The organism is Bdellovibrio sp. BCCA, from assembly GCF_037996825.1.
GTDB lineage: Bacteria > Bdellovibrionota > Bdellovibrionia > Bdellovibrionales > Bdellovibrionaceae > Bdellovibrio.
Genome location: NZ_JBBNAC010000001.1, coordinates 2,002,974 through 2,058,813, shown reverse-complemented (window position 1 = coordinate 2,058,813; position 55,840 = coordinate 2,002,974). Strand labels below are relative to the sequence as shown.

At 44.3% G+C, this 55,840-nt stretch carries 57 protein-coding genes and 1 tRNA gene (2 of these 58 only partly in view); 31 read left to right on the top strand and 27 right to left on the bottom strand.

Annotated features, from left to right (window positions below; translation table 11 throughout):
* Window positions 1-489: the 5' portion of an ABC transporter ATP-binding protein gene (locus AAAA78_RS10175; protein ID WP_340591921.1), read on the bottom strand. Its footprint begins 477 nt before the window's first position; only the first 489 of its 966 coding nucleotides appear in the window; its start codon is at window positions 487-489; its stop codon lies off the left edge, out of view.
* Window positions 490-501: 12 nt separating this feature from the next.
* Window positions 502-1,521, bottom strand: a complete 1,020-nt coding sequence (gene sohB / locus AAAA78_RS10170; RefSeq protein ID WP_340591920.1) for a protease SohB — start codon at window positions 1,519-1,521, stop codon at window positions 502-504.
* 107 nt (window positions 1,522-1,628) lie between these two features.
* Here sohB and AAAA78_RS10165 point away from each other — a divergent pair, with 107 nt between their 5' ends.
* Window positions 1,629-2,390: a hypothetical protein gene (locus AAAA78_RS10165; RefSeq protein WP_340591919.1), complete on the top strand. Its 762-nt coding sequence runs from the start codon at window positions 1,629-1,631 to the stop codon at window positions 2,388-2,390.
* On the opposite strand, the gene AAAA78_RS10160 is transcribed toward AAAA78_RS10165, so the two are convergent.
* Window positions 2,387-3,100, bottom strand: a complete 714-nt coding sequence (locus AAAA78_RS10160; protein WP_340591918.1) for a VC0807 family protein — start codon at window positions 3,098-3,100, stop codon at window positions 2,387-2,389. The two genes, AAAA78_RS10165 and AAAA78_RS10160, sit on opposite strands and share 4 nt — an antisense overlap.
* Window positions 3,101-3,163: 63 nt before the next feature.
* Between AAAA78_RS10160 and mutM the strand changes: the two genes are divergently transcribed.
* From mutM to AAAA78_RS10140, 4 genes are all read left to right on the top strand, one after another.
* On the top strand, window positions 3,164-3,976 hold the full coding sequence (gene mutM, locus AAAA78_RS10155) for a bifunctional DNA-formamidopyrimidine glycosylase/DNA-(apurinic or apyrimidinic site) lyase (protein WP_340591917.1): 813 nt from the start codon (window positions 3,164-3,166) through the stop codon (window positions 3,974-3,976).
* A 60-nt stretch (window positions 3,977-4,036) separates the two neighbouring features.
* Window positions 4,037-4,312 (top strand): acylneuraminate cytidylyltransferase, encoded by a 276-nt coding sequence (locus tag AAAA78_RS10150; RefSeq protein ID WP_340591916.1) that lies wholly within the window; start codon window positions 4,037-4,039, stop codon window positions 4,310-4,312.
* A gap of 262 nt (window positions 4,313-4,574) precedes the next feature.
* Complete coding sequence (locus AAAA78_RS10145) at window positions 4,575-7,028, top strand: acyl-CoA dehydrogenase (protein ID WP_340591915.1); 2,454 nt, start codon at window positions 4,575-4,577, stop codon at window positions 7,026-7,028.
* 138 nt (window positions 7,029-7,166) lie between these two features.
* Entirely contained in the window at window positions 7,167-7,997 is an 831-nt protein-coding gene (locus tag AAAA78_RS10140) for an alkaline phosphatase family protein (RefSeq protein WP_340591914.1), read from the top strand.
* Between the two features lie 20 nt (window positions 7,998-8,017).
* On the opposite strand, the gene AAAA78_RS10135 is transcribed toward AAAA78_RS10140, so the two are convergent.
* Window positions 8,018-8,491, bottom strand: coding sequence for a GyrI-like domain-containing protein (locus AAAA78_RS10135; protein WP_340591913.1), 474 nt, complete (start codon window positions 8,489-8,491; stop codon window positions 8,018-8,020).
* 24 nt (window positions 8,492-8,515) lie between these two features.
* Window positions 8,516-9,544 carry a hemolysin family protein gene (locus AAAA78_RS10130; protein WP_340591912.1) on the bottom strand — a complete coding sequence of 343 codons (1,029 nt, stop codon included), beginning with the start codon at window positions 9,542-9,544 and terminating at the stop codon, window positions 8,516-8,518.
* A gap of 208 nt (window positions 9,545-9,752) precedes the next feature.
* On the opposite strand from AAAA78_RS10130, the gene AAAA78_RS10125 reads away from it, so the two are divergent.
* Window positions 9,753-10,322, top strand: a complete 570-nt coding sequence (locus AAAA78_RS10125; RefSeq protein WP_340591911.1) for a hypothetical protein — start codon at window positions 9,753-9,755, stop codon at window positions 10,320-10,322.
* A 69-nt stretch (window positions 10,323-10,391) separates the two neighbouring features.
* Here AAAA78_RS10125 and AAAA78_RS10120 read toward each other — a convergent pair whose 3' ends face one another.
* Together AAAA78_RS10120 and AAAA78_RS10115 are read right to left on the bottom strand one after the other, a co-directional pair.
* Window positions 10,392-10,817 (bottom strand): response regulator, encoded by a 426-nt coding sequence (locus AAAA78_RS10120; RefSeq protein ID WP_340591910.1) that lies wholly within the window; start codon window positions 10,815-10,817, stop codon window positions 10,392-10,394.
* A gap of 129 nt (window positions 10,818-10,946) precedes the next feature.
* Window positions 10,947-12,530 (bottom strand): Rnase Y domain-containing protein, encoded by a 1,584-nt coding sequence (locus tag AAAA78_RS10115; protein ID WP_340591909.1) that lies wholly within the window; start codon window positions 12,528-12,530, stop codon window positions 10,947-10,949.
* Window positions 12,531-12,662: 132 nt separating this feature from the next.
* Between AAAA78_RS10115 and AAAA78_RS10110 the strand changes: the two genes are divergently transcribed.
* On the top strand, window positions 12,663-13,127 hold the full coding sequence (locus tag AAAA78_RS10110; RefSeq protein WP_340591908.1) for an OsmC family protein: 465 nt from the start codon (window positions 12,663-12,665) through the stop codon (window positions 13,125-13,127).
* Window positions 13,124-13,528, top strand: coding sequence for an alternative ribosome rescue aminoacyl-tRNA hydrolase ArfB (gene arfB, locus AAAA78_RS10105; RefSeq protein ID WP_340591907.1), 405 nt, complete (start codon window positions 13,124-13,126; stop codon window positions 13,526-13,528). Before AAAA78_RS10110 ends, arfB begins: the two co-directional genes overlap by 4 nt.
* Here the strand turns inward: arfB and AAAA78_RS10100 are convergent.
* Window positions 13,525-14,772, bottom strand: coding sequence for an MFS transporter (locus AAAA78_RS10100; RefSeq protein WP_340591906.1), 1,248 nt, complete (start codon window positions 14,770-14,772; stop codon window positions 13,525-13,527). The genes arfB and AAAA78_RS10100 overlap by 4 nt on opposite strands.
* Before the next feature lie 52 nt (window positions 14,773-14,824).
* Between AAAA78_RS10100 and AAAA78_RS10095 the strand changes: the two genes are divergently transcribed.
* From AAAA78_RS10095 to AAAA78_RS10085, 3 genes are read left to right on the top strand one after another with little or no spacing between them, the layout of a single operon-like run.
* Window positions 14,825-15,214 carry a hypothetical protein gene (locus AAAA78_RS10095; protein ID WP_340591905.1) on the top strand — a complete coding sequence of 130 codons (390 nt, stop codon included), beginning with the start codon at window positions 14,825-14,827 and terminating at the stop codon, window positions 15,212-15,214.
* An 18-nt stretch (window positions 15,215-15,232) separates the two neighbouring features.
* Window positions 15,233-16,048 carry a sulfite exporter TauE/SafE family protein gene (locus AAAA78_RS10090; protein WP_340591904.1) on the top strand — a complete coding sequence of 272 codons (816 nt, stop codon included), beginning with the start codon at window positions 15,233-15,235 and terminating at the stop codon, window positions 16,046-16,048.
* Window positions 16,045-16,431 carry a DUF1634 domain-containing protein gene (locus AAAA78_RS10085; protein WP_340591903.1) on the top strand — a complete coding sequence of 129 codons (387 nt, stop codon included), beginning with the start codon at window positions 16,045-16,047 and terminating at the stop codon, window positions 16,429-16,431. The genes AAAA78_RS10090 and AAAA78_RS10085 overlap by 4 nt, the downstream gene beginning before the upstream one ends.
* Here the strand turns inward: AAAA78_RS10085 and AAAA78_RS10080 are convergent.
* Window positions 16,428-16,640 carry a hypothetical protein gene (locus AAAA78_RS10080; protein ID WP_340591901.1) on the bottom strand — a complete coding sequence of 71 codons (213 nt, stop codon included), beginning with the start codon at window positions 16,638-16,640 and terminating at the stop codon, window positions 16,428-16,430. The genes AAAA78_RS10085 and AAAA78_RS10080 overlap by 4 nt on opposite strands.
* Before the next feature lie 193 nt (window positions 16,641-16,833).
* On the opposite strand from AAAA78_RS10080, the gene AAAA78_RS10075 reads away from it, so the two are divergent.
* Window positions 16,834-17,313, top strand: coding sequence for a DUF4442 domain-containing protein (locus AAAA78_RS10075; protein ID WP_340591900.1), 480 nt, complete (start codon window positions 16,834-16,836; stop codon window positions 17,311-17,313).
* Here AAAA78_RS10075 and AAAA78_RS10070 read toward each other — a convergent pair.
* From AAAA78_RS10070 to AAAA78_RS10060, 3 genes are read right to left on the bottom strand one after another with little or no spacing between them, the layout of a single operon-like run.
* Window positions 17,299-18,297: an NAD(P)H-dependent flavin oxidoreductase gene (locus AAAA78_RS10070; protein WP_340591899.1), complete on the bottom strand. Its 999-nt coding sequence runs from the start codon at window positions 18,295-18,297 to the stop codon at window positions 17,299-17,301. The genes AAAA78_RS10075 and AAAA78_RS10070 overlap by 15 nt on opposite strands.
* Window positions 18,281-19,519 carry a voltage-gated chloride channel family protein gene (locus tag AAAA78_RS10065; protein ID WP_340591898.1) on the bottom strand — a complete coding sequence of 413 codons (1,239 nt, stop codon included), beginning with the start codon at window positions 19,517-19,519 and terminating at the stop codon, window positions 18,281-18,283. Before AAAA78_RS10065 ends, AAAA78_RS10070 begins: the two co-directional genes overlap by 17 nt.
* Window positions 19,520-19,575: 56 nt before the next feature.
* Window positions 19,576-20,202, bottom strand: a complete 627-nt coding sequence (locus AAAA78_RS10060) for a TetR/AcrR family transcriptional regulator (protein ID WP_295905032.1) — start codon at window positions 20,200-20,202, stop codon at window positions 19,576-19,578.
* Between the two features lie 530 nt (window positions 20,203-20,732).
* On the opposite strand from AAAA78_RS10060, the gene AAAA78_RS10055 reads away from it, so the two are divergent.
* Window positions 20,733-21,248: a helix-turn-helix domain-containing protein gene (locus AAAA78_RS10055; RefSeq protein WP_340591897.1), complete on the top strand. Its 516-nt coding sequence runs from the start codon at window positions 20,733-20,735 to the stop codon at window positions 21,246-21,248.
* Here AAAA78_RS10055 and AAAA78_RS10050 read toward each other — a convergent pair.
* From AAAA78_RS10050 to AAAA78_RS10040, 3 genes are all read right to left on the bottom strand, one after another.
* Complete coding sequence (locus AAAA78_RS10050) at window positions 21,220-22,206, bottom strand: universal stress protein (protein WP_340591896.1); 987 nt, start codon at window positions 22,204-22,206, stop codon at window positions 21,220-21,222. The two genes, AAAA78_RS10055 and AAAA78_RS10050, sit on opposite strands and share 29 nt — an antisense overlap.
* A gap of 99 nt (window positions 22,207-22,305) precedes the next feature.
* The gene (locus tag AAAA78_RS10045; RefSeq protein ID WP_340591895.1) at window positions 22,306-24,165 is read right to left on the bottom strand and encodes an LTA synthase family protein; all 1,860 of its coding nucleotides are present in this window, start codon (window positions 24,163-24,165) and stop codon (window positions 22,306-22,308) included.
* A gap of 77 nt (window positions 24,166-24,242) precedes the next feature.
* Complete coding sequence (locus AAAA78_RS10040) at window positions 24,243-25,799, bottom strand: MFS transporter (protein ID WP_340591894.1); 1,557 nt, start codon at window positions 25,797-25,799, stop codon at window positions 24,243-24,245.
* A 475-nt stretch (window positions 25,800-26,274) separates the two neighbouring features.
* Here AAAA78_RS10040 and AAAA78_RS10035 point away from each other — a divergent pair, with 475 nt between their 5' ends.
* Complete coding sequence (locus tag AAAA78_RS10035) at window positions 26,275-27,891, top strand: fumarate hydratase (protein ID WP_340591893.1); 1,617 nt, start codon at window positions 26,275-26,277, stop codon at window positions 27,889-27,891.
* Between the two features lie 27 nt (window positions 27,892-27,918).
* Here the strand turns inward: AAAA78_RS10035 and AAAA78_RS10030 are convergent, their stop codons facing one another.
* The 4 genes from AAAA78_RS10030 to AAAA78_RS10015 form a co-directional block, all read right to left on the bottom strand.
* Window positions 27,919-28,956 carry an AI-2E family transporter gene (locus tag AAAA78_RS10030; RefSeq protein WP_340591892.1) on the bottom strand — a complete coding sequence of 346 codons (1,038 nt, stop codon included), beginning with the start codon at window positions 28,954-28,956 and terminating at the stop codon, window positions 27,919-27,921.
* Window positions 28,957-28,961: 5 nt separating this feature from the next.
* On the bottom strand, window positions 28,962-29,729 hold the full coding sequence (locus tag AAAA78_RS10025; RefSeq protein ID WP_340591891.1) for a nitroreductase family protein: 768 nt from the start codon (window positions 29,727-29,729) through the stop codon (window positions 28,962-28,964).
* A 3-nt stretch (window positions 29,730-29,732) separates the two neighbouring features.
* Window positions 29,733-30,065, bottom strand: a complete 333-nt coding sequence (locus AAAA78_RS10020; protein WP_340591890.1) for a hypothetical protein — start codon at window positions 30,063-30,065, stop codon at window positions 29,733-29,735.
* 79 nt (window positions 30,066-30,144) lie between these two features.
* On the bottom strand, window positions 30,145-30,804 hold the full coding sequence (locus tag AAAA78_RS10015) for a PilZ domain-containing protein (protein ID WP_340591889.1): 660 nt from the start codon (window positions 30,802-30,804) through the stop codon (window positions 30,145-30,147).
* 380 nt (window positions 30,805-31,184) lie between these two features.
* Between AAAA78_RS10015 and AAAA78_RS10010 the strand changes: the two genes are divergently transcribed.
* The 4 genes from AAAA78_RS10010 (at window position 31,185) to AAAA78_RS09995 (ending at window position 36,214) form a co-directional block, all read left to right on the top strand.
* A complete protein-coding gene (locus AAAA78_RS10010) occupies window positions 31,185-33,974 on the top strand; it encodes a CHASE domain-containing protein (protein WP_340591888.1) in 2,790 nt (929 codons plus the stop codon).
* 4 nt (window positions 33,975-33,978) lie between these two features.
* Window positions 33,979-34,260 (top strand): Hpt domain-containing protein, encoded by a 282-nt coding sequence (locus tag AAAA78_RS10005; protein WP_340591887.1) that lies wholly within the window; start codon window positions 33,979-33,981, stop codon window positions 34,258-34,260.
* A gap of 278 nt (window positions 34,261-34,538) precedes the next feature.
* Entirely contained in the window at window positions 34,539-35,948 is a 1,410-nt protein-coding gene (locus tag AAAA78_RS10000) for a sigma-54-dependent transcriptional regulator (RefSeq protein WP_340591886.1), read from the top strand.
* A gap of 101 nt (window positions 35,949-36,049) precedes the next feature.
* Complete coding sequence (locus AAAA78_RS09995; RefSeq protein ID WP_340591885.1) at window positions 36,050-36,214, top strand: hypothetical protein; 165 nt, start codon at window positions 36,050-36,052, stop codon at window positions 36,212-36,214.
* A gap of 21 nt (window positions 36,215-36,235) precedes the next feature.
* On the opposite strand, the gene lon is transcribed toward AAAA78_RS09995, so the two are convergent.
* The 4 genes from lon to AAAA78_RS09975 all read right to left on the bottom strand — a co-directional run bounded on the left by lon (window position 36,236) and on the right by AAAA78_RS09975 (window position 41,387).
* Window positions 36,236-38,611: an endopeptidase La gene (gene lon, locus AAAA78_RS09990; protein WP_340591884.1), complete on the bottom strand. Its 2,376-nt coding sequence runs from the start codon at window positions 38,609-38,611 to the stop codon at window positions 36,236-36,238.
* A gap of 66 nt (window positions 38,612-38,677) precedes the next feature.
* Window positions 38,678-39,085: a response regulator gene (locus AAAA78_RS09985; RefSeq protein WP_340591883.1), complete on the bottom strand. Its 408-nt coding sequence runs from the start codon at window positions 39,083-39,085 to the stop codon at window positions 38,678-38,680.
* A complete protein-coding gene (locus tag AAAA78_RS09980) occupies window positions 39,082-40,419 on the bottom strand; it encodes a GAF domain-containing sensor histidine kinase (RefSeq protein WP_340591882.1) in 1,338 nt (445 codons plus the stop codon). Before AAAA78_RS09980 ends, AAAA78_RS09985 begins: the two co-directional genes overlap by 4 nt.
* Before the next feature lie 80 nt (window positions 40,420-40,499).
* Window positions 40,500-41,387, bottom strand: coding sequence for a 3'-5' exonuclease (locus tag AAAA78_RS09975; RefSeq protein WP_340591880.1), 888 nt, complete (start codon window positions 41,385-41,387; stop codon window positions 40,500-40,502).
* Between the two features lie 183 nt (window positions 41,388-41,570).
* Between AAAA78_RS09975 and AAAA78_RS09970 the strand changes: the two genes are divergently transcribed.
* The 4 genes from AAAA78_RS09970 (at window position 41,571) to AAAA78_RS09955 (ending at window position 44,266) form a co-directional block, all read left to right on the top strand.
* A complete protein-coding gene (locus AAAA78_RS09970) occupies window positions 41,571-42,164 on the top strand; it encodes a flavodoxin domain-containing protein (protein WP_340591878.1) in 594 nt (197 codons plus the stop codon).
* A gap of 44 nt (window positions 42,165-42,208) precedes the next feature.
* Window positions 42,209-43,141 carry a hypothetical protein gene (locus AAAA78_RS09965; RefSeq protein ID WP_340591876.1) on the top strand — a complete coding sequence of 311 codons (933 nt, stop codon included), beginning with the start codon at window positions 42,209-42,211 and terminating at the stop codon, window positions 43,139-43,141.
* Window positions 43,142-43,151: 10 nt separating this feature from the next.
* Window positions 43,152-43,460 (top strand): hypothetical protein, encoded by a 309-nt coding sequence (locus AAAA78_RS09960; RefSeq protein WP_340591874.1) that lies wholly within the window; start codon window positions 43,152-43,154, stop codon window positions 43,458-43,460.
* 146 nt (window positions 43,461-43,606) lie between these two features.
* Complete coding sequence (locus AAAA78_RS09955) at window positions 43,607-44,266, top strand: hypothetical protein (RefSeq protein WP_340591871.1); 660 nt, start codon at window positions 43,607-43,609, stop codon at window positions 44,264-44,266.
* Window positions 44,267-44,274: 8 nt separating this feature from the next.
* Here AAAA78_RS09955 and AAAA78_RS09950 read toward each other — a convergent pair whose 3' ends face one another.
* Window positions 44,275-46,221 (bottom strand): methionine--tRNA ligase, encoded by a 1,947-nt coding sequence (locus AAAA78_RS09950; protein WP_340591870.1) that lies wholly within the window; start codon window positions 46,219-46,221, stop codon window positions 44,275-44,277.
* Between the two features lie 109 nt (window positions 46,222-46,330).
* Window positions 46,331-46,407 (bottom strand) — tRNA-Met (locus AAAA78_RS09945).
* 206 nt (window positions 46,408-46,613) lie between these two features.
* Between AAAA78_RS09945 and AAAA78_RS09940 the strand changes: the two genes are divergently transcribed.
* Together AAAA78_RS09940 and AAAA78_RS09935 are read left to right on the top strand one after the other, a co-directional pair.
* Window positions 46,614-47,114, top strand: a complete 501-nt coding sequence (locus AAAA78_RS09940) for a BON domain-containing protein (RefSeq protein WP_340591868.1) — start codon at window positions 46,614-46,616, stop codon at window positions 47,112-47,114.
* Between the two features lie 67 nt (window positions 47,115-47,181).
* Window positions 47,182-48,153: a hypothetical protein gene (locus AAAA78_RS09935; protein WP_340591866.1), complete on the top strand. Its 972-nt coding sequence runs from the start codon at window positions 47,182-47,184 to the stop codon at window positions 48,151-48,153.
* Here the strand turns inward: AAAA78_RS09935 and trhO are convergent.
* Window positions 48,150-49,187 (bottom strand): oxygen-dependent tRNA uridine(34) hydroxylase TrhO, encoded by a 1,038-nt coding sequence (trhO, locus tag AAAA78_RS09930; RefSeq protein WP_340591864.1) that lies wholly within the window; start codon window positions 49,185-49,187, stop codon window positions 48,150-48,152. The two genes, AAAA78_RS09935 and trhO, sit on opposite strands and share 4 nt — an antisense overlap.
* Before the next feature lie 167 nt (window positions 49,188-49,354).
* Between trhO and AAAA78_RS09925 the strand changes: the two genes are divergently transcribed.
* The 4 genes from AAAA78_RS09925 to AAAA78_RS09910 are packed head-to-tail and all read left to right on the top strand — an operon-like array spanning window position 49,355 to window position 53,561.
* Entirely contained in the window at window positions 49,355-50,962 is a 1,608-nt protein-coding gene (locus AAAA78_RS09925; protein ID WP_340591862.1) for a peptide chain release factor 3, read from the top strand.
* Window positions 50,963-50,964: 2 nt separating this feature from the next.
* On the top strand, window positions 50,965-51,885 hold the full coding sequence (locus tag AAAA78_RS09920; RefSeq protein ID WP_340591860.1) for an ABC transporter ATP-binding protein: 921 nt from the start codon (window positions 50,965-50,967) through the stop codon (window positions 51,883-51,885).
* Complete coding sequence (locus AAAA78_RS09915) at window positions 51,882-52,655, top strand: ABC transporter permease (RefSeq protein WP_340591859.1); 774 nt, start codon at window positions 51,882-51,884, stop codon at window positions 52,653-52,655. The genes AAAA78_RS09920 and AAAA78_RS09915 overlap by 4 nt, the downstream gene beginning before the upstream one ends.
* Window positions 52,656-52,697: 42 nt before the next feature.
* Entirely contained in the window at window positions 52,698-53,561 is an 864-nt protein-coding gene (locus AAAA78_RS09910) for an MBL fold metallo-hydrolase (protein WP_340591857.1), read from the top strand.
* 88 nt (window positions 53,562-53,649) lie between these two features.
* Here the strand turns inward: AAAA78_RS09910 and AAAA78_RS09905 are convergent, their stop codons facing one another.
* Window positions 53,650-53,931, bottom strand: coding sequence for a hypothetical protein (locus tag AAAA78_RS09905; RefSeq protein WP_340591855.1), 282 nt, complete (start codon window positions 53,929-53,931; stop codon window positions 53,650-53,652).
* Between the two features lie 166 nt (window positions 53,932-54,097).
* Here AAAA78_RS09905 and ffh point away from each other — a divergent pair, with 166 nt between their 5' ends.
* From ffh to AAAA78_RS09890, 3 genes are all read left to right on the top strand, one after another.
* Window positions 54,098-55,429, top strand: a complete 1,332-nt coding sequence (gene ffh, locus AAAA78_RS09900; protein WP_295904790.1) for a signal recognition particle protein — start codon at window positions 54,098-54,100, stop codon at window positions 55,427-55,429.
* A 69-nt stretch (window positions 55,430-55,498) separates the two neighbouring features.
* The gene (gene rpsP, locus AAAA78_RS09895) at window positions 55,499-55,747 is read left to right on the top strand and encodes a 30S ribosomal protein S16 (RefSeq protein WP_041875524.1); all 249 of its coding nucleotides are present in this window, start codon (window positions 55,499-55,501) and stop codon (window positions 55,745-55,747) included.
* A gap of 70 nt (window positions 55,748-55,817) precedes the next feature.
* Window positions 55,818-55,840, top strand: the 5' portion of a protein-coding gene (locus AAAA78_RS09890) for a KH domain-containing protein (RefSeq protein ID WP_041875527.1). The gene runs 217 nt beyond the window's last position; only the first 23 of its 240 coding nucleotides appear in the window; the start codon lies at window positions 55,818-55,820; its stop codon lies beyond the right edge, outside the window.

Sequence of the window (55,840 nt, the reverse complement as noted above, 5' to 3'; positions counted from 1 at the left end):
TCTTTGTCTCATACCGCCGGAAAGTTGGTGAGGGTAGGACTCGTAGCGTTCTTCAGGAGAAGGGATGCCCACCAGGCGAAGCATTTCAATAGCGCGTTCGCGAGATTCTTTCGGAGAGCATTTTTTATGCTTCATGATCTGTTCATCCATCTGATAGCCGATGGTCAAAACAGGATTAAGAGCTGTCATAGGCTCTTGGAAGATCATCGCCATTTCACCGCCGCGAACTTCTTCCATGTCATTTTCAGAAATCTTTAAAAGATCGCGACCGTTTAAAAGAACCTGACCGTTGGAGATCTTCCCCGGTTTTTCGATGAGGCGCATCAAGGAATACGACGTCACTGACTTGCCGCATCCAGATTCGCCCACGATTCCTAAAGTCTGACCGCGATCAATTTTATAACTGACATTGTTCACAGCGCGCACAGGGCCCGCATTGGTTTGAAATGTCGTCTCAAGATTTTTTACTTCAAGTACTGGTGTTTGCACTCTACGTCCTTATTAAAGAAAACGTCGCGTTTCAAGTTCTTCTATAATGGAAAGGCTTCCTTTTTTAAAAGCCTTTCCGATAATTCCTGTGAGTTTATCACTTAAACTTTCATGATGTTCGTATTTTACTTTAACTATTTGGTGCTTTTCTGAAAGTCCTAAAAGGTAATCATCGCTCGTGCGGATTTCATCAACCAAACCTTTGCCGAGAGCTTGTTCTCCGTACCAGTATTCGCCCGTCGCCACTTCCGCCAGATTCATATTGGGACGGAATTTATGAACGAAATTCTTAAAGAGAACGTGAGTATCCTCAAGTTGTTCTTTAAATTTTTCTTCGCCTTTAGGTGTGATCTCGCCAAGCAAGCTCACTGTGCGTTTGTATTCGCCAGCTGTGTACTCTTTGTAATCGACGTCGAATTTTTTCAGCGCACGGTGCACGTTCGGAACTTGCGCCACGACACCGATAGATCCCACGATCGCAAAAGGAGCACTGAGAATTTTGTTCGCAGTCACAGACATCAAGTAACCACCGCTGGCAGCGACCTTATCTACGCACACAGTGAGAGGAATGCCTTTTTCACGAACACGCAAAAGTTGTGAGGCTGCAAGGCCATAACCATGAACCATGCCGCCCGGGCTTTCTACACGGACGACAACTTCATCGTGCGGTGTCGCCGTTGTCAGAATAGCCGTGATCTCTTCACGCAGGTTTTCAACAGCAGACGCTTTGATATCGCCCTCGAAATCCACCAGGAAGATTTTCTTTTCGTGATCACGCGACTCTTTGTCTTGAGCTTTGCGTTCTTCTTTTAGTTTTTTCTTAAGATCTTTGCGCTCATTCTTTGTCAAAGTTTGTGATTTAAGAAGATTGCGGAAGCGTTTGTATTTTTTGTGCAAAAGTTCGATTTGAAGTTCACTCTTGTCGCCAGCTCTGGAGGCCAACATTGCAATAGTGATAATCACCGCCAAAATGGCGAAGAGAATTAGAAACGTTTGTGCTGCGAATATCCCGATGCTTTGCAAGGCGTCCATAGTGCTCCTTAAAACAGGGGTTTAAGTTATTCAGGAATTAGCCAAAGGTCGAGCATCTTTTTTGTTTGCTCAAAAAAAAGCGAAAGCATTGGTAGACTGGGGCCAGAATGATTCTTTCACGGTATTTGCAAGCCACTTACGCCGCTCTTTTTTTCACTCTTCTGAGTTCGCCAGCGCATGCGCAGAACTCGGAAATGAACCGTCTTTCTGGTTTTGCTCAGCATCAAAAAAATCAAAATCAGTTTGAAGAAGCCCGCGCCAAAGGGGAGAGAGCCTATCTCGAAGAAGAAGAGCAGTGGGAGAATCAAAAAAATCGCGACTTGGAAGGTTATAAAAAAGATAAGAAGAGAGAATCCATGAGCGAAGAAGGCCCTGAAGCAAAAGCTGACGCGGCCGACAAAAAGAAGTACGAAGAGGCTCAAGAGGCTGAACGCAAAGCGTACGCCGAGAGAAAAAACAAAGACGAAAAGATCAATCGTCTTGCTGAGCACCTGCCAACAGAAGAACAAGAGCTCGGACTTGAAGAGCTAAGACCTCGTTACGAATACCGCAAACGCGCTCTTTTTGGGGCGCAACCCAAATACGGAAAATTGCCGGGAAGCACTGGGTCTTCATCAGGAGGAAGTTCTTTTGGTGGAGGTTCCGGTTCTTCATTCCCGCCGCCACCTACATTTGATGATTTCGGAGACGGTGGCTACGTGCCTGCCCCGAATATGTCCGACGATTTCGGTGATGTTCCACCACCGCCGCCGCCTCCACCACCACCGCCATTTGGAGGCGATGACTTTGGAGGATTCGGGGGAGGAAGTGATTTCCCACCTCCACCACCGCCGCCGCCACCATTCGGAGACGACGGAGGAGACTTCTAAGATTCCTTTAGAAGTTCTTCCGTTGAAAGACCGGCGTATTGTTTGATTCCTCGCATGAGGTACCAGAAGATTCCCAATAAAAACAAAATAGAAGGAACCATGATGATCGCCATTGACCAAGTCGTCATCGTGGCGATTTGGTCGTTAAGCACTAAGGACTGAGCTTCCGGCGAAAGAGTCGTATCAATATTAATAAAGATTCTTCTCGCCAAAACAAAATTGCAAACCGCACTAAACACGAATGAAAGAGACAACCACAATGTAGCTTTTCTCATGTGCTCGTGAAATTCCGCCTGTTTTCCATGTTCCGCCAAGCGTTGCTCTAAAAGATCTACTTTCATTACGGACGGATTTAAAAAGAGCGTCTCAATAAAAGGACGCTTCGTGAAGGCAGAACCAAAAACAAAAAGACCTACAAGAGTCGGGAAAGCCGCTTCTTTGACTGCAAACCAAAAACCGTGCAAGCCGAGAAGAGCCAAGCCTCCAGTTAAAAGCACATTCAGTAGACCCAACGCTGAAAACGCATTGGCTTTTTTTCTTTTCACTAAATCGTAAGCCCCATATCCCAAAGGAAATGCGAGCGCGAGTAGCAACGCCGCCAAAGGGCCGATAAATTTACTTAATTTATTTAAAATTAAAACGGGTAAAACGATATTAAAAATCAGATTTAAGAGACCGTTTTCTTGTTGAGGGGCGTTCTTTTCAGTCATCCTAGCATCCTGGTGAAACTCCTGATAAAATGCAAGCCTGCGCTGTGCGTAGAGAGGTGAAATATGCCCGAGTTGCCAGAGGTAGAGGTCGTCCGTCGCGGCCTTGAAGATATTTTGAAAGATCAGCCGACTCTTAAAAAAGTAGAGTTGAAGCGACCTGATTTGCGCGAACCGATTCCTGCCAAAAAAATCAGCACGCTTGTCGGAGAGAAACTTCTTTCCGTTGAAAGACGGGCAAAGTACCTGCTCTTGTGGACAAAAAAAGGAGCGATGCTCTCTCATCTGGGGATGACAGGGACATGGCGGGTCGCACCTCCCGGTGATGAGCGATTGCATGATCATATCTATCTGCATTTCTCTGGCGGACTTCGTTTGGCGTACCGAGATCCTCGTCGTTTTGGTTATTTTGACTTCGTTCAAAATCCTCTGGAACATCCGAAATTAAAGGCGTTGGGGCCAGAACCCTTAAGTTCTCAATTCACCGGCAAAGAGCTTTGGGAAAGTCTGCGTGGTAAAGAAGTTGCTATAAAAATAGCCATCATGGATCAAAAGATTGTGGTGGGTGTTGGAAATATCTATGCGAGTGAGGCGCTTTTTGCTGCCGGGATAAAGCCGACATTACCTTCATATAAGTTGACGCGGGAACGAGCGGACATCTTGGCAAAAGAGATTAAAAAAATTTTAACTCGATCCATTGAGCATGGGGGTTCGTCGATCAGTGACTTCGCTCAAGCGTCCGGGGAGAGTGGATATTTTCAGACGACTTTTCGGGTTTATGATCGTGCCGGAGAAGAATGTGTGACCTGTGGGCAACAGGTGAAATCGAAAGTTTTAGGCGGACGAAATACCTTCTGGTGTTCGCGTTGCCAAAAATAATTTTAAAAATTCGTTTGTCAAGAGGCCGCAATTTTGTGTAACTTGGTCCTTAGTCGAGTTTTGAAAACAAAAAATGCGTTAAGCATTAATTTATTAAATGAAGGGACAACAACAATGAAAGCTATCGTTATCGCGGCTTTGCTAGCACTTTCTTTCACAACTGGTTTCACTTGCTCTAAAAACCAACCTGCTGAGCAAGCACCTGCTACAACTGAAACTGCACCTGCAACTACTACTGAAGCAGCTCCAGCTGAAGGTACTCCTGCAGCTACTACTGAAGCAGCTCCTGCAACTACAGAAGCAGCTCCTGCAGCACCTGCTGGCGAAACTAAGTAATTAGATCCTGAAAAGGACTAACGAACTTAAGTTCAGTAACGAAAGCCCTCGAAAGAGGGCTTTTGCTTTTTGTGATCAGCTCAGCGAACGTCCTAACGTTCGGCCTCCTACATAAATCTCCACTCGAGCATTAACATAATTTGCCGAATGAAAAGGACTCTTTCTCACGTTTTTTCTTATATATAGACGTGGATCCGAAATTCTTGCACATGCTCACATTAAAGAGTCTAATTATGGGTGTATTTGATAAAGGAGATACATCGTGGATTCTTTCAACTCTTTATATGGATATTTTTTAGAGAGCTGCACATGGGCCTGGGTACTTGGTTCCATCGTCCTCTTGTTGTTTGTCGGTTTCTTCAGCAGTCCGCTGATCGTGTGGACAATTGCTGTAGCAGCGATTCTGTTTGGATTCGCGGCACCGATGTGGTTGTGGATCGTCTTTGCAGTTCTTGCTGTGATCTTCAACATTGCGCCTCTTCGCGCGGCTCTTGTGACTTCGGGTGTATTTGCGATCTTTAAGAAGTTTGAATTCTTGCCGAAAATCTCCGACACAGAAAAAGCGGCATTGGATGCCGGCGTTGTGTGGATTGAAAAAGATCTTTTCTCCGGAAAACCAAACTTTACAAACTTGATGAACGAAGTTTATCCAAATCTGACTCCAGAAGAAAAAGCGTTCATGGATGGCCCGGTGGAAACCCTGTGCTCTATGATCGACCACTGGGATATCTACAAGACAAAAGAAATTCCTGAAGACATCTGGAACTACATCAGAAAAGAAAAATTCTTGGGAATGATTGTTCCTAAGGAATACGGTGGTCTTGGCTTCTCCGCTCTTTGCCACTCTGAAGTGATTATGAAAATCTCTTCTCGCTCTTTGGCGGTGGCGATTCAAGTAATGGTGCCAAACTCTTTGGGTCCTGCCGAGCTTCTGGCTCACTACGGAACTGACGCTCAGAAAAAACATTGGTTGCCACGTCTTGCAGACGGAACTGAAATCCCATGCTTTGGTTTGACAGAGCCAACTGCGGGGTCTGATGCGGGTTCAATCACTTCTTCTGGTGTTCTTTTCAAAGACACAGATGGAAAAATCAAAATCAAATTGAATTGGAACAAACGTTGGATCACATTGGCGGCGATTTCGTCTGTGATCGGTTTGGCCTTCCGTCTTCGCGATCCAGAAAATCTTTTGGGTAAAGGTGAGGATCTTGGAATTACTTGTGCGTTGATCCCTTCAAAAACGCCAGGCGTTGTTTTGGGCCGCCGTCATGATCCACTCAACACTCCTTTCTACAACTGTCCGACACAAGGTAAAGACGTTATCGTCGACGCTGAAGAAGCGATCGTCGGTGGTATCGCTGGTGCTGGTCGCGGTTGGATGATGTTGATGGAGTGTTTGGCAGCAGGTCGCGGTATCTCTTTGCCAGCTCAAGCCACAGGGGGCGCGAAACTCATCACTCGCGTGACTTCAGCTCATGCGGTTGTTCGCCGTCAGTTCGGTGTTTCTATCGGTAAGTTTGAAGGTGTTGAAGAGCCATTGGCTCGCATCGGTGCTTCAACGTACACATTAGAAGCTATGAGAAAATACTGCTTGGGTGCTCTTGATAAGGGGATCAAACCCGGCGTTATCACAGCGATGCAAAAATACTACGCGACAGAGATGGGCCGTAAAGGTATCAATGATGCTATGGACATCATGGGTGGTGCAGGTATCTCTATGGGACCTCGCAACTTGTTGGCCGAAATCTACATTGCAACTCCAATCGGTATTACTGTTGAAGGTGCGAATATCATGACTCGTACTTTGATCATCTTCGGTCAAGGCGCGCTTCGTTCGCATCCGTTTGCATACTCTGAAGTGAAAGCTTATGAAGCCAATGACACGAAAGCCTTCGACAAGGCGTTCTTCGGTCACATTGGTCACATCGTTCGCAATACATGCCGTGCGATCTTACTTTCATGCTCTCGCGGTTACTTGGCAGCCACTCCGGATTGCCATCCGCAAATGAAAATCTACTTCCGTCGTTTGTCTTGGACTTCAGCGACTTTCGCACTTCTTTCTGACGTGGCGATGGGCGTGTTGGGTGGTTCATTGAAAATGAGAGAAAAAATCACAGGTCGTTTTGCTGATATCTTGGCAAATATGTACATTGCGACTTCCATCCTTCGTCGTTTCGAAGCGGAAGGCCGTAAGGAAGAAGATCTTCCATTTGTTCACTACAGCTTGAAAAACTCGATGGCTGAAATCCAAAAAGGTTTCGATGGTATTTTCGACAACTTGAAAATCCCAGGTCTTCGTTGGTTCTTTAAAGGTTGGATCGGTGCTTGGTCTCGTATCAACTCTGTAGGCTCACAAGCGTCTGACGGTTGGTCTCATGCGATTGCTTCAGCAATGATGCAAGAAGGTGGCATCCGTGAACGTTTGAGCGAAGGCATCTACGTTCCTAAAGACCGCAATCAACAATTGGGCCGTCTTGAGCACGCGTTTTCTGTGTCACTCAGAGCAGAAGCGGCTGAAAAGAAAATCAAAAAAGCGATCCGCGACGGCGTTCTTCCTAAAAAGAAAACAAATCTTTTGTTGGATGAGGCTCGCAGCAAAAACATCATCACAGAAGACGAGTTGAAACTCGTTCAAGAAGCCGATGCTGTCCGCTACGACGCGATCCTGGTAGACGACTTCTCCGAAGAGCAATACCACGCCAACAAAGTTCTTTAGAAGGTACGCCGTACCTTTTTGAATTGCACTGCGCAAAGACAGGGCTGGAGAAATCCGGCCCTTTTTTATTGTCATCGCTTTTTGCCCTTTCTTTTAACGTCAAAGGGGAGTAGCTAGTGAGACATAAAAGGGGCCTTTATGAAAAAGCTCGTCCTTTGTTTCCTGTTGCTAGCGTTCTCGTTTCAAGCCGAAGCTTCTTCCGGCGGTCGTTTTAAAAAAGTTCTTATCATTGTCCTGGAAAATACGGATTACGCCGAGGCCTTGAAGCAGCCTTTCTTGCAGAAGTTGACTCGTCAGGGAGCTTTGCTCACACGGATGAACGGAGTCACTCATCCTTCGCAGGGAAACTATATTGCTCTTCTTGGCGGCGATACCATGCAAGTGGCAAACGACGATCCCGTGAATATTAAAGGAACAAACCTTGTCGATCTTCTTGAAGCTCGCGGATATTCTTGGAAGGGTTATATCGAAGATTATCCCGGGAATTGTTTTACGGGGCCAACAAAAGGTCGTTATGCTCGTAAGCACAATCCTTTTATTAGTTTCACTGATATTGCACAGAATCCTTCACGGTGCGCCAATATCGTCGATACGAAGGCCTTCGAAAAAGATGCAGTGGCAGGGACGTTGCCATCATTCGCTCTTTACGCTCCGAACTTAGACGATGATGGCCATGACACGGGAATTGGATTTGCTTCCAACTGGTTGCAGAAAAATTTTGAAAGCAAGTTTTCAGATCCTCAATTTATGAAAGATCTTTTGGTCGTCATTACTTTTGATGAATCCAAAACTCGCAGTGGAAATCTGATCTATACAGCACTCTTAGGTGATTCTGTCATTCCAGGTTCTTCAACAAATCAAACACTCACACACATCGATTTAATGCGCATGATTGAAGACGAATTCCAGTTGGGAACTCTGGGCCGTAAAGACGGTGCAGCTCAAGGTCCCGAAGGAATTTGGAAGTAACATAATCGTTTGAAGGGGAGTTAGCCTTTAACTCCCACGTAAACATCGACAATAGCATTATTCGGATCTTGTGCTTTTTCTCCATAGACTTCAAAGTCCGTTTTGAAAAGACGCTGGCCTTTGAGTTCGGTCCAAATTTGAGCCCAGGTTTCTGGTACGACCACGTAAGGAAGTCCTTTTTTTGTGACGTATTTTTTGTAAGAACCCGCCAGAATTTTTTTCGCAACAAGGCCCGCTGGAATTGAATTGAAATTTGGGACTTTGTAGCCAAGAAAATAATCGTACTTACCTGTTTCATCGCTTTCGTAATTAGAATAAACGGCGAAAATATCATGGCTTTCGGCATGAGGGATTTTTCCCTTAAGATCTTCCTTGAAGATTCTTTCCCACATTTTCGCAATCTGTCCCTGTCCTGTGGCACTTGTCATTTCAGTTTTATTGTCAGTCCTAGTTTCAAAGCCAACAAGATAGAATTCTTTTTCCGTGACGAGCATATAAATTCCTTTAAAAAATAATTCTTAAATCGGGCGACGACGCGATTTTGAAGCCAGGATTTTTTTAATCAATCCGTCATCGTCCTCATCAAACACGTCACCGATAATTTCTTCAAAGATATCTTCCATTGTAATCAGTCCCACGTATTTCGTCTGTTCATAGATCACAGCCATATGGGATTTTTGTTCCTGCATTTTTAGAAGAATTTTAAAAAGCGGTTCAAAAGATTTGAATTTTAAAATCGGGCGAATCAGGCTTTGCCAATCCGTTGTTTCTCTTAAAGCCAAGAATTCTTTGGTGTTGATAATTCCAATGACTTCTTGATCTTCCAAAACGGGCAGGCGAGTGTGGCGGGAATTTAAAACAATCGTTTCGACGTCATCGTGGGTGTCATCTTTACGAATATAAATAACATCTTTCCACGGAAGCATGATTTCGCGGGCCACTTTTTTATCGGCACTCACGAGATTCACGACATACTGTTTTGTCTGTTGCGGCAGGTCCTCAATTGCGATGTCCTGGTGATCGTGTGTGAAGTTTTTCTGTGAACCAAAAGTCACAAGCTTCACCAGGATGTTTGTCGACTTCTCAAGAATCGTCACTGCCGGGGAAAGCATTTTTTCTCCCAGATAAAGACCTTGCGAAGTCCACAGCGCGATCACCAGCGGATTTCTTAATGCCATCGTTTTCGGTAAAAGCTCACCAACAACAACACTTAAATAGGAAATCGGCAAAACAACCGCGGCAATAGAAATGGCTTCTGCTGTTTGTTCCGAAACTTTAAAGAACTCCATAAAGAAAGGACTTAAAGCTTCTTCAGCTCCCGCACCACCGACAGCAGCAGCAATAGCGCCAACCAGAGTGATGCCGATTTGAATCACGGAAAGAGTTCTTTCAGGATTTTCTTTAAGCTTTAAAAGAACGCGCGCATTTCTATTGGTCGGAGCAAGACGTTTGAGTTGCTGTCTGCTGACGGTCACAAAGGCCATCTCAGAACCAGAAAGAAGCATGTTTATAAAAAGGCAAATAAGGACGACGAGAATTTCGGTCATGGTGTCTCCTTAGGCAGGAGACTGCATAAGCGTTTCGGGTAAGGGTCAGGATCCATAGTCCGACTAAGATAACAAAACGAAGTTTAAAAACAAAGGATCACTGCATCTTACTAAGACGCGCAGTGCGTTATTGAAATCTAGGACAACCTCATTGCTTTTTATGGCACCGCTCGGCAAAAGAGGGTTCTCAATAATCCTGCGAGGCTCTATGAAAATCTTCGTTCTGCTTTTGGCTCTGCTTTCTTCCACGACTGTTTTTGCTTCTTGGGAGGAAGATTTTGAACTTATTAAAAACGTTCCTCGCAGTTACGAAGATTCAGGATCGATCTGTGAAGAGGTCGCACGCGTTCAAGTTCAACGTGAATTCCCAGCTCCGCAGTACAATGTCATTGTCGGTATCGCTTACGGAGATGCCTCTCACGTGATTGGTGAACTTGATGTTGTGATCTTTGATGCGAACATTCAAAAAGTCGTGAAAATCGGCGAAGTGAAATGCTGGAAAGACGTAGCAGGCGGTCTTGAAAAAGCGCACGAGCAAAGAGCCAGATTTCTAAAAACAGTCCGCTCTAACAAAGCGACACGTTTCTTTAATACCTCAACAAAAGAAATTTATTCTCCAGAACAATTTCAATTCGTGAATGAGTTTTTCTCTATCGCGCAAAAAGGTTCTGTCGCTCAGGGATTTGATAAAGAGTTGGAGTACACTCTTCTAGAAATGAAAAATCACCGTTATGAAATGATTCGCTGTCAGCATGACGGCAAGTGTGCTCGCCCGTAAGACCCGAAATGGAATCGGGGGCCTCCGGCATCCTATCCGGAAGCCCCTCGCGCGCGTTCCTAAGTTTCCTTAGATCGAACGCAAAATAAAATTAAATGATCGCATCATAGAGCTGAACGCCTGGCGCTTGTTGATAAAGCCCATATAGGTGAAATGACGAACCAGTGGAAGTTCCAATTCTTCTTCCGAGTGACCTGTGTAAATCACAACGGGAATTGCTTTTCGAATTCTGTGAATTTTCTTTTCTGTCAAAAGGCGGTCCATTAACAACAACGTATCGCGACCACCCATCTGTGGCATCTGCCAATCTAAAATCACCAAATCAAACTGCCTGTTGACGAGCAATGGAATGGCGTCTTGACCATCAAAGGCCATTGTTACGTCGCATTTGTAGTGATCAAGGATGTGAGACATAAGCTTAACGGAATCTAAGCTATCATCAATCACCAACACGCGCGGAGTGTGTTGCCTTTCTAGTGCTGTTTCGATCACCATGAGGTATCTCCCTTTTAAAAAACTTACCTCCTTATTTGATCTGAAGTAGATCGGAGAATCTTCTAAAAGAGCGACCATGAAGGGATTTTAATAAAAGGTCTGTTGAGATACAGAAAGGACTCGCGTTTATTACGCGAGTTCCTTCCTAGTTTGTTCTGTAACAACAGTTTCGCGCACAATGACCACTTTGATTTGACCAGGGTAGTTGCACTCTTCTTCGATGCGCGCGGCAATTTTTTTAGACAGATCTAAAGCTTGCGTGTCGTCGACTTTCTTGCCGTTCACAAGAACACGGCACTCGCGTCCGCCACTCAAAACGAAACAGTCCGTCACCCCTTGGAAGCTGCGAGCAATGTCTTGAAGCTCAGAAACTTTTTGATTGTAAGATTCAATCGTCGAACGACGTGCCCCCGGACGAGCCCCTGAAACCGCATCGGCTGCGATCACAAGGAATGCATGATCCGTTGAAGGTTGTTCATCAAAGTGATGGGCTTTTACAGCGTGCACCACGTCAGGCGCTTCGCCGCGGGCCGCGATAAAGTCAGCACCAATCACGGCGTGTCCACCTTCCATCACGTGGTCCATGGATTTACCAATGTCATGGAGCATACCCACGCGACGTGCTTTTTTAATATCCAAACCCAGTTCTGCTGCCATCAATCCCGCAAGCCAACCGACTTCACCGCAGTGGAAGTATTGATTTTGCGTGAAAGAATAACGATAGCGAAGAGATCCCATCATTTGACGGATTTCACCATTCAAACCTTCCAGTTTTAATTCTTTCGCTAAAGCATCACCATCATGTTTGATGTTTTTAAAGAGTTCTTTTTTCTGATTTTCAGCAATTTTCTTGATGAAATCAGGATTGATGTTTTTCTTCTCTTTGAAAATTCTTTCAAGTGTTCTGCGAGTCAGTTCACGACGAACCGGATCGAATCCCGCGACACCCACCATGTCCATACCTTCTTCGACAATGATGTCGCAACCGCAGGCCTCTTGAACGGCCTTAATGTTGTTGCCATTGGCATCGACGAAAAGTTTGCGGATGTGGTTGTCTGGAAAGTTCACGGCACCAATACCGCGTTCAGCACAGTACGGACGGGCAAAGCGATCAATCACGAGACTCAAGATTTTTTTCGCACGCACTTCGGCGTGTTCTTTTAGATCCTCTTCAGATTCTTGAATGAACTTAGCGGCTCTGCGACGAGCATCTTCTTCCATCTGAGTTTTTAATTGAGTTTTAAATTCCTCAGAAGATGTTCCCAAGCGCTCTGTCAGCTTTTGCACGAGATCATTGTTTAAATTTTTCTGTGCCTCTTTCAGTTTGTTCAGTTCCGCTTCTTGGGTGCGCAAAGCTTGTTCTTGCGCTTTGACTTCAGCTTCACGCTCTTGCAGTTTTTTCTTTTCTTCGTGAACGATAGAATCGGCTTTGGATTTTTTTTCGTTGGCGACTTCTTGCAGCTCTTCAATGCGGCCTTCAACCTTAAGCATCTCAGGTTCAACCTTGGTCCACATTTCCATTTCAATTTCTTGAACGCGTTCTTTTTCCTCAAGAGCTTTCAGCTCAGCCGCTTCTTTGGCTTCTCCAACAATGTCTTGAGCTTCATCACGAGCATGGCGCAAGGTGCGCGCATTCAGAAATTTGTGCAAGGCCAAGCCCACGCCACAACCGGCGATCAATCCAACAAAGGCTATAGCAATCATTGCAATCATAGTGTTACTCCTAACCCTTTTAGTTTACTGTTCCTTGCGCTTCAACGCAAATGATCCCCGGTTTTGAGCTTCTCTTTACTTCTGGCGTTATGGATTGTAGCGTAAGGACTGAACTAATTTGAGGAGACTTTTATGGGTCATATGGAATGTCGTACGAAATGGATCGGAGATATGGGATTTGAATCTCATATTCGCACTCATAAATTCACAATGGACGCTAAAACGGAAGTCGGTGGCAAGGACCAAGGGCCAACTCCGAAGGAACTTCTTTTGGCCAGCATCTGCGGCTGCACGGGGATGGACGTGGCTTCTATTTTAAAAAAAATGAGAGTGAACCTTTTATCCTGCGACGTGAATGCACAGGCCAACACCACGCATGGCTATCCTTCCATTTTTGAAGAAGTGAAACTGCAATATCAAATCGAGGGATCAGATATTAAACCAGAGCAAGCAATGAAGGCCGTGACCTTGTCGATGACAAAGTACTGCGGTGTGAGCGCGATGGTTTCAAAGGCTTCGCCGATGACATACGAAGTGATCTTAAACGGAAGTAAAATCGGAGAAGGAAAGGCAGATTTCGAGGGTGCTAAAGGGTGATCTCCGTACAGATTCCGTTTTCAGAATTGGATTTTACCTATGCGCGCTCGCGAGGGCCGGGCGGGCAGAATGTGAATCGAACTAATTCCGCCGCGATTCTGCGTTGGAATTTATGGCAATCGCAATCCATAAACCAGGATCTTAAGGAACGTCTTGCGATCAAGCTTCAAGGAAAGCTCACTGTCGACGGAGATTTGATCATTCGCAGTGAAGTTCACAGGGATCAAGATCAAAACAGATCGGAATGCATTCGCAAGCTTCAAGAGATGCTTAATAAGGCTCTTTTTGTTCCTAAAAAACGGGTGCCGACAAAACCGACAAAAAGTTCGCAACGAAAAAGAGTGGACACAAAAAAGCGCCACTCTGAAATTAAATCTTTAAGACAGAAAATCCGTGATTAAACGACGGGCTCACCGATGTGGGCGGTATCAGCTTCTGTTTTTGTAGTCGCACTTTCGATCGCGTGAATTCGACGAGAAAGATAAATCGCTACGAATGTGAAAACGACCGCGATGTATCCAACGACATTGTAGTTATCAAGGTGACCGTTAGGACCTGTCGTGATGATAAGTCCTGCGATATAACTAGAGACCGCCGCGGCCATCTGTTGCACGCAGCTTACAATACTCATAAAACTTCCGCGATTTTGCGGCAAAGAAGTTCCTGATACCAAAGCGGTAGCAGGAATCATGCGTCCTCCGGAAGACACAAAGAAGAAAGCGCAAATCGCTAAAGTCAACCATAGCGGCGTTTGTCCCATATGTGTGATCACCCAGTAAGGAAGAATCGTAATCAAAGCGCCCCACAGGAAAATCTTGTGTTTACCAAAACGATCGGCAAGACGGCCAATAAAAGGGGAGCTAAAGATCGTGCAAAGTCCACCGGCCATGTACATGAGTGGCAATTGTTGCTCTGTCATTCCCACATTCGCCACAAGGGAAGGGGAAAGAAAGGGAATGATTGCAAAGTGGCCAAACATCACAGCCGCCATAAAGAACAAAGCGCGACGCTGATTTTGATTGTGAATAATACGAGTCAAAACACGGTGAATAGGTTCTTTCTCGCGCTTTTCCAGCAAGTGAACGCGCATTTCAGGAACATATTTCCAAATCACAAAACACAAAAGCAATGAAAGTACGCCTAAGAATGTAAACGGTGCGTGCCATGAAAATTCGTTGGCAAGAAAAAGGCTGAATGGAACTCCAAGGATAGAGGCCATTGAAAAGGAAGTCATAATAACTCCCATAGCGCTTCCACGGCGTTCATAAGAAATCGCATCACTTACAATCGACAACACCAAAGAGCTTAAAACTCCTCCGAAAATTCCCGTCAATCCCCGAGCCGTTAAAAGAAGTTCGTAGTTAGGGGAGAGAGCGCACGCAATAGTGCCGATGGCGAATCCGAAAAAGAAAAAGAGCAGGCTTGTTTTACGATCAAACTTATCGACAAAGAAGGAAGCTAAAAAGCCACTGATCGAAGCGCTGAATGTATACGATGACACAAGGAGTCCGAATTGATGAGGAGTGATCGCAAACATACGCATCAACTGAGGTCCCAGCGGCATCATGATCATAAAATCCACGATAGAGCTGAACTGAATCGTAGCGAGAATTCCAAGGAGAATTTTTTCTTGTTTAGAAAACACGGTGGGGGTCCTTTTTGTTGACGACTTTCAAACTAACCGATAATCCATTTCTATGGCAACAATTTGGAAGTTTACAAAATTTGTTTTGGTTTTGCTCGTCATTGTCGGTCTTTCTTGGGTGATTTTGGCGAACTACAGCGTTATTTTCTCTAAAACCGTTGTGGGTGAAATCACAGGAGTGGAGCGTGTTGAAATCCCTGTGGCATTAATGGCACGTAGCGATGGAGATATCACTTCAAAAGTGTTCTCTTTTGCGATTGGCATTAAAGATCAAAAAACAGGCGAAATCTACACGGCGTCTTCAGAAGATCGTCAGTGGGCCGTAGCACAAAAAGGTCAGTGTGCTGAAGCGGTTTTCCTTCCCTATCCACCTTGGCAGTTCACGAAGAAGGACACTTACTTCGGCGCACGCTTGGTGCGTTTGTTTGAGTGCGCGAAGTAATCGGAATTCCGTGATCAGATGTTAGAGATTCTTCTTCTTTTGACGGCAGTGGGTGCAGGCTTTCTAGGAGCTCTTTTAGGGCTTGGAGGCGGTATCATTGTCGTCCCGGTCTTAACACTTTTTTATCATGTCAATATTCGTTATGCGATTGCCGCTAGTTTAATTTCTATTGTCGCCACATCTTCGGGCGCGGCTGCGAGCTATCTTAAAGACTCTTTAACAAATCTGCGTCTGGCCGTTTTTCTTGAGATCGGTACAGTGACCGGGGCTGTTGTTGGTTTTTTAATCGCTTCATTTATCAAAGCGCAATTTTTGTTTTTACTCTTCGGTGTGTTTTTATTTTTCTCGGCGATCATGATGCTCAGAAAACGCGAAGAACACCTCACGGGAGAGAATCATCCCTGGGCAACGGCTTTGAAGCTCGATGGTTCGTATCCTGAAAGCAACGAGCGTTGGGTGAACTACAAAGTTCAGCAAGTGCCGCTGGGATTGTTTGCGATGTTTGGTGCCGGAGTTCTTTCCGCTCTTCTTGGGATTGGCAGTGGTATTTTCAAAGTTCTTGCGATGGATGGCGCGATGAAACTTCCTATTAAAGTTTCTTCAGCGACTTCCAATTTTATGATCGGTGTGACCGCTTCGGCCAGTGCGGGAGCTTATCTTTTGCGTGGAGACATCCAGCCGCAAATTGCAGCTCCGGTGGCTGTAGGAATTATCATTGGCTCTTTCTTCGGAGCAAAAGCCATGGTGCGAATTCCAGCAAAACGCATTCGTCAGATATTCGTTGTCGTTTTAAGCATCGTCTCCATTCAAATGATTATTAAGGGGCTTCAATGAGTAAAGAAAACTCAGCACCCTTGTCGCTTCATCAACTTGAAATTCGCATCAGTCAATTTTTGCGGGGTGGGGTTCTTTTTGCCGGAGCATTGCTTTTTGTAGGTTGGGTTTGGATGCTTATTAATAGCGGCGACGTTTTAAGCACCTTTAGCGAGTATCATCCACAATCGCTTTCAGAAAGTATTCAATGGGCGCTTATTATGAACGACCGCGCTCTTTTGATGTCTTTCTTTGGATTGGTCGTCCTCGTGACGTTGCCAGTGATACGCGTTTTGATGACAGGAATTCTTTTTATCAGACAAAAAGATTATCGCCTGGCGATCATGGCCTTTGCGGTTTTCTTTGTTCTCATCGCAAGTTTTACTTTGGGAATTGATCTTTAAAAAAGTTTATTGGCCAGATACAGCGGCAATAAAATATAAATCGTGATGTCGCGAACCAGATAATACACAAAAAACACAGCAAAAACCTTCCATCCGTAACGACGGAGAACGCCCTTGATACCGCCTTCGCGAAAAACCTGTTTGGCTTCGCGAATTACTTTCGGTGTCCAGCGTTCTAAGAATTTAGGTTTTGGCGGTGACTGATCCATAAAAACTAATGGCCCCTTACCTAGTGCTACCTCTCCTTTATAAGGGCTTCGGTTAAGGGGTCAAGGAAATGAGGCAGGTCTGTCTGCCTCGGCTTTATTACACTCTATATGTTGCGATTAGTCAAAATGAGAGGTCTTCATCTAAAAGTGCTAGTCCATCTCTGGGCCCGAGTCCTACTATTAAACAATGAACATGAAAAATCTCAAATACACAGCGTTTATAAATCTCTATGGTCTTCTAAAAATTCCTCTCGTTCTTTTTATCAGTCCACGTGTTGTCGAAGCAGGGGAAAAGCGCTTTATTCTGAAGGTGCCGCTTTCTTATCGCACGAAAAATCATCTGAACTCGATGTACTTTGGAGCTTTGGGAATTGGTGCTGAATTGTCGATTGCGGCGGCGGCTGTGATGGCAATTTCAGAAAGTAAGCAAAAAATCGATTTCGTTTTTAAAGATTTTTCAGGTCAGTATTTAAAACGCGGCGATGGTGATGTGCATTTCATCTGCGACGAAGTTGAAGCGGTGAAAGCTTTGATTGATGAAGCGAAAACAAATCCGGCACGTATTGAAAGAAAATTTAAAGGGTACGCGGTTGTTCCAAAAACAAGTGAGACGGAGCCCATAATGACTTATGAGCTCACGCTCTCCGTGCGCAATCGTTCACTCAAGTCCTAAGTGAGAAAGATTCTTCACGCTCTCGTCATATTCGGCGATGAGCTTTTGATAAATCTCACGCACTGTTAGGATTTCTTCCACCAAACCCACGGACTGGCCGGCACTCCAAACCGTTTTCCAAGTGGGTTTGACCGCGGCTTCTTCTAAAGACTTCATGCCCATTAAATGAATCAACGGCGTCATGTATTTTTTCGTGAGCTTGTGATCTTTTAAAATCTTAATTGCCCAAGGCAGATCTGTTCCTAACTTTTGCACGTAAGGAGTGTTGATAACCGCAGCCGGAGTTCCTGACACTCGTGTTGTCATCACAATATCTTCCGGCGTTGATTGCACAATCGCATCTTTGTAAGCCTGATCGACTTGTGCTTCGCGACTCGCGATAAAACGAGTTCCAACGCTCACACCGGAAGCGCCTAAAGCTAAGCACGCAGAGATCATTGAACCGTGCGCGATACCGCCGGCAGCGATAATAGGAATCTGCAGGCGTGTTTTGAGCCAAGGAATTAAAACCAACGGTGAAATAGGACCTGCGTGTCCACCAGCTCCAGTGCCAACGGCAATCACGCCATCAGCGCCCATATCTTGAACTTTCAAAGCATGTTCAAGATTCGTCACATCGCAAATAACTTTTGCGCCATTTTTGTGAGCTTTTTCAATCACTTTCTTAGGGCTTCCCAACGAGGTGATAAAAAGGTCCACGCCGTTATCAAGAGCGATCTTTAAATCTTGCTCTTGGCGCGTATTGCTTTTATTCACGATGATATTCACACCCATAGGTTTTTTCGTGCGCTTTTTAATTTCTTTTAAAGCTTCGGCATATTTTTCGATGGGACGATAATTAAGAGCGGGAAATGTTCCAATCCCGCCGCTTTCGCTGGCTTCGACCACGATGTCCGTGTTGCTCACCAAAAACATGGGTGCCGCGATAATCGGGAAATCCACTTTCATCAAATCTGAGAAGGGCGTATTAATTTTCTTGAGCATGTTTGTAGACCTCGATTTTTTGCGAGTGATAAATTCCCGCGTGTCCTGAAAAAATATAACTCATAACGCACGCTAAGGCTGCGTAAATGGCAGAGCCTGTCCCAAATAATTCCATCGCCATCAAAAGACACGCCAGAGGCGTATTCGCGGCTCCTGCAAAAACAGCGACGAATCCCATTCCCGCTAAAAGACCTGTAGGCAGAGGTAAAATCCACGCCAGAGCATTTCCCAATGTTGCGCCAATAAAAAACAACGGTGTGACTTCGCCGCCTTTGAATCCGGAACTTAAAGTGACGACGGTGAAAATGATTTTAAAAAGAAAATCGTAAGCCGGAACGGGTCCCTGAAAACTTTCGACAATAACGGGAACACCCAATCCCAAATAGCGATCGGATTGCAAAAGCGCAGCTCCTAAAATCACAACCACGCCGCCGATAAAAGCGCGCACCAGCGGAGATGCAAAAGTTTGTTTTAAAAGATGCGTGAGTCGGTGATTGCTCCAAGAAAAAGCATAAGCGCAGAGACCAAAACAGATGCCAGCAACGAGCGACCACAAAACAGTGAGAACTGAAATCTCAGGAACTTGTGCGATAGAATAGGCCGTGTGATGCACGCCCCATTGTAAACACACGCGATCAGCAATAATCGCCGCAATAAAGCAGGGAAGAATGGCTTGATAGCGAAGGCGCCCAATAGCTAACACTTCAAGGCCAAACACAGCGCCCGCCAGCGGAGTGCCGAAGATAGAAGAAAACCCTGCAGAAATACCTGCCATCAAAAGGGTTTTTCTTTTTTCTGCATCAAAACGGAACAGCAATGTTAGCTGATCTGCCAACGTTCCGCCCATTTGCACGGCGGTTCCTTCGCGTCCGGCAGAGCCACCAAAAAGATGAGTGACCAACGTTCCTAATAAAACAAAAGGCGCCATACGCAGAGGAACGACTTTTTTTGGATTGTGAATTTCATCAATGAGAAGATTATTTCCTGCATCCGTATTTTTGCCATAGCGTGAATACAAAAACGCGATCAAGACACCAGCCCATGGAAGTAAATAAAGAAGCCAAGGATTTTCAATTCGTGTGTGCGTGACGAAATCAAGAGCCAGTAAAAAACCAGCGGAGGCGGAACCTGCAAGAAAGCCAACTAAAGCGGCAATAAAAATCCAAAGAAGAACATCGGGAAGAAGGCGCAGAGGAATTTTAAAAAGTTTTGCTGAATTCAAAAAAAAGACCCTCCTCGATAAGAATACGAGGAGGGGCGTTGGAGGCAAGTGAATTCTTACGGATTCAGATAGCGTCTAATAAGAAGGAAAACTTCTTTTTTGATCGCGTCTTCTCTTTCAGGTCCTTGAGGGCCTAGAAGAGCCAGTTGCAAGATATTGTTAAAGCAACTGACGATAAATAGAGCCATCATTTCACGATCGCGTCCTGGGATTGGCGGCATGTGTGCGAGCACCGCTTTTTGATAGTGCTCAAAGAACACGCGTCTTGTGTCCCAGTAGTCGAGCATGCCTTGCACTCCTTGCAGTGCCGTTCTTAGAGGACGGTTGTCATGAAAGCGAGTGAATCCAATATCAATAAAGGCATGAACTTTAGAGTCCAAGTCTGTCGCTTGGAGTTTTGCCAAGTTTTCTTCGATATAGGCCAAGTCCTTCTGCAAAAGATCATCGATCACTGCAGCGACAATAGCTTCTTTGTTTGCGAAGAATTGATAAAGAGATCCGATACTCACGCCGGCCATTTCGGCAATCTTATCTGTCGTAATAGCGTGATACGGCTCTTGCACTAATAAACGTGCGCAGGATTCCACAATGCTTGCCACCGTTTCTTTGGAACGTTTTTGCACCGGGATTTTCAGCATGTAGCGTTTTTCGGGATTTGTGTGAGTTACTGGAGCAGCACCCATAATTTCCTCCTTTCGAGGCTTATAAACTTTGCTCGTGTTCATATTCGGTCTTTAGGGGGCAATATTCAATACTGGTTCCCAAAGTATTAATCTGTAATACCGAAGTCCCTTAGGGGAGTACACTTTTACAGAATCTTAACAATATTTACGAACCATCGTCTTATTTTGGTTCTATGAGGCCAAAAACTAGAAACATTACTCTATAGCAATCAAAAAGCTGTATAAATCAGAAGAAAAACTTGTGTTGAGCTTAAATTTTATACTCTTTCATAAATGATTCTCCACTCACGTCATTGTTTTTTGAATTAGTTTTTAAACTCGGAAGGCCTCATGGTGGGCATTTTCGGGGTATTTTGTGCGAAAAAGTCGATTCACATTGACCTCGTTCGCCGCGGCGCAAACCTCATATTTTTCCGATGACCTCACATTTTAAAATGGACCTAGTAAGCCAAAAAATAAGATAGCAATCATGATCCAGATCATCGACATGATGTTTCTCTTGTCCCAAAATTAAAAGTACAGGAGGCGTCATGTCTGTGCTCGAAGTGGATAAACAGTTCCCCAACCTCGGCTCAAAGTTAGGTCTTTGTGTAAAAGACCTTGATAAGCGTGTGCTCTATCAAAATGAAAATTGTATAAAGACTTGTGGGCTCATGACGGGGCAAGTGTGTGGCAAGACGTGCATGCGTCTTTACCATCAAATTGAAGAGTGTGCCGCTGTCTCTGAAGGCATGAAACTCTTTAAGGCCACAGAGATCGAAGGCCATAAGGTTGATGCCCTGATCGTTAATGACGGTAACAGCATTACAACTATTCTTTATCCATTGGATGAAGACCAGGATAAATTCAAAAAACAAGAAATCTTCTTCCAAGAACGGGGTCTTACAAAAAGCGAAGTTCGCATCATGCAGATGGTGATGCAGGGAATGACCAACGCCGCGATTGCAGAGAAGCTCTTCATTTCCAAAGCAACTTTGAAAACTCATTTGAATAATATTTATAAAAAGCTGCCTGCTTCTATGCGCCCATCTCAGGTGAGGGGCTAGGTTTCTGCGTGGTCTGGTCCTTATCATAAAAGTGACGGGTCAGAACATAGACAGGGCAAGGGGCTTTGCGTACGACGTTGCGGGTATAGCTTCCTAAAAGAGCTGCGCTCATAGGTCCGCTTTGCGCCTCCATGACCACTAAATCCGCCTCGTGATTTGCGATGGAATCAAGTACAAGTTCATCGACGCCTTTAAAGCTGCTATCAATAAAGAATGAAGCCGTGACGCCTTCTTTTTGAGCCCAGTCGACCCATTGTTGCGCACGACGGGATTGGCTTTCAATCTGGCTTTCGACGATCTGATCCAAGGTCATCATCTTGCCTTTGTAGTTGTAAACGCGCGGACTCGTATCTAAATCAAAAAGACTTTCAATAGGACGAGCGATTGCGTGAAGAAGAAGAACTTCGGCTTTAAGCATTTTGGCGAGATTTAGAACATGTCGGAAGTTGTCTTTAGAATGTTCGCCAAACTCAGTGGGAAATAAAATATTTTTCGAGGTTTTTGTTTTGGTAGCGTGATTTCCGACCACGCAAACCGGAATTTCGGATTGCAGCAAAAGACTTTCAGCAAAACTTCCTAAAATAAATCTTTGAAATCCTTCTCGACCGTGACTGCCGACGATAATCAAGTCGGCTTTGCTCTTCACGGCATAATTTGAAAGGGTTTCCGCTGCGCCAGCATGGGATTGAGAGGCGTGCGGAATCACTTTGGCTTCTCGTAAGAACGGCAAGTTGTAATCCGAGAGCACTTCTCTAAAAAGGGATTCCGCCGTTCTTGAGTGGTCCGTAACCCAGGCAGGGACCTCGTAGGTGGGAAGTACGATCTCATTTTCACGTAACAAGTAAAGCGGTTCAATATCGGCGTTCGTCGTCTCGTAGAGATGAGTCACGTAATCCGCCATTTTCTGGTTCAGCTCTTTGTTATCCTCGAATGCATCAATGGCCCAGATAATTCTCATAGAACCTCCCGCAGTCTTAATTTTGCTCTTAAGGAGGTCCGGAAAAAAGACCCTCTTTGAGAGTCTTGTCGTGATACAAGAAAGATTGAAACAAAACTGTTATTTGAAAAGATATTCTTGAGATTCTTTGATGTAGCTTAAACCTCTTAAGTACATTTCTTCGCCATTTTCTGGACAAGGCAGCTGATAGTGGAAGGCCATATCGTTTTTCCAACGGAAGCAGCGCTTATTGTTGAAATCACGAATATTAAAGACTACGGCCCACGGTCCCTCAAACCAGACTGATTGCCCCAAGTGAAAAATGCTAGCGCCTTCAGAGAAATCAGCAGGGTGCAAAAGAGAGCGTCCCAAGAATGTCGGAGCTTCGTTCCCTGTGAGGTCTGCCAGCGTCGCGCCGACATCATTTTGTGTGTAAGCTCCTTCAAGCAGTTTTTCTGTAAAAGGAGATTTGGTTTTTTTATCCGGATTCACCGAGTGATATTTCATTAAAAATGGAATGGAGTAGTGCTCAAAAATTCCATTCGCAGAAAAGCTCGTGTGATCTGAAAGAAGAACTAAAACCCAATCTTTTTTCCACTTGCGTTTTTTAAGCGCTTCATAAAATCCACGCAGCTCTTTATCCGCATGATGAGTCACACTTAAGTGCAAAGATGATTGGTTCTCTTCGCCGAATGCGGGACGAACACCGTGAGGTAAAGCGAGATCGTGAGTTGTGTTGGTGTTGAGACCAATCAACATGGGCTCTTGCATATGGTCCATTCGGTCGATAGCAAACTTATAAAGGTCTTGATCGAACACCCCCCAAGAGTTTTGTTCGATGTTTTTCCAATCTGGAATTTCGCGTTTTCCGTAAGATTCTTGAAAGCCTGTTTTCAAAACCAAAAGACCCACGCCACTGGTGTATTGGTCAGATCCTTGGAAGAACGCAGAGCTGTAACCCTTTTTTGCTAGGAATTGCGGAAAGCATTTAAAATCTTTGTTTTCAATTTCTGAAAACATAATGCTTTTTCCGGGAGGATTGGGGAGACTGCAAAGAGTGGCAAAAAGTCCTTCTGTGGTGCGATGCCCTCCGGCTAGCATTAAATCCACACGCAAAGATTCTTTACGAAGAGAATTAAAGAAAGGCAGAACGTCTTCATCGCCGACTTTTTTATCGACGTAAACTCCGGGCCAGCCTTCTAAAAATACAATCACGATATTGCCATCAAAATCCGCAAACGGTTTTTGAATGCCCCGCAAAGATCTCCAGCGTTCAAAAATTTCCGCGCTCTTAATGTGCGCGGGAATTTCGATTTGTTCTTTGGAAGATTTTTTTCCAGAAAGCACTGCCCAAACAATTCCGTAAGCGCCATTAAGGGCGAGCGTCGCACCTTTGCTGCCTCCGCCAGAGCGATACGCCCACGAAGGATCTTGGGGAATGCCTTCAAAGCCACGGGCAAAAACCACGCTGATAATTAAAACAAAGAGCACAGCAAGGCTGCGCTTAATAATTCCAGTGACGGGTTTATAGCGGGGGGTAAAAAACTTAGAGGCAAATGAAGCTCCCAAGAATGCAAAAAGAGCTTGCAACCAGTATTGTTTTAACAAACCGCTAAGAGAACCCTGAATGGTAAAAAGATTATAGACCTCATAGGAAATATGACGACCGGATTCTTTGGCGTAAATCGCATCGACAGTGATAAAGACCGTGTAACAAAGCAGAAGCAGCCAGTTGATTTTGGAAAACGTTTTTTCTGCGAAACCAAACATCACGGAGCTGCCGTATAGAATCAGATACATGAAGCTAGCAATCGCCAAATCAAAGTGCCAGCCATATAAAAACGGTCCCAGCGTATTATCAAAACTTTCTAGCGCCTGGAAATCCCAAAGATTCAAATAAAGAGCGACGATTCCGCGCATGACCATGCCCAGAATTACAAGACGAAGAATATAGCGAGCGGAAGAGATAAAAAATGACATGGGCGCAGAGTATAAGAGAAAAATAAAAAAGCCCACTAGGAAGTGGGCTTTTTTTAGATTCTTGTTAAGAATTTTTTTTAGTTTGGAACGCCCGCAGGATCCGTACCTGGTCCCGCTTGAGAGTGAGCTCCACTTTGTTGAAGCTTCTCTTCGGCCTTTTCCACTTCAAGGATGTATTTCTTCGTAGCCGCAGGAAGTTCGTGCCACATTTTAATAGAAAGCCACAACCCCAAGAAAGCAAATGGCAACAAGAACAAAGGCCAATAGTGCCAGTCTTTGTGTGAAAGGTAACCGATCGCAATCGATTGAATACCTGAACCTAAGTACACGCAACCATCCACGATACCAGACGCTGTTGCTGTCATCTTCTTACCACCGAAATCGGCGGCCGCTGTTCCCGACATCAAAGAATGAACACCGATCACGGCGAACGTCAGCATCACAGCCGCAGCACCCAAAGCAGTTGGGTTCTTCATCAAAGAGAAGATCATGATGATTAAAAGAACAATCATGAAGGCATTGTTAAGAGCCGCTGGAGGACCACGACGAGATTGGAAGACACGGTCTGAGATAATACCTGCGGCAAATCCACCGAAGATACCCGTTAAGCAAAGCAATAGCCCCCAGTTTTGAATAAAGAACTGAGAACCATCAAAGAAAGAAGGATTCACGTCTTTCATTTCTTTAGCGAAAACGAGATACCATTGCATGATACCGTTACGTAAAACGCCTGAAGTGAAGTCCACAAGGGCGATTGTGATCATCACTGGATTTGTGAAGATCTTTTTAAGCATGAAACCGATAGAGATTTTCAGGTTCTCATCGCTTTCACCGGGAGCAGAAGAAGCATCGGCTGTATCGAAGTCATCAAAGTTCGCTTCTTTTGGAGAGTCCTTCAAAAGAACCATGTCAACCAATGCCCAGCAGATCAAAAGAAATGCAGGAATTGTAAATACCAACCAAGTGGCATTTGTCGTACCTGTGTCGATAGCAAAAATGTGCTGAATGAAGTTTTGGAAAGCTGTTCTTTCGCCTTCAATATGAAGCTGGGAAGCATCAACGATCGCTTGACCCCAGTCGAATGCAAAGTAAACCCCGAAAGAAATCAAAGTCCCGAAGATTGCGCCGAAGACACCGCGCTCACGAACGTGGAACCAGTAGGCTTTGACTTTGATAATGGAAACCGCACCGTAACTTTGGAAGAACATGTTCAGCGCAAACAATACAGAGAACGCCAGAACCATATTCGTTTTTAGGCGTCCCATAAGGTAGAGGTAAGTCACTCCACCCATCAAAAGATTCATTACTGCGGCACCGAGAGCCGCGATAATAATCCCTTTTTTACCACCGATCTTGTCAACGATCGGACCGTTAAGAAGAAAAGAGAAACCGTAAGTGATTGTACCGGCTGCGAAGATCAAACCAAATTGTTCTTTGGTCATCATATCGCCCAAGGCATTTTTGGAGACGTTCAAGTTGTAACGAGCCATGTACAAGAAGGCATACGTCATTCCGAGGGGGAACCAGTTAACGAAGCGACGGAACATGAACTTACGAGAATGACCCAAAGGGTTGTTCTTAAAGTACAGGGTGATCACAGCCGCGAGACATAAGCCTACGAGGAAAAGTGCCATGGAGCCTCCAGTAAAAATTTCCGTGAAAGCTAATAGATAAATGAGAAGTTGGCAATCGAAAGAGCCGGAATCTGCCCGAGAGAAGTTTTAGGATTTTGTTAAGACGCCGCAAACACGCTCCTCAAGTGAATTTCACTCGAAAAACAGCAGTGATACGATGCAAAAAGTTCATAATAAAGAGTCCAAAATGTGTTTAGGTGCGGAAATTTGTGCATAAGAAAAACTTATGGAAAGTCTAAATATTATCTGTTTGTGCTTATAGGTCCAGGGCGATATGTTTTGTTTCAGAAGGAGACATTGAAAAAATCCTTCGACCCTCGGTAGGTCCTTGGACCACCTCTCTGACGCAAGAGAGTGCCCCGGTCCCCAAATAAAATGCCGTAATCACGGCTCCTTAAATCCCACCATCAAAGCCCACCTAAAAAGCCGCACCGAGGCTTGCGCGCGCTGACGACGCAATGCTACCTTTGACGCTATGTCATTCAAATATTTTCCTCTCTACGAAAAACAAAAAGATAACACTCAGTATAAAAAAATCTCTTCCGATCACGTGAAAGTTGAAAAGTTCGGCGACAAAGAAGTTTTGGTGGTTGCGCCAGAAGCTTTAGAGTTGATCGCGCAGGAAGCTCTTAGCGATGTGTCACATCTTTTGCGCGCCAGTCACTTGGAAAAACTTGAAAGAATTCTTAAAGATCCTGAAGCGTCTCCGAATGATCGTTTCGTCGCCGTAGATCTTCTTAAAAATGCTGTGATCGCAGCACAAATGGAGTTTCCTTCGTGCCAAGATACCGGAACAGCGATTGTTGTCGGGAAAAAAGGTGAAAGAGTTTTCACAGGTTTTGACGACAAAGAATATCTTTCGAAAGGGATTTACAATACTTATCAAAAACGCAATTTGCGTTTTTCGCAGATGGCGCCGATTTCTTTCTTTGAAGAAAAAAACACAGGCTCTAATCTGCCAGCCCAAATCGATCTCTACTCTGAACAAGGTGATGAATATCATTTCTTGTTCATGGCTAAAGGTGGGGGCAGTGCCAACAAGTCTTATCTCTATCAAAAGACAAAAGCTGTTTTAAATCCGGAGGGATTTGAAAAGTTTGTGCGAGAGACTTTGAATTCTCTCGGAACAGCAGCGTGTCCTCCATACCACTTGGCGTTCTGTGTAGGTGGAACTTCTGCTGAAGAAACTTTGAAAATCGTAAAATACGCGTCCGCTGGTTATCTAGACGGGCTTCCAACTTCAGGCAGCGAAGGCGGCAGAGCTTATCGTGATCTTGAAATGGAAAAACAAATTGAAACCTGGGCTCGTGACACAGGCATTGGCGCGCAATTTGGTGGAAAGTATTTTGTTCATGACGTGCGCGTGATTCGTTTGCCTCGTCACGGTGCGAGCTGTCCGATTGGTGTTGGCGTGAGTTGTTCTGCCGATCGCAATATCAAAGGAAAAATCACTCGTGACGGTATCTTCCTTGAGCAATTGGAACTTCATCCTGAACAGTATCTTCCAAACCATTTGAAAGATGCGAGTGCCGAAGCGATTCAAATTGATTTGAATAAACCAATTCAAGAAACGTTGAAAATCTTGTCGGCGCAAAAAGTCGCAACACGCGTGATGCTAAGTGGCCCGATGATCGTGGCTCGCGATATTGCACACGCAAAACTCAAAGAAAAAGTGGACCGCGGTGAAGGTGTTCCTGAATACTTTAAAAACTACGCTGTTTACTATGCAGGTCCTGCAAAAACTCCAAAGGGTTATGCTTCAGGATCTTTTGGCCCGACGACAAGCGAACGCATGGACCCTTACGTAGGAACATTCCAAAGCTTGGGTGGCTCGATGATTATGCTAGGTAAGGGAAACCGCAGCCCACAAGTCACAGAGGCTTGTAAGCAGTATGGTGGATTCTATTTGGGATCTATCGGTGGACCTGCGGCTCGTTTAGGAAAAGAGTGCATCACAAAAGTGGAAGTTCTCGATTTCCCTGAACTCGGTATGGAGTCGGTGTGGAAAATTGAAGTGAAAGACTTCCCGGCCTTTATCATCGTTGATGACAAAGGAAATGATTTCTTTAAATCCGTCATTCGCAAACTGTAGAAAAAGGTACCAGGTACCTTTTTCCCTTTAGATATCTTTTATAAGAATCGGACTCAAACCGACAAAAAGATTCATGATCACCGGGCCAATTAAGAGGCCCGGGAGTCCCATCATAATGATAGCTCCGACGACACAAGTGAAACCCACCACGGGGTTGATCTTGTTTTCTTTTCCGACCATGAAGGGTTTTAAAATATTGTCGATGGTTCCAGCGATGATCGCAACTATGGTAAGTCCTACGCCAGAGCCCGTTCTTCCACCAATAAATGCTAACACGGCCAAAAGAAAACCCACCGGAGCGGCACCTATCACGGGGATGAAAGACACAAAGAAAGTGACGGTAAGAACCAACCAGAAGTCACCTTCACCGAAGATCAAACTTCCAATGCCGATGATGGACGCTTGAATAAGCCCGATAACCAAAGTTGAAAAGAGTGTGACCGAGCAACTGCTTTTAAAAACTTCCACCAGGTTATCTGTCGCTTCCGAATTGAAAGGACTGTATTTCATAATGAGTTCACGAACGTCCGAGGATTTAACCAGCAACACAATGAGTACAATAGTAAAAACAAAGCTCGCTAAAAAAATTGCCGGAAGCTGTCCTAGAAACTGACTGGAGTAATTAAAAATCATTTCTCCGGTTTTTTGCATCGTGTTTTCCATCATGCCGCGAGCGGGACCGGCGACATCTGTTCCAGTCCAATCAGAGATCTTTTTTAAATATTCAAGTACAAACTCTTTCAAATTGTGGATCTGTGAAACAATACGATCTGTTTCGATACCTTGAGGTTGGCTGATGTGTACGACAATGCGGTAGATAGCAAGCGTAATAGGAATCCAGAAGATCGCAAAGCCAGCCAGGACCGTTAAAGCAATGCTGCTATTGCGGCTCAGTTTTGTTTTGCGGCTGATGGTGTTGATAAAATCATTCAATCCTAAAGCGAAAATGCCGGCCAAAACCAAAGGACCTAAGAAGGGCCAGTTGATAAATAAAAATGCGGCAATGAGAACCACTAGCAGGGCCCAACGAACCAGAGTGCTTTTTGATCTAAGAATATCCATCATAACTGCTACACCTTTTTAATAAATAAATCCTGCGCGCCACGAATGCGTTCCGCATAAACTCCATTTGAAGCTCTTTTGCCCGCGCTGATAATCATCGTGACGGACGCTCCACGCGGAAGCCCTAAAAGTTTTTTTACACGAACTTCATCAAATCCTTCCATAGGGCAGGAATCATATCCCGCCGCGCGGAAGGCGAGCATGAGATTTTCGCAAGCTAGCGCCGTGGTCTTTGTAGCCCATAAAAGATTTCCCCAATGTCCAAAAGGACCCCGAGGAACGACACGGAAAAGACCTAGAATAGAAATCGCCAAGGTCTTAAACGGAGAAAAGAGATTCAAAGGTCCGTTGCCGTAGACAAAAGGCACAAGCTTTTCGTAATACGCTCTGACAGCTTTTGGCGTGTCAGGTCGCTTATCGAAATAGGCGAGATTTACTTTTTGTCCAAGACTCCAGCGGTCGGGACGGGCCACACACGCAATCAGCGTAGGAGCTGTGCGTGCCGCAGGTTGATTGAGGCACAAAGTTTTTAATTTTTTAAGTTTGTCTTCGGACTTCACCCAATAAAACTCCCAAGGTTGTAAATTGGAAGAATTCGGCGCAAGCAAGGCGAGGCTTAGGCACTCTTCAACAACGGCATCGGGAATTTGTTCATCCGTAAAAACGCGAACGGAGCGACGGCTGATCACAACTTTTTTAAACTCTTCCATATTGCAAGGAAGAGCTTCTTCGATATACGCCAACTCAGGAACTTTGCTGAAAATATTTTCTGACATAGATTAGTTTTGAACTTCACACTGCATACGGCAATCCGAATTGCAACTCACCCACGTTCCGTCATGATTCGGTGGTAGATAGCTGGGATTGCAATTGGTAAAATAAGAAGCAGTATAGGTAAGTGCGCGGCCGCGCTGAAAGATTTCACAGTTTCTGCGCGCGTCGTTTTCAGCATCGTATTGAGCGTCACGCTTGGCTTTATCAAGACAGAAAAATCCGCTGTTGGCGTTGCAGTAGGTGCGCTCGCTGCCACGGCCTGTAACATAAACAGTGCGAGTTGCAAAAACACTTTGAGCAAAAAGCAGGGGTAGTACTGTTAAAATAATTTTTTTCATAAAGCCTCCCACTGCTCAATCAACGCACAGTTTACAGGGAGAGGCAATATGTAGCTTTGTCAAAGCAGGGCGTTAAGCTTTAGCCCTGTGTAAGAAATTGGACTCCGAGTTCTTGGCTTTGTTCTCCTTCATTCCACTTGGTCCAGCGAACTTGTCCTTCAATAGAAACATATTCTCCGGCCTTGTTCTGGTAGGTGAGGCTCACAAAATCTTTTTTACTGTAGAAGGGGGCCTTGATTTTTAAACAAGATCCATTCACGGAAATGTTCTCAAAACTTCCACCCATAATAGGTTGAAAACCTTTGTTCTCCATTCCTAGAGGAAGCAATGAAGGACTGAGCATCGCTTTGTTCTCGTGAGGCTCTCTTTTGTCCTCGCGCAGTTGCAGGCTTTTTCCTTCTAAGTAAGCCAGAATGTCATTGGCTAAATTCGCCTCTTCTGTTTTCCAAAGAACGACAAAATCCCGGTGCGTTTTCAGTTTGATTTTCATAGAGCTGGAAAGTTCATTGACCACGAAAAAAGTTTTAACATTGGGAATCGTTTTTTGAAGGTAAGAGTAAATATCAAAGTGACGGATTTCTAAAAATGGCAAAAAGACCACAATGATTTTTTCGTCGTTTGTTCCTTGTAAAGCCGCACGCAGATTGTATGGATTTTCAATCACTGTGCAGTTGAAAGATTTTTCGTTTTTAAGCTGATTGGGAATCTTCTGTGTTCCCGTGATAAAAATTTGAGTCATCCTGAGGTTCCTCCCTTGCGAAGTACTAAAGCAAAGGAAACGCCAAGATAAAACTCTGCAAAAGCGGTGTTTCGCGTGGAAATCCATGAACACCTGTCTAAGAAACCTTAACACTGTTAGATTTGACGTCTCATTTTGAGGAGGGGTGAGTTGGCCCTCGCAAAAGGCCAACTCACATGATGGGAAGGGTAAGTGTTATATATCTATAGCAAATGACAAACCTAAGCTTAAAACTCATATATTGATTCTCGCGATATTTTCGGCGATTTTCAGGGGCAAAAATCCCCAAATGAGAGGTGAAATTCCTAGTTGCGAGGCGGACTTGAAAGGCCTAACAATAAAAACAGAAACAATGGATTGGTAGAAGACAAAGGAAGTTTGTGAAAAGACTAAAGAGAGTTTTTGTATTATCGCATGAGTGGAATGTCTTTTTGGTTCTTCTTATTATTATCTCAGTGAGCGTTTTTAGCTGGTGGACTGTGAAGGTGCACTTAGAAAAAGAATGGAATGCTCGCTTAGAAGCAGAGATTCAGAAAGTGACTTCGACAATCGGTCGAGAGTTTTTTGGTTATGGCCAGGCTCTTACGGATACACGCGCTTATTTTCAGTTAAGCGGTGTGCCCAGTCCTAAAGAGTTTCAGACATATATAGAGTCTTCCGAGTTGCTTCGTCGTTTTCCGGGTCTGCAGGGAATTGCTTTTGCTGAAAAAATCGAAAAAGACGGAACCGCTTCTTTAGAAAAAAGAATGCGCGACAATGGCTATCCAGACTTTAAGTTCTGGCCGGAGGGAGAAAGAGCTCTTCATACTTCTATCGTTCTTATTCAGCCCGAAGACTGGCGAAATAAAAAAGCGTTGGGATTTGATATGTACTCGGACCTGAGTCGGCAATCCGCGATGGATAAGGCAGTTTTAACGAACTCTCTTGCAATCACAGACCCCGTGGTTTTGGTGCAAGATGATTCGGAGTCGAATCAACAGGGTTTCTTGATTTATTTACCCGTAACGAAAACCACGGATGTCACAGGAGAAGCTGAGCCTAAAAGCGCGCTCTTGGGTTTTGTGTATTCTATTGTGCGGATCACAAAATTCTTTAACGGTGCCTTGGGTGTTCCGCAGTTCTACGATGAGAAAGTAAATTATAAAATCTATATTTATGAAAAGAAACTTGGGAGAACGATTCCCATTTATGAGCGTTTTCCCTCTAAAAATTTAGATGAGAAAGAGCCCGTAGATATTTCTGTCGATAAAGAAATTCAGGTCTTCGATAAAACGTGGACTCTGCATTTTGAGCCATTGCCGCATTTCTTCAACTGGTATGAACGCTACGTGCCTTTTCTTTTTGCTTTTGTGACATTGGTCATGCTCTCGGTGATTTTCTTGGCTTTATGGTCTACGCAGCAGTTTTTAAAATTCAGTGAGCGTCATAAAGACTCTTTGGCACAATTATCAAAAAGTAAATCCACGGAGATCGCTCTTTTTAGAAGGCTTAATACTGTGATTGCGGATCTTTCTTCGGCTATCGAGGGAAGTAATCTTTTTGAAAAATTCTGTGGGCATTTGGAAAATGTTTTCCAAATTGAAGACTGTGCGGTTTTCGTACGCGAACACAAGGGACCTTTTGAAAAACGTTTTCAAAAAGTTTTAAGATCCTTTCCAGACATTTTGGATGTGCCGTTGGAATTTGACGAACTTTTAAGAGACGGAGTTCTTTCAACAAAAATTCCCTCTGAGGAACTCACAAGATTGTTGGCGTTGTGTCCTCCGGGAGTGCGTGAAACTTTTGAAAATGAATCCTGTTATTTAATGCGCTCCGTACTTCATGAGTCCGGTAAAAGCACTTCGATTCTGGTTATCATGAAAGGACCAGAAGGTCTGGCTGATTCCAAAGTGATGGAGTATGCTCTGGTCGGGGTATTTGGTCAGTTTGCGATGTCTTATGATAAAGCGATTCTACTTCGCCGTGCAGAGGACGCGAACTTTATGAAAAGTTCTTTCTTGGCAAATATGAGTCATGAAATCAGAACGCCTCTGGGAGTGATCGTTGGTTATTCGGAAATCTTAGCCGACGATGAACTTGAAGGGGATGAGAAAACCCAAATCGTTAAAAGCATCAAACGTAACGGAAAAGAGCTGGCGCGTTTGATTGATGATATCTTGGATATTTCTAAAGTGGAGGCGGGTAAACTTCATTTTGAAATGGCGCAAGTGAATCTAGAAAACCTCATTCATGAAATCAAATCCATTATGGAAGTGCGCGCTTCCGATAAAAAAATTCAGTTCAATATCGCAAAACTCAGCAATGTGCCAGGCTATGTTATTACCGATGACGTGCGCCTTAAGCAGATTCTTGTGAACATTGTCGGAAACGCCATTAAGTTCACAGAAAAAGGCGCAGTTAAACTTTTATATAAGACCTATGTGAATGACGAAAAAGAAGAATTCTTAGAATTCCAAGTGCAAGACAGCGGTATTGGTATCAGCGAAAAGAATCGCGAAAATCTTTTTAAACCATTTTCTCAAGGTGATGTTTCAACGACTCGCAAGTATGGCGGCACCGGTCTTGGTTTAGCTCTTTCTCGGCGTTTGGCAGAGCTTTTAGGAGGGGATTTGTTCCTTCTTGAATCTTCCATTGGAAAAGGCTCCACCTTCTGTTTGCGTATACCACTGCGCGGCCTTGCTAAAGAATATCTGAATATGAAATCCAGCCAAGAGGCGACTGTACTAAAAGTGGTAAACACTTTTGATGAAAAGCCTTCGCACGCTATTGATTGGTCTTCGTTGGATTTAAAAAATCTTCTTAAAGGTGTTCGCGTTTTGTTGGTGGAAGACTCTGAAGACAATCAAGAGATCTTTCAACATTTCCTTATGACGGCCGGAGCTGAAGTTACTGTCGCTGATGATGGAGAAAAAGCTGTGGACGCGGCCTTTAAGAATTCGCCGGATATTATTCTTATGGATATTCAAATTCCTAAGATGGACGGCAAAGAGGCGACCAAGCGCATTCGTCAAAAAGGATTTACGAAGCCCGTGATTGCGCTGACGGCGCACGCTTTGAATGAAGAGATTGAAAGCTGCCTGGCTGCGGGTTGCAATGGACAAATCACGAAGCCTGTTTCTGGGGAACTTCTGGTTCAAGAGATTTATTTTTATTTAAATCATCGAGGGTAAAGGTATGGCTATATTTGATGTGCCTTTAGAATCCCGGATAAAATATTTAAGACGTCGGCAAGAAGAGCTTGCGAAAATAGATTTTGAAAATCCTGACTGGGACTTCGTAAAGAAGGTCGGACATCAGATCAAAGGCAACGCCGTGACTTTCTTGTTTCCCGAATTAACTGAACTAGGAAAGCGTCTTGAGGACGCTTCGATCTCGCAAGATATAAAACAAATCAAAGAAATTTGCGGTGAGCTTGCGCAAAAAGTTTCTGAACTTTTGCGACATCTTGAAAAATAATTTTAAAAAAGGAAGGCCGCCCTTTCCGAAGAATGCACAAGAAGGGGCGGCCGCTTATCCGTTGCAATCGTGGATTTTTGCGACGGACACATATTCTTTTCGGGGAATATCACCCGACGTCATTTAGTAGTTGCAATCCAAAGGCCTGACAAGAATATCGTCGTTTTGCATTAAATTCGATTTAAAAATAAATTTATGTCTTATTGTGGCAAATCGCCACATTTAGGTTGCGGATATCTGCCCCAGTATATAACCATAAAGGAAGACCCGGAGGATGCATGGATAAACAAAAAAAGATCCTTCTCATTGAGGACGACATTGATTTAGCAGAATTAGCGACAGCCTATTTTCGCCAAAAAGATATCCAAATCATTCACAGCGAAGATCCTCGCGAAGCTCTCCATCAGGTCGTGACTAAAGAAATCCAACCTGATGCCATCATTTCAGATTTAAATCTGCCAAGCATGTCAGGTTTAGAATTTATTAAAAGACTTCGTGCTGAAGGGATTCAAATTCCTATTATTTTGATCACGGTTTCAAACGACGTTGAAACTGCGGTGGAAGTTATCGAAGCGGGAGCTTATGACTTCGTCGTAAAACCGTTACATTTTCCTCAGCTTCTTATCTCAGCACAAAGAGCCTTTAAGTTTAATAAACTCAATGCCGAAAATAAGACGTTGCGTGAAACGTTGGACTTAAGCAAAGGCCTGCATCCTGAGGGGATCATCGGAAAAAGTGAAAGCATCCTGCGCATCTTAGATCTTGCAAAACGGGTTGCAAAAAGTTCTTCCACGGTTTCTATCTCTGGAGAAAGCGGAACGGGGAAAGAAGTTTTTGCTAAAGCCATTCACACTTGGAGTCCGCGCGCCAAAAAACCTTTTGTCGCCATCAACTGCTCTGCCATTCCAGAAAATCTTTTAGAGTCTGAACTTTTCGGTCACGCCAAAGGTTCCTTTACGGGGGCCGTTGATAAAAAGGTCGGTCTTTTTGAAGAGGCCGACGGTGGAACTTTATTCCTCGACGAAATTGGGGATTTGAATCTCACTTTGCAGGCAAAACTTCTTCGCGTCTTGCAGGAAAAAGAAATCAAGCGGGTCGGGGAAAATCAAACACGCTCTGTGGATGTGCGGGTGATTGCCGCCACTCACAAAGATCTTCGTCACGAAGTGCAAGAAAAAAGATTCCGCGAAGATTTGTTTTTCCGTCTTAATGTCATTCCGATAAAAATTCCGGCTTTGCGTGAGCGCAGGGAAGACATTATGCCTCTCGCGGAGCATTTTCTAAAAAAATACAATGCATTGAATGGTTCAAATATTGTCGGCTTTAAAAAGAATGCCAAAGAATATCTTCTGACTCGTCCTTGGCGCGGCAATGTGCGTGAACTTGAAAATGCGATTGAACGCGCGGTCGTATTAACTGTCGGAACGGAGATTGATCAAAGTGCTTTCACGCTTTTTGAAGAATCTGTTTTGATGGAAAAAACTTTCGACGAAGACAAAAAAAATGCCTTTGTTTTCCGTTTTGGGGAAGAGGTAGAACCTCTGCATGAACTTGAAAAAAAGTACGTGCAGTTTGTCTATGAACGAAATAACAAAGCTAAAGAACAAACGGCGAAAGCTTTGGGAATTGATCGCAAAACTTTGTATCGAAAACTTCAAGAAATTGAGCCAGGACAAAGTGGGAAATAGCGGGGGAATTTTGCCCCAGTGTTTGTGCTAAATCAAAATTAAACGGGTCTTATGCTGGTGTTAAGGTTGCAGAACTTCTTGTAGGACAACAGGAGGTTCTTATGAAAGCCCTTATGCGCTTTATACTCGGGATGAGTTTTTTAGCTGCAGTCACTTATGAAAAACCCACCACCGTTTCTCCTGCGAGAATGATCAGCGTGGCTCACTCTGAGCCGATGTCTTTGGAACTGCATAAAAAAAGGGGCCATCTCTTGCAAAAGAGATGACCCCTTAGGTTCGCACAACACTTACCCTGCAGGAAGCAGAGGAGTGCCAGGAGGATTGAGTGACAATTTATCCCAGCGAGGAAGATCCACATCCAAAGCAATCTTCAACACTTCATTCACGTCTTCGACGAAGTGGAAGCGGATGTCGTGACGGATTTCCTCAGGAATTTCTCTTAGATCCTTTTCGTTTTTGTTACATAAGATGACTTCGCGAACACCTGCACGGTGAGCGGCGATCACTTTTTCTTTGATACCACCCACAGGCAGAACACTACCTCGCAAAGAAATCTCTCCGGTCATTGCCAACTTCGGATCCACCGGTTTATTCAGTAACAAAGAGGCCATCGAAGTCACCATCGTCACACCTGCAGAAGGTCCATCTTTAGGAATGGCGCCGGCAGGAACGTGCACGTGGATGTCTTTCTTGCTGAAATCCATCAATGGATCCAACATTGGCAAACGTGATTTCAAAAGTGTTAATGCGATTTTCGCTGACTCTTGCATCACATCACCAAGCTGACCTGTTAACAACAACTGTCCTGTGCCGTTCATCTGTGCGGATTCGATAAATAAAATATCTCCTCCGACAGGCGTCCAAGCAAGACCTGTGACCACTCCAGGAGGCAGAAGACTTTCAATCATGTCTGATGAGAATCTTTCAGCTCCTAAAATTTCTTCCAGATCTTTCACGTCCACCGTCAATGTCGTGTTCGCGGACTTCACGGCTTTTAAGCTCATGAATTTACAAATCGTAGCGATCTTTCTTTGCAGATCCCGCACGCCGGCCTCACGTGTGTAGTGAGTGAGAAGTTTCGTCATCGCCTCGTCGGTGATCGTTAAAGAGTTTTCGTCCAAACCGTGCTCTTTTAGCTGTTTCGGCCACAAATATTTTTGCGCGATTTGTTTTTTCTCATCCAAAGTGTAACCACTTAAATCGACGACTTCCATGCGATCTAAAAGAGGCAAGGGGATGCCTTCTAAAGAGTTGGCTGTCGCAATAAAGAACACTTTCGATAAATCAAACGGCGTATCCAAGTAGTGATCTTGGAAAGTGCTGTTTTGTTCCGGGTCGAGAACTTCAAGCATGGCACTGGCAGGGTCTCCGCCAAAACCACGAGTGAGTTTATCGATCTCGTCCAGGATAAAGACCGGATCGTTTTCGCCGGCTTTTTTAATGCCCGCGATAATGCGACCAGGAAGTGCGCCGATGTAAGTTCTGCGATGCCCGCGGATTTCCGCATCATCACGAACGCCACCTAAGCTCACGCGCACATATTTTTTACCCAAGGCTCGCGCAATACTCTTACCCAGAGAAGTTTTTCCCACTCCCGGAGGTCCAATGAAAAGCAAGATTGAACCCTGATGAGTTTTGCGAAGCTTCATCACCGCCAAATGTTGCAAGATACGACCTTTGATTTTTTCTAGACCATAGTGATCCTCATTGAGAACCTTTTCGGCCTCTTCAAGATCGATTTCTTTATGCGGTGAAGATTTGCTCCACGGCAGATCCAACATCAATTCCAAATGCGTGCGGATCATTTGATACTCCGGAGAACTTGAGTTGATGGTCTCCAGACGTTTCAATTGATTCTTCGCAAGCTCCAAAGCTTCTGGCGGCATGCCGGCTTTTTCTATGCGCTCTTTAAATTTCGCATAAAGATCACCGTTTTCACCTTCGCCCAGTTCATCACGAATCACGCGCATTTGTTCACGCAAGATCGCTTCTTTCTGAGTTTGTTGAAAGTTTTCGTTTAACTTATCGCGAATACCTCGTTGAATTTTAAGGCGTTCTTTCAGTTCTTGCATGCGATCAAGAAGTTTCAAGGTGCGATCTTTCAACGAAACGGTTTCCAGAATTTCTTGTTTTTCCGGAATCGCGATATCGGCGTAAGCCGCACACATATTACTGAGTGTCGCAAGATCTTCGATCTCCGCAATCATGTCCTTGATTTGGCGGGGATTTCCCGGAAGCAGTTCTAAAAGTTCGTCGCTAAGAATACGCAAACTTGAAAGCAAAGCTTCTTCTGTTTTTTTGTCCATCACTCCGCGATCTTCGACCGCTTCGCTCTGCACTTCAAAAAAACCTTCCTGATTGCGGCTTTGCACCACGCGAATGCGTTGATGAGCCTTCACAAAAACACTGTAACTTCCGTCTTCATCCATACGGAAGGACTCGATTTTTGCGAGCACGCCCACTGAGTAAAGATCCTCAATCTTTTCAACCGAAGTTTGCGGATTTTTTTGTGTTAATAAAATCACCCAGTGATTATCACGAAGAGCTTTTTGCAGGGCAGAAATACTTTTTTCTCTACCAACTCGCAAAGGCATACTTATGTCTGGGAACAAGACAGAATTCTTCAGAGGAATCACAGGGATAAAACCAGAGACGTAAGACATTTGTTACCTCATTTCTTCCCCTCAAAAGGGGTTAATGTAACAAACATGAGCACGAAATAAATTTCGTCAAGTCAGCGGGACGCCATATTCTTCTGAAATGCGAAATTTGAGGTCCTTATAATTCACAGGCTTCGTAAAATAGCCGTGAGCCCCAAGGCTGAGGGATTTTCGTATACTCAGTTCGTCGTCGTAAGCACTCATCATATAGACATCAATACTAGGATATTTTTGTTTCACTTTTTGCAGTAACTCGTACCCCGAAACTTCCGGCATATTGATGTCTGTTAGTAACATTTCAGATCCAGGGTGTCGGTCCGTGGTCGCTAAATAATTTAAACACTCCTTCGCCGTCGTAAAATAGTGAAGGCGAACGTCGCCGCTTTTTATTGATTTACGAAAGTTAAGTTCACACAGCGTTCCAACACTGCTTTCATCATCCACAACAACCACATCCAGCGGTGCCGAAGCGTTCATAGCTGCGCCTCCTGGGTTCGTTGTTGTCCCGGAAGTTCAATTGTCACTTGGGTGAATTGATTTTCTTCGCTTTCAATGTGAATTTCGCCCCGGTTTTTTTCGACGTTTTGTTTGGCAATCCAAAGTCCCAATCCGGTGCCTTCACCGGCGGGTTTTGTGGTGTAAAATTCATCGCAAACATTGGCGAGGTGTTTTTGCGGAATGCCAGAACCATTGTCGCGAACAATGATTTTAAAAGTGGCGTCTGCAGCAATCAAATCCACTTTGATCGAAGGAGTGAAAGAGTTTTTATTTTTTTTATATTTGTCGCCTAATGCATAAAGAGAATTATCGATGATGTTGATAAGTACGCGCTCAATGCTGGGAGGATCAAAAACATTCGCATAAACATTCGGAGTGATATTTTTTTGCACAACCAAATGAGTTTTTAAATCGACATCAGTGAGAGAACGCACGTAAACGTCCAAACAGTGTTCCAGCATTTCTGAAATATTGATCCACTCTGGCTCCATATCAGTTTCTTGGCGAGCTTGGCGAAGCATATTCGTAATGATGGTATTAGCGCGCTGACTGTGTTGATAAATCATGTCAGTCGCCTTTTTGGTAGACTCCGGATCCAAATCATCTTCTTCAAGAAGCTGGGCTGAATTGATAATAATATTGAGAGGATTTTTAAGTTCGTGCGCTATTCCAAAAGTGATGCGACCAATGGTGGCGAGTTTCTCTTGAGAAATAAGCTGTTTCTGGGTTTGTTGTAAACTTTCAAAAGCCCGTTGCAGCTCCAGAGTTCTCTCTTGCGCAAGTTTTTCAAGATTCTCATTGATTCGGCGTAAAGAATCTTCCACGGCTTGTCGACGATATTCAGTTCCAATGCGAGCGGCAAAAAACTCGACAACAGATGTGTAAAGCTCGCGCTCTTCCATCGGTTTATCATCCATGATGACCAATAAACCGATAAGGCGTCCGTCGGTATGTAGAAACGGAGCACCGATATAGGATTCCACATCAAAATCTTTGAGCATTTGATCTTTGGGAAATGCCAACTGCACGTCACTGGCGTAACAGTTGACGCGAGTTCCGCAGATCACATTCACACAAGGTGTGTCTTCCAGTTCATAGACAACATTGTCGGCAAATCCAGAACCTGCCCAGAGATAATCTGTTTGGATTTTTTGTCGATCCGGCTCTACGGCGTGACCCACTAAGACATATTTAACTTTAAGAATTTGCGCCAGTCGATGAACCAACTCTTTGATGTATTCTTTGCCAGAAAGAAGTTGGTCGACATTATAAATATCTTTTAATAATTCAAGGGCGCGAAGATTGTTTTCCATAGTTTGGCTCCAGCCAACACTATTTTAGCACTCTCGAATCAGAAAGAACTCTGCTTAAGGCTTGTGTGTTAGAATACAGATCAACCTTTAAAGCCATCCACCAGAGCAATATCGCGAGTTAGGCCGCCGAAGGGGCCGCAATAAACAGTCTCTTCAAGCCAAACCATCTCTGTGGGAACTTCGTCCTTGAAAATGATTTTTGTCCAAAAGCGATTGATGTTGTCCCAGTTGTAGCCTCGACCTTTGAGATGATCTTTGGATTCAAATGGAGCAGAACTTGCTACGATTTGAGTCATCGGGCGGCGGGCATTGTTTAAAAGTTCATGAAGATAAGGCTTATTGGAACCAGCTTCGGGAATACTGAGCAAATACAATAAGGCATCAACATCATTGATCGCGCGGTGAGAGTCCGTAAAAAATCCGTGGTAAATATTCAAAAGTTCCAGTTTTGAGCTCGTGAAGCCTTTGGTGCTCCAGTCGATTTGTTTGTGCGAACAAGCCCATACTCTTTCCGTCGAAGTTTTTGATTTGCGATCAATAAACGGGCGGTCAAAGCGGGCGTTGTGAGCAATCACAACACTGCATTCTTCTAGAAGTGCATTCACCGCATTCCAATCAATGTGTTGACCTGCAACCATTTCATCTGTGATGCCCGTTAATTCAGAGATTTCTGCAGAAATAGGACGACCTGGATCTTGGAAGCTTGAATAAGATTTTCCTAAAGCAATCACTTCGCCGCTGTTGCGATTAAAAAGAAACTGACGAATGCCGATTTCAATAATGGCATCTTCTGCTTGATTAAGACCTGTGGTCTCAACATCCAAAACGGCTCCAACACGAACAATATCGGAATTGTTTTTGGCCCACTCAGGAGTGGCATAGGAAGGTGTTTGCACGGGACAGCCTTCAAGGCGGTTGAGAGTCACTGTTTTTCCATCTTGAGATTTGCCAATCCAACGAAATGCCACGTACGAATCCTTATGTTGAAGGTCACTAAAACCTTGGTGGATGATATTATTTTACGAAGAAACAGGGTCAAAAACAAAATAGATTGGCGCATTGCGCGAACATGTCTTTGGTCTTATCTCAGATATGAGCCGGCTCATTTTTTAAATGCTATAATAAGGTTATCTTTTGCACGGGAGGCAGTTATGGCTCGAGTGCTTATCGTCTATGAATCTAAATACGGACAAACTCAAAAAATAGCCCAATATATAGCCAACAAAATCAGAAACACAGGAATTGAAACGGACATTCTAGAAGATCACCAAAAAGAAATCGTGGGCTTGGCCAAATATGACGGAGTGATTGTTGGAGGAGCTGTTTATGCTAGGGGCTTTCCGCACAAGCTTCAGGAGTGGGCTCATCGTCACGCGGATGTTTTAAATGAGACGACTTCCGCCTTTTTCTCTGTCTGTTTGGGAATCTTAGAAAATACACCAAAAGCAAAAAAGGAAGAGAGAGAAATCGTTCAAGGTTTTTTTAAAAAAACAGGATGGTGCCCTCAACAGTGGCGTATCTTTGCCGGTGGATTGAAGTATTCAAAATACAACTGGTTCATAAAAAACATCATGAAACGAATCGCTAAACAGGAAGGCTCTGACACGGACACAGCTCGCGATTACGAATACACAAACTGGCAAGACGTCGACGAATTCGTCAACGACTTCCTGGTAGCTTTAAAAACGGCACCAAGGCACTACGAGATTCCAAATAGAGCCGATACGCCTTCGTTGGGTTTGTGACGTCAGTGATTGCCAGCCAGGACAAAAGACTTTAATCTCTGCGTATGGCAAAAAAGACCCGAAAATCCAGCGCCGACACGGAACTTAAACTTTTTCTCAAAGACTTGAATACAGCCTTTGCGGTTCCGGTTTCAAAAAAGTATCACGACCTGGTTTTGATGGAATATCCGTTAGATCATCAATTACTTTCTCTGAGTCCTATTTATCGTGAAAGTCGCAAACTCTATTTGTCGATTGATGGTACTTTCGCTCCAAAAGTATGTTCAACGATGCGCTCTTTAAGTGCACAGGATTTATTCAAAGATCAAATCGATTACAGTCCGATTCTTTCAGAGACTTTGTGGTTTAAAGATCATTCTCAGGAAGTTGTAAATCCTGTTGCGATGATGACATCACTTTCTTCCTATAACGAGATCTCTTTGTTTCATGAACAAAATCATCGCATTGTGTGGAGACTTCTGCCGCCAGCACCGAAAGAACAACGTGATTTCTGCCGCTATCTGAATTTCGCGGAAAGTCTCGTGGTGACCCTGGATCTTGTCTTGGGTGACGAAGTGGGAAAAAAACTTTCTCCGGTCTTTGAGCGTCTTAAAGCCATTTATCGTCCGGGCGGTGAGGACGTGTGGTTTCAGAAATCCAAGAAAGAATATCGCCGATATATTCACGCTCTTCTTTATTCAACTTATCTTGTTTTAGAATTAGTCCACCACGATGATATTTTAAAAGCCGTGGATTATGTTCTGCCGGGTCAAAAAAAGACCAACAAAGATGCTGTTAAAAGAGCGCTTGAACTGAGCGAACTTTTCACGATCAACACCAACCAACAATGGCAGCAACGATTCTGGAAGCAAGCGCAAGAAAGACTCGCTCATTTGCACAAAGATCATTCTGAAGAAGCGTGGTACTTGCCAGAAGATCCACTGGATTTTGAAGAAGAGTTTGTTATCGCCAATCGTGTTTTTGATTATTTCATCTAGAGGTTGAACCATGCGTATTCGTCAAATGGGTTTTTCGCAGAGATTAAAAGCACACAAAAAAGTTCTGACTCTAGAAACTTTGAAATTTATTGCTGAGTATTTAAAGGATCGCGACGCACGACTTGCAGCTTTACGCTCAGGAGTTCCGGAAAACTATGCCTCACGCCAGGGCGCTTGGCTTAAGAAACATCCGATCGTTTTGGCCGCACTGGAGAATGAACTCGATGAGCGGGAAGAGTTGAAACTCAATCGCGCCATTGAAGAAATCAACCGCCAGATGGAAATTTGCAAAGAGCTTTTGGGCTTGCAAGACTACTAAATCAGATTTTTAGAACAAAATAAGTCCACCTGGCGACGGAAATTATTTGGAGTGTCTCAGTTTAAGACAAAGACACCGTTTCCGTCGCAAATCCCTTTTAAAAAAGAACTCCAAAGCGCCGATAAATGAGTGTCGGGAGTTCTTGCATGATGTCTTCTCTTAAAAGTTTATTTGTCGCTTCTATTTTTGGGTTCGGTCTTTCAGTACAAGCCAATGAAATCATCGGTGGCCAGGCGCCTGAAATCAAAGCGCATCAACTGAACGAATCCTCTCTTGCGGAGTTAAAGAAAAAATGTGATCCGACGGGAATGCTCACAATGCCGACTAAAGCGGTCTGCAATGAAGTCATCGGAAAATCCTTTCTTACGCAAGAAGCTTTCGACTATTGCCAGGGTAAAGGCAATCTAGGCGAATTTGTCGAATGTGTGAAAAACCTAAGCGGCCGCGATTATCCATTTACCTACGTTGAGGCCTGCAAGAAAGTTCATGAAAATAACCTCAGCAGCGTTAAGAAGTGCCTTGATTACCTAGCGCAAGTGGAGTCGAGTTTTGATTCTGAAGGTTTTAAGTTTTGTCTTGAGGCCAATGATGAAAGACTTCACTATGCAAAACCCTGCATCAATGCCATTCGCGATCGCCAAGTGGATGTGCAAAAAATAAAAAGAGCGTGCATCGATGAACGCTCTATGGGTGAAAAATTTGATGACTGTGTTTTTAGACTGACGGACAAAGCTCCCAGTGTGGCTTCCTGTGTAAAGAAAACGCCGACATCACCATCGGCACCCACAAGACCGGGAACTCGCTAACGTCGGGTTTACGAGCCCGACGTTTCTGTTTCTGCCACAGCAGGGAAGTAAGTTCTTTTTGCTTCAATCACATGACCCACAGGAATTCCTGTTCCCAGCTCTTCAGCGCGCAAAACGCTTTCAGGTAGGTTCAAAGATTTACGAAGTTCGTTCATCGTCTCTGGCACAAATGGATTCAGCATAATCATCAAGTTCTTTAAAACGTAGAAGCACGTGTAAAGAGCATCTTTTCTTTCTGCTTCAGGAGCGCGGTCATCGTGAGGCTTATACTGCGTGAAAAGAGAATTGATTTGTCGGGCATAGTTTTCAATTTGACCGAGCAATGTTGAATAGTCGCCCTTTTGCATTGAGCGCAAATACATTTGCACAAGCTTCACTGTTTCAGCTTCTGCTTTGCCAATCAACTTACCTTCAGGAACTTTGCCGTCGTACTTCGAGTGACAAGCCGAGATCGGTTTTTCAAATGCCGCATTCATGGGGCCTGCTAAGAATTTATTTCTCTCGGCGAAGTGCTCAAAATCAAAGTTTGATGCTTTCACTGGCAAGCTTAAAAGCGCCAAGAAATAACGAACTTGATCTGGGGAATATCCCATCTCAATCAGTTGATCACCGGTATAAAAATTCCCCGTGGATTTACTCATCTTTTCGCCGTTCACCATCAAGTGATAGCAGCTTAAGATTTCTGTCATTTGCAAATCGCCTTTTTGTGGCAGTTGCAGCGGGTGATCGGTGTGTCCCAACCACATGGCCCCTTGCATGATCACATAGAAGAACACGTTGTCTTGTCCAAGGAACTGAACAACCGTTGCCTCTGGATCACACCAGAAATCTTTGTATTGTTCTTTCTTGCGACCTGATTGTTCCAAAGCCACTTGCGTGAAAACAATTGGAGCGATCAAAGAATCCGGCCACACGTAAAGTGTTTTGCCTTTCATATCTGGATCAAGCTCTGCTGGAACGGGAATACCCCAAGACACGTCGCGAGTGATCGGACGGTAACCCCATTTATCTGTGACGACTGAAGGAATGCCTTGAGATTCAAGAACAGCTTGAGCCGTTGTCAGCTCCGCCTTGTTTTCAAAAAGGCATTCTACTTTTTTACCAGCCACATAACGCGACTTATGTTTTGGAAGAGTGTCTTTGATCTCTTTGTATTTCGCTTCATGAACGTTTTCAAAACGGCAGCCAATAAGAACAGTGTTCGTCACTTCTTGAATTACCGCTGAACGCCACGCTTTTGTTTTTGTCTCAATCCATGATTTCAATGGATCGGCGACTTTCCACATATCCAGCCACCAGTGAGCTGTGTCGCGAAGCTCAGGAGTCGCGTCACTCAATTGGCTGCGTGGATCTTTCAGTGTGCTTGGATCAAATTGCGTTCCGCATGCATCGCACTCATCAGAGTAAGCTTCGGTGTTGCCGCAATTAGGGCAAGTCCCGCGCACGAAACGATCTTGAAGGAAGCGATTCATCTTCGGGTCGTACCATTGTTTTGTGATACGTTTTTCAAGCATTCCGTTTTTAAAAAGACGGCGCAAGAAATCTTGAGAATATGCTTCATGCAGCGGATATGTTTCTGGGCGAGAAGTGCCCGTGAAAACGTCTGTGCGGATAGAATATTTTTTTAGAGTTTCTTTTTGTTGTTCGTGAATCGTATCAATGAACTCACGAATTGTTTTTCCCGCTTTAACGGCAGCGACCTCACTTGTGGATCCATGATCGTCATTGCCGTTAACGAAAAGGACATTTTCATCACCAATCAACATGCGCATCCAACGAGCGTAAATATCCGCAGGAACGTGTGCTCCGGCAAGATGTCCCAAATGCAAAGGTCCGTTGGCATACGGCATACCCGCAGTGACGACGACTTTCTTTGGTTTTTTAAACATATTCAGAACTGATTTCACATCAGTCGGAGGAGCGAATTTATTTTCTGGTTTTGATCCTGGCTGCATAGTGCCCCCTAAAAGCTCTAATTTAGCTAAAATACATGAGCGTGGCAACGAAGAGAGAACAAAGCCCTGAAAATGGAAAAGGCCCGATGGTTTACCATCGAGCCTTTATTGGTTGCGGGGGCAGGATTTGAACCTACGGCCTTCGGGTTATGAGCCCGACGAGCTACCAGACTGCTCCACCCCGCGACAAGGAGATATAGGTATAGGTTGAAAGCCTCTGGCCGTCAATGCTTCATATTTGTTTTTTAAAGATAATACTGCGTATCAAATCAGTGTCGAATGAAAGAAACACTCCTCTGATTTTTATCTAAAAACCTAGTTCCGTACTAGGGGGATCGATGTTTCTGCTTCAAAATTAATCAAAAGCATCAGTGTAAACGAAGGAGCTCCCTATGAAAGAAAGTGAGAATAGATCCCATGGTTTAACGGCTTTTCTTATTGGTGCGTCTCTGGGTGCTGCAGCTATGTATTTTTTAGATCCGACACGAGGTAATCAACGGCGAGCTGTGGCTCGTGACAAAGCCATCAGTTTCACGAAGCGGGCAGGACGTCGAGGAGAAAAAATAGTGACGGATCTTCGCAATCAGGCGCAAGGAATGAAATCCGAGGTGCAAAGACATTTGCGCAAAGAGGAAGTGTCGGATGAAATTTTGGAACAGCGAGTGCGGTCCATCTTCGGTCGTAAAGTCCGTCACGCCAAGGCGATCAAAGTGAAAGTGGAAGAAGGCACAGTGATTCTTTCAGGACCCATTTTGAATCGTGAAGTCAGAGGACTTATTAACAGCATTGAAAGTGTGCCTGGCGTGAAGTCCGTGCAGGATGAACTTTCAAAGTATGAAAACGCTGGAGATATTTCTAGCTTGCAAGGGAAAGGGGCACGGTATTTTCAATAAGCGAGTGCGGGGAGTCAGTTGCCAAGAATAAAAATCCATGATTCATTGGCCGTCATAGGAGGCGGCTATGAATGGGAAGGGTATTTTCAAAATTCTCTCTCTATCTTTTGCAGTGATGGTAGTGATCTTAGGCGGTCTTTTGTTTTGGGGTCTTTCAAAACTCCCTTCGGCTTTTGATATTAAACAATCTCTGACTCCGCCGGCTCTAAAAAAGTCTTCTGCATCTTCAACGCAAACTTCAGAGTCTTCGCCGAATCCATCGCTAGAGTCGCCAGTGACTCCAACGGACAAAGTAAACCCGGAAGCATCTTCGTCGCCAGCACCAACTGGAAAAGAAAAGCTGGCCTCAGATACCGCTCGAGTTCTTCTTGAAGATTTCGCAGATCCTCGCAAGCCTATGATTGAAAGCTGCCGTAATTTAGCGCAAGCCTCTGAAAGTCATTTCTTGCGGGACCCTGAAAATGCGTCAGCAAAATATTTCTTTGAGTCGCTGGCCCAAGATAAAAAAGATCCGTTGGTAGAAACGGCCGCTCCGATTCTGCGCTATATTTTCCGCGCCCCAGGCATGCAGTCGGTGGTTGAGATGATTATGAAGGCGGAAGAAACAAAAGACGTCGGCATTCTCAAAAAGGCTGAGTTCTACTATGAAATCTATCGTGCTGGAGACTTTTTAAAAGATCACAAAGACGATATGGATGTGATCTTGCAAAAAACCTACAACCTTCATCATTTGGCAAAAGCCGTCGCACAAAAACCAGCTCTTGCAAAAGACGCTGCGACTTTAAGTTTTTGCGAAGATATGGAAAAGAATGTGACTGACGATGGCGTCTATAACGCCGATGACGCTTCAAAAGAAATGCTGAAGTTTTTAGGTGATGCAGGAATTGATCCGAAATCCATCGGCTACGACCCAAATTACCGTTCGAAAGTGAAATTAAATCTTTCAAACTCCCAAGTGACGATCAACGACACTTGGGTTGTGAAACTTTTTGCGAAAGACATCCAAAAAGCGCAGAAAGAGCCGACAGCGAAAAATTAGGTTTTCGCTGTGACAGTTTGCGATTCGCCTTTATCATTCACAGTCACGATCTTCGTTTTAGACACGCGGATCGTGGGAATTTCTTCAGCGCCTTCAGCTTTTAATTTTTCAATTTCAAAAGGCACCACTTGTTTTGGGCCTTTTTTGCCCGGATGAAGTTTGTATTGGTGTGCGCAGTTTTTAGAGCAAGTATCTTTTTTAAACTCAAGCTCAGAGCACTCAACACAGATCAACTCTTCCGAGTCACAACGTTTGCATGAAATCTTAATTTCCGAAGGCTGACCGCAGTGAGGGCAAAGGCCGTACTTTGTGGATGGCTGAAGGTTTTGATCCAAAGCCACACGATGATCGAACACGAAGCATTCTCCCTCGAACTGATCGTTCGGGTATTCCTTCATGTAGTTGATAATACCGCCGTCCAATTGAAAAACATTGTCGTAACCTTGTTTTTGCAATTCCAAAATGCCTTTTTCACAGCGAATGCCGCCTGTGCAGAAGATCAGCATTTTTTTGTCTTTCGAAATACCTTGGCTCTCGATGTACTGAGGAAAGTCCGTGAACTTTTCGATATTGGGATTCAAAGCGCCTTTGAAAGTTCCGATTTTATACTCATACCAGTTGCGAGTATCGATCATCACATAGTCATTTTCTTCTTTCAAAACACGATTCCACTCTGTCGGAGTGAGGTGTTGATTTTTCCCTTCAGGAGGCATCATCTCCGGAATTCCCGTTGTCACGATTTCTTCGCGGATTTTCACTTTAAAACGGCGAAATGGAGCTTTCTCGGATTCAGAATCTTTAAAAAACAAATTTGGAGCTGAGAAGTAGTCACGAATAAACTGTTTCCAAGCATTGAAAGATTCGACAGAAGAAGCCGCGCACGTGGAGTTAAAACCCTCTTCACCCAAGATCACAAGACCTTTGACGTTGAGTTCATCTGCTTTTGTTTCGAGGTCTTTTTGGACTTGTTCTAGATTCGTAAGTTTTTGAAATTTATAGTAAGCCGTAACATAATAGGCCGAAGTCGAAGACATATTGTCACCTCAGTTGTCCATCCAGGGCTCCAAACCCAGGGGAGTTGAAAGTTCGTCTGTGGTTATAAGGTTCTGAAGAAAAGGAATCAAGTATTATCTATGCGGGGCAGCAATACCTTGTAAGCTTTGGATTTCCCAAGTAAAAAGAAGCCTTTAAAGGAACAAAAATGCTCGCCACACCTCAGGTTCAGAAAGAAATCCAACGCCGTCGTACTTTTGCCATCATTTCGCATCCGGATGCGGGTAAGACGACTTTGACCGAAAAATTACTTTATCACGGTGGCGTGATCCACGAAACCGGGGAAGTGAAGGGGAAGCAGGGAAGTAAAGCCGTCACTTCAGACTGGATGGCGATGGAGCGTGAGAAGGGGATCTCGATCACGTCTTCTGTGATGACGTTTGATTTTGAAGGCTTGCGTGTAAACCTTCTCGATACGCCGGGGCATAAAGACTTCTCTGAGGATACGTACCGCGTTTTGATGGCGGTGGATTCTGCCTGCATGTTGATCGACGTTGCGAAAGGTGTCGAGGAGCGTACTAAAAAACTTTATGAAGTCTGCCGTCTGCGCAAAGTTCCTATTTTCACATTCGTAAACAAGCTCGACCGTGAAGGTAAAGACCCTCTCACTTTGATTGATGAAGTTGAAAAAACTCTGAACATGCAATGCTATCCGGTGACCTGGCCGTTAGGTATCGGTCAACGTTTCCGTGGTATCTACAATCGTCTGACAAAAGAGATCTGGATTTACGATCAACGCCGCGAAGAAGTGGAAGACTACAAAATCATCCCCTTTGAAAAAGGCAAAGACGATCAAATTCTTTACCAATACCTCGATAAAGAATCCGCAGATCAAGTGCTTGAAGAGTTAGATCTTATCGAAAGTGCTCTTCCGCCATTTGATGTGAATGAGTTTCTAGATGGCACGATTTCTCCTGTGACATTTGGTTCGGCGAAGCAAAATTTCGGGGTGGATACATTCCTAAAATTTTTCACGCAGTACGCACCAGGACCGCAAGCACGTCATACAAAAGACGATAAAGAAATCGATCCATGCGATGCAAACTTCACAGGCTTTGTATTTAAAATCCAAGCCAATATGGACAAGCGTCACAGAGACCGCATTGCCTTCATTCGTATTTGCTCAGGAAAATTTGAGCGCGGCATGAAAGTAAAACACTCTCGTCACGATAAGGAATTGCGTTTGTCTTACGCGAGTCAATTCGTCGCGGCCGACAAAGAAACTGTCGACGACGCTTACGCTGGCGATATCGTGGGTGTGGGGGATACAGGAAACTTTGCTATTGGCGACTGTGTCTATGCTTCTGGTAAAATTCATTTCGAAGATATTCCAAAATTTGCCCCGGAACTTTTCGGCCGTCTTTCAGTGCGTGATGCATTGAAGCGCCAAAAGATGCAGGAGGCGTTGAATCACTTATCTGAAGAAGGTGCTATTCAATTATTCATCGATCCTATCGTTGGTCCACAAGATCCAATCATTGGTGCGGTCGGGGAACTTCAATTCGAAGTTCTTTTGCGTCGTTTGCAGGATGAATACAACTTGGAAGTGAAACTCAATCGTCTTCCTTACGGCGTGGCTCGTTGGCCAAGAACGGCTGAAGGGAAACCCGTCGCTGAACTCAAAGGTGGCGCGAATATGTTCCGCGATTTGCAAGACAACCCTGTGGTGCTGGTAAATCAAGAATGGGATTTAAACTGGCTTAAACGCGAAAATCCAACAGTGGAGTTTCACACAAGCATCACGCGCGCGAGGTAAGTATGATTCTTCCATTAGAAATCCTCGACCTTAGAAAAAGGTACAAGGATAGCACAGTAGAAGCTGTAAAAGGCGTGACCTTCGATGTGAAAGGCGGGGAGATCTTCGGTCTTTTGGGACCGAATGGAGCAGGGAAGACGACAATTATTTCTGCGATCACAACCTTGGAGAAACCAACATCAGGATCTGTGAAAGTTTTCGGTGTGGACGTTACCAAAGATCCGATGTTCACGAAAAGACAAATCGGCGTTGTTCACCAAGAAGTAATCAATTCTGGCTTTTTTGATGTCGAAGAAATTTTGGAATTTCACTCTGGTTACTACGGCCTTCGCAAGAATACAGAGCGCATTCATTTTCTTTTAAACAAATTGGCTTTGTATGAACACAGAAATAAAAAAGTAAAACAACTCTCAGGCGGGATGAAACGCCGTCTGATGATTGCTAAAGCTTTGGTTCACAATCCCAAACTCTTGCTCCTTGATGAACCAACAGCGGGAGTAGATATTCGCCTCCGTGAAGATCTTTGGAAGTTCGTTCAAGAACTTCGCAATGAAGGCATGTCGATTCTTCTGACAACCCACTATTTGGAAGAAGCTGAGCAGCTTTGTGACCGCGTCGGGATTATCAACCTCGGTGCATTGGTGTGTTTGGGAAATACAAAAGAAATCATTCGTCAGTACACGCATAAAAAAATCCGCATGATTCTGACAGAAAACTTTTCAGTAGCGTCATCGTACTTGGTGGATGTCATAGGGAAAGAGTATCTCTTCGTTGTTCCGCAAAACAAACCTTTGGGCGAAGTCATCAGCGAAGTGGGAATTCCGACAGACCTTATTCGCGACGTACAAATTGAAGAAGGGGATCTTGAAGACGCCTTCTTAAAACTTGTCAGCCAAAAGAAAGAAGTGCAGGCGCCTCTATGACTGGATTTGTAACGATCTTTCACCGAGAAATCGCACGCTTTTTAAAAGTCATCGTGCAAACGGTGATTACTCCATTTGTGTCTTCATTCCTTTATCTTTTGATCTTTGGCGTGTCATTGGGTGAACAGATGGCAGCTCATCAAGGTGTGAGCTATTTGGCGTTCTTGATTCCAGGTCTTATGATGATGGGGCTTATCAATAACTCTTTTCAAAACTCCTCGTCATCCATCGTGTCTTCAAAATTCTCTGGCGACTTGGAAGATCTTCGCGTGGCACCCATAACAGATCGGGAAATCATCTGGGCCATGAGTCTCGGATCCCTAGTTCGCGGCTCTATCGTCGCTTTGATCACTTACATGGTAGGTTCAGCTTTTATGCTTTATCAACAAGGGGAGTGGCTCGCCATCGCGCACCCCATGATCACATTGTTTTTCTTAATTGTTGCGGGATTGATTTTTGGAATGATCGGTATCAGCATTGCTTTTTGGGCAACGACCTTCGATCAGTTATCGGCATTTTCGGCATTCATTTTATTGCCTCTTACTTATTTAGGCGGGGTGTTCTTATCTATAGAACATCTTCATCCATTCTGGCAGATGGTTTCAAAGGCCAATCCATTATTATATCTTATTAACGGTCTTCGTTACGGTATTTTGGGAGTCAGCGACGTCAATGTCTGGACTGCCGCTGTGATTTCATTGATCGGTTTTGTTTTCTTTTATATGGCCGCGCATTGGAGTCTTAAAAAAGGTTCTTTCCAGCGCTGGTAAAATGGTTGTCGCAAAGACGTCAGTCGATCCACGGGAGAAATTATGAAAAGATTTTTGCTAATTTTCCTAAGTGGAATTGTTGTCAGTCTTCCGACATGGTCTCAAAACGAAAAGATAAGGGTGACAGTTCTTTACACCGGAACGGCGTCACCTCTTGAAGGATCGACCATTCAAGGTGGCTCCTGGTTTAAGAAATTTCCCATGGTGCATCCGGCATTTTTGATCGAACATCCCAAAGGAATTTTTTTATTTGATACCGGCTTAGGAAAAACAGCGAAGACTCAGGTACAGGACATGCCTTGGTGGGCGCGGCTTGCGACTCGTTTTGAACAAGAAGAGACGGCTGTTGATCAACTGAAAAAACTGAATATCAAACCAGAGCGCATTATCGTATCGCACGTGCATTATGATCACGTCAGCGGACTTGCGGATATGCCCGAAGTGCCCGTCGAAATACTTCCTCAAGAGTTGGAATTCACAAAAATCAAAGGCGCTTCTCCCGCGGTGTTTCCTTCTCTGTTTTCAGATAAAACTCCGTGGAAAACATATGAACTCGAGAATAAGGAATACGAAGGCTATTCAAAGAGTCGCGATATTTTCGGCGATGGAAGTCTTGTCTTAGTAGGAATGCCGGGACATACGCCAGGTTCGGTGGGACTTTTTATTAATATCGGCAATAAAAAACGCGCGTTTCTTGTCGGAGACACTGTGTGGAACTCAGAAGCTCTCGAAAACGGACTTCCTAAGTTTTGGCTCTCAAGAAAATTTGCAGATACAAACTCAGATGAAGTCTTAGAACGCATCAAAGAACTTCAAGCTCTTCATAAAAAGTATCCAGAGCTTTTAATTGTTCCCAGTCACGATGCTAAAGCCGTCGCAGCTTTCGCGGATTTGATGAAGCTCTAAAAGGTACGGACTTACTTTTGGTTGAGAACCGTGTCTTATGACGCAAACTTCAACCAAAAGTAAGTCCGTACCTGGGGCTTCAAGATGACTAATAAGTAACAGTCGCTGGTTGTTGAACCGCTGTGTTTGTGTTTTGGTTTTGTGTGCCGTCGTTCACAACGCTGAAGTTCAATGATTCGAATTTTTGACGACGATTTCTTTCGTCTTCAAGGCGAGCTGCTTCCAATTTTTCTAGAATTTGATTTTCAGTGCGCACTTCAAGTTGTTTGCGTGCATCTTTCAAACCTTCTAGTGCTGCAGAATTTGAAGTCACAAGTTGAGCTTGTGCAGAAGCTCCTGCCAATACAGATACAAGAATGATTTTTTTCATAGTATTGCCCCTTTTTGCGTCTCTCATATCCATAAAGATGTCCGATTGATCTACTCAATGCGCTGCATCTATAAACTCTACAGGGAGATCATGGATGCAGCGAGTCGCAGGCTTCTTTGTCATTCTGATCCCAATGAGTTAAATAGACTTCCTTGGAGAATTTCACATGTTTGAGAATTTATCTGACAAGATCATGGCGAGTCTTAAAAAGGTCCGTGGGCAAAGCAAAATCACGGAAGCCAACGTTGAAGACGTCATCAAAGAAATCCGCTTAAGTCTTCTTGAAGCCGATGTGAACTTCAAAGTCGTTAAGACATTTATTGATAAAGTAAAAGCCAAGGCTCTTGGCGCTGACGTCCTTCAAAACGTCAACCCAGGCCAGATGTTCGTTAAGATTGTTCACGATGAACTCGTGAACGTCCTTGGTGGCGGAGCCGTTGATATCAACGTGCGCGAAAACCCCAGTGTGCTGTTCTTAGTCGGTCTTCAGGGGGCCGGTAAAACGACTTCGGCAGCGAAGTTGGCTCTTTATATTCGCCAAAAATTAGGAAAAAAGCCGGGACTTGTTCCCGCCGATATCTATCGTCCGGCGGCGATTGATCAGTTGCAAACTCTAGGTCGTCAAAACAACATTCCGACATTCCCAACAGAAGTGGGAATGAAGCCGGAAGAGATCTTAGAAAAATCCAAACAGTGGGCGAAAGACAACATGGTTGATGTTGTGATCGTCGATACTGCGGGCCGCTTGCAAATTGATGAAGAATTGATGGGTGAGTTGGGGCGCCTGAGAGACATCTGGACTCCGCAAGAAATTCTTCTCGTCGCCGATGCGATGCTCGGTCAGCAATCTGTGAATGTCGCAGAGGGCTTCCATAAGCGTCTAACTCTGACAGGTTTAATTCTCACGAAAGTAGATGGGGATGCGCGCGGTGGTGCGGCTTTGTCTATTCGTGAAGTGACAGGAATTCCTATTAAGTTCCTCGGTGTCGGGGAAAAAGTTTCTGCTCTTGAAGTTTTCCATCCTGATCGTTTGGCAGGACGTATCCTTGATATGGGTGACGTTCTTTCTTTGGTGGAAAAAGCTCAAGAAGTGATTGACGAAAAGTCGGCTCGTGATTCTGCGAAAAAGATCATGAAAAACGAGTTCACTTTGGAAGACTTCCTGACTCAGATTCAGCAGCTCAAAAAAATGGGCGGCTTTGAGAGTATCTTGAAATTTTTACCGGGCATGGGAGAGTTGAGCAAACAGCTTAAGAATATGACCCCTCCGGATGCTGAAATGAAAAAGATTGAAGCCATCATCCGTTCTATGACTTATGAAGAACGCCACAATCACAAGGTTCTAAATGCATCGCGTCGTCAGAGAATCGCAAAAGGTAGCGGGACTCAAGTTCAGGACGTGAACAAGCTGGTAAAGCAGTTTGAGGATGCGAAAAAGATGATGGGCGGGCTCATGAAAATGGGAATGGGTCGAGGTGGGATGAAGTTCCCATTTTAAAGCTTGATATTTAATTGTGAACACAGTACACACTTGGTCTTACTGTTTTTGATACATGAGGTTGAATAAATGGCAGTTGTAATTCGTTTGGCTCGTATGGGCGCTAAGCATGATCCTAAATACCGCATCACTGTGGCGGACTCTCGTCGTTACGTTACTGGTAAATTCCTTGATATTCTTGGGACTTACATCCCAACTCCAAAAGGTAACGACAAAAAGGTTGAGCTTGATCTAGCTAAAGTTGAAGAGTGGATCAAAAAAGGTGCTCAGCCTACAGACCGTGTAAAACACGTTATCAAATTGGCTCAAGCTAAATAATAGTGGTTGGCAACGTACCCGAATTCGATAGAATATCGGGTAGGTAAAGTACTATCTGTTGGGGGTAATTATGGATAGCTTGAAAGACCTCGT

What these genes read in the sequence shown, in the direction of transcription:
- AAAA78_RS09935 (WP_340591866.1), top strand. Translation starts at nt 47,182, where the DNA reads ATGAATGGGAAGGGTATTTTCAAAATTCTCTCTCTATCTTTTGCAGTG.
- AAAA78_RS10095 (WP_340591905.1), top strand. Translation starts at nt 14,825, where the DNA reads ATGGCAACAATTTGGAAGTTTACAAAATTTGTTTTGGTTTTGCTCGTC.
- AAAA78_RS09905 (WP_340591855.1), bottom strand. Translation starts at nt 53,931, where the DNA reads ATGAAAAAAATCATTCTTGTATCTGTATTGGCAGGAGCTTCTGCACAA.
- AAAA78_RS09915 (WP_340591859.1), top strand. Translation starts at nt 51,882, where the DNA reads ATGACTGGATTTGTAACGATCTTTCACCGAGAAATCGCACGCTTTTTA.
- AAAA78_RS10110 (WP_340591908.1), top strand. Translation starts at nt 12,663, where the DNA reads ATGGGTCATATGGAATGTCGTACGAAATGGATCGGAGATATGGGATTT.
- mutM (WP_340591917.1), top strand. Translation starts at nt 3,164, where the DNA reads ATGCCCGAGTTGCCAGAGGTAGAGGTCGTCCGTCGCGGCCTTGAAGAT.
- AAAA78_RS10090 (WP_340591904.1), top strand. Translation starts at nt 15,233, where the DNA reads ATGTTAGAGATTCTTCTTCTTTTGACGGCAGTGGGTGCAGGCTTTCTA.
- AAAA78_RS10035 (WP_340591893.1), top strand. Translation starts at nt 26,275, where the DNA reads ATGTCATTCAAATATTTTCCTCTCTACGAAAAACAAAAAGATAACACT.
- AAAA78_RS09960 (WP_340591874.1), top strand. Translation starts at nt 43,152, where the DNA reads ATGCGTATTCGTCAAATGGGTTTTTCGCAGAGATTAAAAGCACACAAA.
- ffh (WP_295904790.1), top strand. Translation starts at nt 54,098, where the DNA reads ATGTTTGAGAATTTATCTGACAAGATCATGGCGAGTCTTAAAAAGGTC.
- AAAA78_RS10075 (WP_340591900.1), top strand. Translation starts at nt 16,834, where the DNA reads ATGAAAAATCTCAAATACACAGCGTTTATAAATCTCTATGGTCTTCTA.
- AAAA78_RS09970 (WP_340591878.1), top strand. Translation starts at nt 41,571, where the DNA reads ATGGCTCGAGTGCTTATCGTCTATGAATCTAAATACGGACAAACTCAA.
- rpsP (WP_041875524.1), top strand. Translation starts at nt 55,499, where the DNA reads ATGGCAGTTGTAATTCGTTTGGCTCGTATGGGCGCTAAGCATGATCCT.
- AAAA78_RS10140 (WP_340591914.1), top strand. Translation starts at nt 7,167, where the DNA reads ATGAAAAAGCTCGTCCTTTGTTTCCTGTTGCTAGCGTTCTCGTTTCAA.
- AAAA78_RS10055 (WP_340591897.1), top strand. Translation starts at nt 20,733, where the DNA reads ATGTCTGTGCTCGAAGTGGATAAACAGTTCCCCAACCTCGGCTCAAAG.
- AAAA78_RS10120 (WP_340591910.1), bottom strand. Translation starts at nt 10,817, where the DNA reads ATGGTGATCGAAACAGCACTAGAAAGGCAACACACTCCGCGCGTGTTG.
- AAAA78_RS09965 (WP_340591876.1), top strand. Translation starts at nt 42,209, where the DNA reads ATGGCAAAAAAGACCCGAAAATCCAGCGCCGACACGGAACTTAAACTT.
- AAAA78_RS09955 (WP_340591871.1), top strand. Translation starts at nt 43,607, where the DNA reads ATGATGTCTTCTCTTAAAAGTTTATTTGTCGCTTCTATTTTTGGGTTC.
- sohB (WP_340591920.1), bottom strand. Translation starts at nt 1,521, where the DNA reads ATGGACGCCTTGCAAAGCATCGGGATATTCGCAGCACAAACGTTTCTA.
- AAAA78_RS10135 (WP_340591913.1), bottom strand. Translation starts at nt 8,491, where the DNA reads ATGCTCGTCACGGAAAAAGAATTCTATCTTGTTGGCTTTGAAACTAGG.
- AAAA78_RS09920 (WP_340591860.1), top strand. Translation starts at nt 50,965, where the DNA reads ATGATTCTTCCATTAGAAATCCTCGACCTTAGAAAAAGGTACAAGGAT.
- AAAA78_RS10050 (WP_340591896.1), bottom strand. Translation starts at nt 22,206, where the DNA reads ATGAGAATTATCTGGGCCATTGATGCATTCGAGGATAACAAAGAGCTG.
- AAAA78_RS10080 (WP_340591901.1), bottom strand. Translation starts at nt 16,640, where the DNA reads ATGGATCAGTCACCGCCAAAACCTAAATTCTTAGAACGCTGGACACCG.
- AAAA78_RS10160 (WP_340591918.1), bottom strand. Translation starts at nt 3,100, where the DNA reads ATGACTGAAAAGAACGCCCCTCAACAAGAAAACGGTCTCTTAAATCTG.
- AAAA78_RS09980 (WP_340591882.1), bottom strand. Translation starts at nt 40,419, where the DNA reads ATGGAAAACAATCTTCGCGCCCTTGAATTATTAAAAGATATTTATAAT.
- AAAA78_RS10015 (WP_340591889.1), bottom strand. Translation starts at nt 30,804, where the DNA reads ATGACTCAAATTTTTATCACGGGAACACAGAAGATTCCCAATCAGCTT.
- AAAA78_RS10130 (WP_340591912.1), bottom strand. Translation starts at nt 9,544, where the DNA reads ATGACCGAAATTCTCGTCGTCCTTATTTGCCTTTTTATAAACATGCTT.
- AAAA78_RS10125 (WP_340591911.1), top strand. Translation starts at nt 9,753, where the DNA reads ATGAAAATCTTCGTTCTGCTTTTGGCTCTGCTTTCTTCCACGACTGTT.
- AAAA78_RS09925 (WP_340591862.1), top strand. Translation starts at nt 49,355, where the DNA reads ATGCTCGCCACACCTCAGGTTCAGAAAGAAATCCAACGCCGTCGTACT.
- AAAA78_RS10030 (WP_340591892.1), bottom strand. Translation starts at nt 28,956, where the DNA reads ATGATGGATATTCTTAGATCAAAAAGCACTCTGGTTCGTTGGGCCCTG.
- AAAA78_RS10085 (WP_340591903.1), top strand. Translation starts at nt 16,045, where the DNA reads ATGAGTAAAGAAAACTCAGCACCCTTGTCGCTTCATCAACTTGAAATT.
- AAAA78_RS10060 (WP_295905032.1), bottom strand. Translation starts at nt 20,202, where the DNA reads ATGGGTGCTGCTCCAGTAACTCACACAAATCCCGAAAAACGCTACATG.
- AAAA78_RS09985 (WP_340591883.1), bottom strand. Translation starts at nt 39,085, where the DNA reads ATGAACGCTTCGGCACCGCTGGATGTGGTTGTTGTGGATGATGAAAGC.
- AAAA78_RS10045 (WP_340591895.1), bottom strand. Translation starts at nt 24,165, where the DNA reads ATGTCATTTTTTATCTCTTCCGCTCGCTATATTCTTCGTCTTGTAATT.
- AAAA78_RS10115 (WP_340591909.1), bottom strand. Translation starts at nt 12,530, where the DNA reads ATGATTGCAATGATTGCTATAGCCTTTGTTGGATTGATCGCCGGTTGT.
- lon (WP_340591884.1), bottom strand. Translation starts at nt 38,611, where the DNA reads ATGTCTTACGTCTCTGGTTTTATCCCTGTGATTCCTCTGAAGAATTCT.
- AAAA78_RS10025 (WP_340591891.1), bottom strand. Translation starts at nt 29,729, where the DNA reads ATGTCAGAAAATATTTTCAGCAAAGTTCCTGAGTTGGCGTATATCGAA.
- AAAA78_RS10000 (WP_340591886.1), top strand. Translation starts at nt 34,539, where the DNA reads ATGGATAAACAAAAAAAGATCCTTCTCATTGAGGACGACATTGATTTA.
- AAAA78_RS09940 (WP_340591868.1), top strand. Translation starts at nt 46,614, where the DNA reads ATGAAAGAAAGTGAGAATAGATCCCATGGTTTAACGGCTTTTCTTATT.
- trhO (WP_340591864.1), bottom strand. Translation starts at nt 49,187, where the DNA reads ATGTCTTCGACTTCGGCCTATTATGTTACGGCTTACTATAAATTTCAA.
- AAAA78_RS09910 (WP_340591857.1), top strand. Translation starts at nt 52,698, where the DNA reads ATGAAAAGATTTTTGCTAATTTTCCTAAGTGGAATTGTTGTCAGTCTT.
- AAAA78_RS09995 (WP_340591885.1), top strand. Translation starts at nt 36,050, where the DNA reads ATGAAAGCCCTTATGCGCTTTATACTCGGGATGAGTTTTTTAGCTGCA.
- AAAA78_RS10020 (WP_340591890.1), bottom strand. Translation starts at nt 30,065, where the DNA reads ATGAAAAAAATTATTTTAACAGTACTACCCCTGCTTTTTGCTCAAAGT.
- AAAA78_RS10040 (WP_340591894.1), bottom strand. Translation starts at nt 25,799, where the DNA reads ATGGCACTTTTCCTCGTAGGCTTATGTCTCGCGGCTGTGATCACCCTG.
- AAAA78_RS10070 (WP_340591899.1), bottom strand. Translation starts at nt 18,297, where the DNA reads ATGCTCAAGAAAATTAATACGCCCTTCTCAGATTTGATGAAAGTGGAT.
- AAAA78_RS10165 (WP_340591919.1), top strand. Translation starts at nt 1,629, where the DNA reads ATGATTCTTTCACGGTATTTGCAAGCCACTTACGCCGCTCTTTTTTTC.
- AAAA78_RS09950 (WP_340591870.1), bottom strand. Translation starts at nt 46,221, where the DNA reads ATGCAGCCAGGATCAAAACCAGAAAATAAATTCGCTCCTCCGACTGAT.
- AAAA78_RS10005 (WP_340591887.1), top strand. Translation starts at nt 33,979, where the DNA reads ATGGCTATATTTGATGTGCCTTTAGAATCCCGGATAAAATATTTAAGA.